Source organism: Chryseobacterium hilariae (assembly GCF_051400735.1).
Classification (GTDB): domain Bacteria; phylum Bacteroidota; class Bacteroidia; order Flavobacteriales; family Weeksellaceae; genus Chryseobacterium.
On the sequence record NZ_JBLFFJ010000002.1, the window covers coordinates 346,029 to 403,699 of the forward strand.

The 57,671-nt window shown below is 37.5% G+C and carries 47 protein-coding genes (2 of these 47 cut by a window edge); 32 read left to right on the forward strand and 15 right to left on the reverse strand.

From position 1 onward, the window contains the following. The 6 genes from ACMGDK_RS08410 to ACMGDK_RS08435 form a co-directional block, all read left to right on the forward strand. A protein-coding gene (locus ACMGDK_RS08410; RefSeq protein WP_436807521.1) for a glycosyltransferase crosses the window boundary here: on the forward strand, positions 1-811 show its 3' portion. The gene continues 341 nt to the left of window position 1, outside the view; only the last 811 of its 1,152 coding nucleotides appear in the window; the start codon falls outside the window, past its left edge; its stop codon occupies positions 809-811. Positions 812-821: 10 nt separating this feature from the next. Continuing rightward, complete coding sequence (locus ACMGDK_RS08415; RefSeq protein ID WP_436807522.1) at positions 822-1,373, forward strand: serine O-acetyltransferase; 552 nt, start codon at positions 822-824, stop codon at positions 1,371-1,373. Between the two features lie 439 nt (positions 1,374-1,812). Then, positions 1,813-2,481, forward strand: coding sequence for a carbonic anhydrase (locus ACMGDK_RS08420; protein ID WP_436807523.1), 669 nt, complete (start codon positions 1,813-1,815; stop codon positions 2,479-2,481). 21 nt (positions 2,482-2,502) lie between these two features. Then, positions 2,503-2,802, forward strand: a complete 300-nt coding sequence (locus tag ACMGDK_RS08425; RefSeq protein ID WP_436807524.1) for a hypothetical protein — start codon at positions 2,503-2,505, stop codon at positions 2,800-2,802. A 140-nt stretch (positions 2,803-2,942) separates the two neighbouring features. Next, on the forward strand, positions 2,943-4,535 hold the full coding sequence (locus ACMGDK_RS08430; protein ID WP_436807525.1) for a SulP family inorganic anion transporter: 1,593 nt from the start codon (positions 2,943-2,945) through the stop codon (positions 4,533-4,535). A gap of 39 nt (positions 4,536-4,574) precedes the next feature. Then, on the forward strand, positions 4,575-5,210 hold the full coding sequence (locus tag ACMGDK_RS08435; RefSeq protein ID WP_436807526.1) for a carbonic anhydrase: 636 nt from the start codon (positions 4,575-4,577) through the stop codon (positions 5,208-5,210). A 222-nt stretch (positions 5,211-5,432) separates the two neighbouring features. Here ACMGDK_RS08435 and pth read toward each other — a convergent pair whose 3' ends face one another. The 7 genes from pth to mfd form a co-directional block, all read right to left on the reverse strand. Beyond that, entirely contained in the window at positions 5,433-5,996 is a 564-nt protein-coding gene (gene pth, locus ACMGDK_RS08440; RefSeq protein WP_436807527.1) for an aminoacyl-tRNA hydrolase, read from the reverse strand. An 84-nt stretch (positions 5,997-6,080) separates the two neighbouring features. After that, positions 6,081-7,013 carry a hypothetical protein gene (locus tag ACMGDK_RS08445; protein WP_436807528.1) on the reverse strand — a complete coding sequence of 311 codons (933 nt, stop codon included), beginning with the start codon at positions 7,011-7,013 and terminating at the stop codon, positions 6,081-6,083. Between the two features lie 98 nt (positions 7,014-7,111). Further along, positions 7,112-7,984: a hypothetical protein gene (locus tag ACMGDK_RS08450; RefSeq protein WP_436807529.1), complete on the reverse strand. Its 873-nt coding sequence runs from the start codon at positions 7,982-7,984 to the stop codon at positions 7,112-7,114. 152 nt (positions 7,985-8,136) lie between these two features. Next, positions 8,137-8,880 carry a hypothetical protein gene (locus tag ACMGDK_RS08455; protein WP_436807530.1) on the reverse strand — a complete coding sequence of 248 codons (744 nt, stop codon included), beginning with the start codon at positions 8,878-8,880 and terminating at the stop codon, positions 8,137-8,139. Between the two features lie 6 nt (positions 8,881-8,886). Continuing rightward, positions 8,887-9,702 carry a hypothetical protein gene (locus ACMGDK_RS08460; RefSeq protein WP_436807531.1) on the reverse strand — a complete coding sequence of 272 codons (816 nt, stop codon included), beginning with the start codon at positions 9,700-9,702 and terminating at the stop codon, positions 8,887-8,889. A 4-nt stretch (positions 9,703-9,706) separates the two neighbouring features. After that, positions 9,707-10,525: a hypothetical protein gene (locus tag ACMGDK_RS08465; RefSeq protein ID WP_436807532.1), complete on the reverse strand. Its 819-nt coding sequence runs from the start codon at positions 10,523-10,525 to the stop codon at positions 9,707-9,709. A gap of 352 nt (positions 10,526-10,877) precedes the next feature. Further along, positions 10,878-14,246: a transcription-repair coupling factor gene (mfd, locus tag ACMGDK_RS08470; protein ID WP_436807533.1), complete on the reverse strand. Its 3,369-nt coding sequence runs from the start codon at positions 14,244-14,246 to the stop codon at positions 10,878-10,880. Between the two features lie 256 nt (positions 14,247-14,502). Here mfd and ACMGDK_RS08475 point away from each other — a divergent pair, with 256 nt between their 5' ends. The 13 genes from ACMGDK_RS08475 to ACMGDK_RS08535 all read left to right on the forward strand — a co-directional run bounded on the left by ACMGDK_RS08475 (position 14,503) and on the right by ACMGDK_RS08535 (position 31,752). Continuing rightward, on the forward strand, positions 14,503-14,895 hold the full coding sequence (locus ACMGDK_RS08475) for a hypothetical protein (RefSeq protein WP_436807534.1): 393 nt from the start codon (positions 14,503-14,505) through the stop codon (positions 14,893-14,895). Between the two features lie 170 nt (positions 14,896-15,065). Further along, a complete protein-coding gene (locus ACMGDK_RS08480; protein WP_436807535.1) occupies positions 15,066-15,314 on the forward strand; it encodes a hypothetical protein in 249 nt (82 codons plus the stop codon). A 131-nt stretch (positions 15,315-15,445) separates the two neighbouring features. Next, positions 15,446-16,945, forward strand: coding sequence for a GH3 auxin-responsive promoter family protein (locus ACMGDK_RS08485; RefSeq protein ID WP_436807536.1), 1,500 nt, complete (start codon positions 15,446-15,448; stop codon positions 16,943-16,945). A gap of 70 nt (positions 16,946-17,015) precedes the next feature. Then, a complete protein-coding gene (locus ACMGDK_RS08490) occupies positions 17,016-17,378 on the forward strand; it encodes a hypothetical protein (protein ID WP_111958880.1) in 363 nt (120 codons plus the stop codon). Positions 17,379-17,471: 93 nt separating this feature from the next. Further along, positions 17,472-18,707: an MFS transporter gene (locus ACMGDK_RS08495; protein ID WP_436807537.1), complete on the forward strand. Its 1,236-nt coding sequence runs from the start codon at positions 17,472-17,474 to the stop codon at positions 18,705-18,707. Between the two features lie 89 nt (positions 18,708-18,796). Beyond that, positions 18,797-19,201, forward strand: a complete 405-nt coding sequence (locus tag ACMGDK_RS08500; protein ID WP_436807538.1) for a hypothetical protein — start codon at positions 18,797-18,799, stop codon at positions 19,199-19,201. 37 nt (positions 19,202-19,238) lie between these two features. Continuing rightward, positions 19,239-21,329, forward strand: a complete 2,091-nt coding sequence (locus tag ACMGDK_RS08505) for an FIDD domain-containing protein (RefSeq protein WP_436807539.1) — start codon at positions 19,239-19,241, stop codon at positions 21,327-21,329. A 101-nt stretch (positions 21,330-21,430) separates the two neighbouring features. Further along, positions 21,431-23,554, forward strand: coding sequence for an FIDD domain-containing protein (locus ACMGDK_RS08510; protein ID WP_436807540.1), 2,124 nt, complete (start codon positions 21,431-21,433; stop codon positions 23,552-23,554). A gap of 276 nt (positions 23,555-23,830) precedes the next feature. Beyond that, positions 23,831-25,420 (forward strand): replicative DNA helicase, encoded by a 1,590-nt coding sequence (gene dnaB / locus ACMGDK_RS08515; RefSeq protein WP_436807541.1) that lies wholly within the window; start codon positions 23,831-23,833, stop codon positions 25,418-25,420. A gap of 85 nt (positions 25,421-25,505) precedes the next feature. Beyond that, positions 25,506-25,982: a ribonuclease HI gene (rnhA, locus tag ACMGDK_RS08520; protein ID WP_436807542.1), complete on the forward strand. Its 477-nt coding sequence runs from the start codon at positions 25,506-25,508 to the stop codon at positions 25,980-25,982. Between the two features lie 158 nt (positions 25,983-26,140). Beyond that, a complete protein-coding gene (locus tag ACMGDK_RS08525) occupies positions 26,141-28,393 on the forward strand; it encodes an FIDD domain-containing protein (protein WP_436807543.1) in 2,253 nt (750 codons plus the stop codon). 243 nt (positions 28,394-28,636) lie between these two features. Beyond that, positions 28,637-30,898 (forward strand): FIDD domain-containing protein, encoded by a 2,262-nt coding sequence (locus ACMGDK_RS08530; RefSeq protein ID WP_436807544.1) that lies wholly within the window; start codon positions 28,637-28,639, stop codon positions 30,896-30,898. Between the two features lie 116 nt (positions 30,899-31,014). Further along, on the forward strand, positions 31,015-31,752 hold the full coding sequence (locus ACMGDK_RS08535; RefSeq protein ID WP_436807545.1) for a nucleotidyltransferase domain-containing protein: 738 nt from the start codon (positions 31,015-31,017) through the stop codon (positions 31,750-31,752). Here ACMGDK_RS08535 and ACMGDK_RS08540 read toward each other — a convergent pair. The 4 genes from ACMGDK_RS08540 to ACMGDK_RS08555 form a co-directional block, all read right to left on the reverse strand. Beyond that, complete coding sequence (locus ACMGDK_RS08540) at positions 31,749-33,947, reverse strand: peptidase domain-containing ABC transporter (RefSeq protein ID WP_436807546.1); 2,199 nt, start codon at positions 33,945-33,947, stop codon at positions 31,749-31,751. The genes ACMGDK_RS08535 and ACMGDK_RS08540 overlap by 4 nt on opposite strands. A gap of 20 nt (positions 33,948-33,967) precedes the next feature. Then, entirely contained in the window at positions 33,968-37,060 is a 3,093-nt protein-coding gene (locus ACMGDK_RS08545) for a lantibiotic dehydratase (RefSeq protein ID WP_436807547.1), read from the reverse strand. A 20-nt stretch (positions 37,061-37,080) separates the two neighbouring features. After that, positions 37,081-38,274 carry a lanthionine synthetase C family protein gene (locus tag ACMGDK_RS08550; protein ID WP_436807548.1) on the reverse strand — a complete coding sequence of 398 codons (1,194 nt, stop codon included), beginning with the start codon at positions 38,272-38,274 and terminating at the stop codon, positions 37,081-37,083. 151 nt (positions 38,275-38,425) lie between these two features. Then, positions 38,426-38,704, reverse strand: a complete 279-nt coding sequence (locus ACMGDK_RS08555; protein WP_436807549.1) for a class I lanthipeptide — start codon at positions 38,702-38,704, stop codon at positions 38,426-38,428. 193 nt (positions 38,705-38,897) lie between these two features. Here ACMGDK_RS08555 and ACMGDK_RS08560 point away from each other — a divergent pair, with 193 nt between their 5' ends. From ACMGDK_RS08560 to ACMGDK_RS08590, 7 genes are all read left to right on the forward strand, one after another. Then, on the forward strand, positions 38,898-39,524 hold the full coding sequence (locus tag ACMGDK_RS08560; protein WP_436807550.1) for an NAD(P)H-dependent oxidoreductase: 627 nt from the start codon (positions 38,898-38,900) through the stop codon (positions 39,522-39,524). Between the two features lie 29 nt (positions 39,525-39,553). Then, the gene (gene nadB, locus ACMGDK_RS08565; RefSeq protein ID WP_436807551.1) at positions 39,554-41,125 is read left to right on the forward strand and encodes an L-aspartate oxidase; all 1,572 of its coding nucleotides are present in this window, start codon (positions 39,554-39,556) and stop codon (positions 41,123-41,125) included. A 10-nt stretch (positions 41,126-41,135) separates the two neighbouring features. Then, positions 41,136-41,996 (forward strand): carboxylating nicotinate-nucleotide diphosphorylase, encoded by an 861-nt coding sequence (gene nadC / locus ACMGDK_RS08570; RefSeq protein ID WP_436807552.1) that lies wholly within the window; start codon positions 41,136-41,138, stop codon positions 41,994-41,996. Between the two features lie 209 nt (positions 41,997-42,205). Continuing rightward, positions 42,206-44,887: a TonB-dependent receptor gene (locus tag ACMGDK_RS08575; protein ID WP_436807553.1), complete on the forward strand. Its 2,682-nt coding sequence runs from the start codon at positions 42,206-42,208 to the stop codon at positions 44,885-44,887. 84 nt (positions 44,888-44,971) lie between these two features. Next, complete coding sequence (locus ACMGDK_RS08580; protein WP_040993398.1) at positions 44,972-45,403, forward strand: hypothetical protein; 432 nt, start codon at positions 44,972-44,974, stop codon at positions 45,401-45,403. A gap of 75 nt (positions 45,404-45,478) precedes the next feature. Beyond that, a complete protein-coding gene (locus tag ACMGDK_RS08585; RefSeq protein WP_436807554.1) occupies positions 45,479-46,471 on the forward strand; it encodes an aspartate-semialdehyde dehydrogenase in 993 nt (330 codons plus the stop codon). A gap of 53 nt (positions 46,472-46,524) precedes the next feature. Then, complete coding sequence (locus tag ACMGDK_RS08590; protein ID WP_436807555.1) at positions 46,525-47,526, forward strand: cation diffusion facilitator family transporter; 1,002 nt, start codon at positions 46,525-46,527, stop codon at positions 47,524-47,526. 31 nt (positions 47,527-47,557) lie between these two features. On the opposite strand, the gene ACMGDK_RS08595 is transcribed toward ACMGDK_RS08590, so the two are convergent. Both ACMGDK_RS08595 and xrtF read right to left on the reverse strand, forming a co-directional pair. Continuing rightward, complete coding sequence (locus tag ACMGDK_RS08595) at positions 47,558-47,995, reverse strand: exosortase F system-associated membrane protein (RefSeq protein WP_436807556.1); 438 nt, start codon at positions 47,993-47,995, stop codon at positions 47,558-47,560. Further along, positions 47,982-48,512: an exosortase family protein XrtF gene (gene xrtF, locus ACMGDK_RS08600; protein WP_436807557.1), complete on the reverse strand. Its 531-nt coding sequence runs from the start codon at positions 48,510-48,512 to the stop codon at positions 47,982-47,984. The genes ACMGDK_RS08595 and xrtF overlap by 14 nt, the downstream gene beginning before the upstream one ends. A 256-nt stretch (positions 48,513-48,768) precedes the next feature. Here xrtF and ACMGDK_RS08605 point away from each other — a divergent pair, with 256 nt between their 5' ends. The 5 genes from ACMGDK_RS08605 (at position 48,769) to ACMGDK_RS08625 (ending at position 52,405) form a co-directional block, all read left to right on the forward strand. After that, positions 48,769-49,788, forward strand: coding sequence for an aminoglycoside phosphotransferase family protein (locus ACMGDK_RS08605; RefSeq protein WP_436807558.1), 1,020 nt, complete (start codon positions 48,769-48,771; stop codon positions 49,786-49,788). Positions 49,789-49,910: 122 nt separating this feature from the next. Next, a complete protein-coding gene (locus tag ACMGDK_RS08610; RefSeq protein ID WP_436807559.1) occupies positions 49,911-50,327 on the forward strand; it encodes a RapZ C-terminal domain-containing protein in 417 nt (138 codons plus the stop codon). 74 nt (positions 50,328-50,401) lie between these two features. Next, positions 50,402-51,115 (forward strand): nucleotidyltransferase family protein, encoded by a 714-nt coding sequence (locus ACMGDK_RS08615; RefSeq protein ID WP_436807560.1) that lies wholly within the window; start codon positions 50,402-50,404, stop codon positions 51,113-51,115. A gap of 8 nt (positions 51,116-51,123) precedes the next feature. Next, entirely contained in the window at positions 51,124-51,876 is a 753-nt protein-coding gene (locus ACMGDK_RS08620) for an LOG family protein (RefSeq protein ID WP_436807561.1), read from the forward strand. Between the two features lie 58 nt (positions 51,877-51,934). Then, positions 51,935-52,405: a DUF6702 family protein gene (locus ACMGDK_RS08625; protein ID WP_238639943.1), complete on the forward strand. Its 471-nt coding sequence runs from the start codon at positions 51,935-51,937 to the stop codon at positions 52,403-52,405. A 323-nt stretch (positions 52,406-52,728) separates the two neighbouring features. Here ACMGDK_RS08625 and ACMGDK_RS08630 read toward each other — a convergent pair whose 3' ends face one another. Next, positions 52,729-54,126 (reverse strand): M949_1556 family lipoprotein, encoded by a 1,398-nt coding sequence (locus tag ACMGDK_RS08630; protein WP_436807562.1) that lies wholly within the window; start codon positions 54,124-54,126, stop codon positions 52,729-52,731. Positions 54,127-54,145: 19 nt separating this feature from the next. Then, on the reverse strand, positions 54,146-57,022 hold the full coding sequence (locus tag ACMGDK_RS08635) for a carboxypeptidase regulatory-like domain-containing protein (protein WP_436807563.1): 2,877 nt from the start codon (positions 57,020-57,022) through the stop codon (positions 54,146-54,148). A gap of 245 nt (positions 57,023-57,267) precedes the next feature. Here ACMGDK_RS08635 and ACMGDK_RS08640 point away from each other — a divergent pair, with 245 nt between their 5' ends. Next, positions 57,268-57,671: the start of an endonuclease/exonuclease/phosphatase family protein gene (locus ACMGDK_RS08640; protein WP_436807564.1), read on the forward strand. 784 nt of this gene lie beyond the right edge of the window; the window shows 404 of its 1,188 coding nt (coding positions 1-404); the start codon lies at positions 57,268-57,270; the stop codon falls past the right edge of the window.

Here is a 57,671-nt window from a genome sequence, read left to right on the forward strand (position 1 = left end):
AATGTACAGAGAGCTTCTGTCCAGTCCTCAAAAGGATTCAAAAAAAATCATCTGGATACAGAACGACATTTTTAATCTCAAAGAATATACGCCAGATGTGATCAGACAGCTTTTCCGCTTTGACAGAATACTGGTTATTTCTAACAAGCTGAAAGAGGAAATGCAGAAGGCCGCACAAACTGATATGGAAAAGGAGGCGGTTGTTAAAATTTATAATCCAATAGATAAAGATGATACTCTAAATAAAGCAAATACGGCAATTGATGACTATCCTTTTTCCAATACCATTCCCACTTTTATTACTATTGGAACTGTTTACCCGCAGAAGGGCTATGACAGACTTCTCGACGTACATAAAAAACTGATTGATGAGGGATTAAAGCACCAGATCATCATTATTGGTGATGGTTTTGATTTTGAGAACATTCAGACAAAGCTGAATCAACTGGGTCTTCAGGAAACCGTAAAAATGCTCGGTTTCAGGAGTAATCCTTATCCTTACCTGAAAAAAGCTGATTTTTATGTAATGTCTTCAAGACACGAAGGTTTTCCTACCATTATCGCGGAAGCTTTGATTTTGAACAAACCTATTGTTTCTACAGATGTTTCGGGAATAAAAGATCTTCTTCAGGAAGGAAAATTAGGGATCATCATTCCAAATTCTGAGGATGGAATTTACGCAGGGATGAAAAAACTTCTTACCAGCCAGGAGCTTGCAGCTCATTATGAAAAAGAAATAGCAATGACTGACCTGCCCTTTGTCCTGCAGAAATCTGTAGCACAGCTTCAGGAAATCATTGATGAATTATAAAAAACTTAAAATGGGTTATACTGTCATACAAAAAGATTTTTACAGGGAAAGCGGAAAATGGCTCTCTTCATTTGAGATCTGGAAAAAATGTATCAATCCTAACCTACATTTCATTTATGTTTTAAGGAAAGCTCAGGAGTACAGCAAAAAGCCTGTTTTAGGGGTATTCTGGAAATTTGTTCTCAGGCATTATCAGATAAAATATGGTTATCAGATTTACCCGGAAACCGAGATAGGAGAAGGTTTTTACTTAGGTCACTGGGGAAGTTTAGTGATTAATCCCAAGGCCAAAATCGGGAAAAATTGCAATATTGCACAGGGCGTAACGATCGGGCAACAAAACCGTGGTAAACTTCAGGGATTTCCTACAATTTGTGATGAAGTATGGATAGGAGCCAATGCAGTAATTGTAGGCGGAATCACTATTGGAAACAATGTTTTAATTGCTCCCAATTCGTATGTTAATTTTGATGTTCCTGCCAATTCCGTAGTCGTTGGAAATCCCGGAACCATTTATCCAACAGAAAGAGCCACAGAAGCTTATATCAATAATAAAATATAATAACTCTTAAATATTTGCAGAACCCCAATTATTCTCCTCATAATATCCAGAACTTATTTAGTCAAAATCAATAATTCTGAAACAACAGCGAAAATTATTAGGATAACCGCCAACAATTATTTAAAATTTGAACCGTTTCAATTTTGAGGCGGTTTTTTAGTAGAATTAAGAATATTTTAATCTAAGGTTTTAATTTTTATCATTAATAGTTTGTAATTTTATATAAGTTTAATTTGAATCATCAATTTCAAAGAGTTTGGACAATAACCCCAGAGAACAGTCCTTTTAAACATGATTTTAAGCATATTTTAATATTAAATTTTGTTAAAAGTAGCTGCCTTTTCGACAAAAATTATATTTTTGCATGATTATTGATTTAATCTATTGAATTTGAAAATAATTTAAACGAAATAAATAATTATAAACTTTTAGGGAAATTATGTCAAAATCGTACGAAATTATTTTTGAAAACAACAAGAAATGGGTAGAGTCTAAAATCCAGCAGGATCCGGCTTTCTTCCAAGAATTAGCCAAAACTCAAAATCCAGAATTTCTGTATATCGGATGTTCTGACAGTAGAGTGACAGCGGAAGAACTGATGGGCACAAAACCGGGCGAAGTTTTTGTAACAAGAAATATCGCTAATGTGATAAATACTTTAGACATGAGCTCAACAGCGGTAATTCAATATGCCGTGGAGCACTTAAAAGTAAATCACATTATCGTTTGTGGACATTACAACTGCGGCGGCGTAAAAGCAGCGATGACCCCTCAGGATCTGGGATTATTAAATCCTTGGTTAAGAAACATCCGCGATGTTTACAGATTGCACCAAGCTGAATTAGACACTATTGAAAATGAAGGAAAACGTTATGACAGGCTTGTAGAACTTAATGTTCAGGAGCAGTGCATCAATGTGATCAAAATGGCCTGCGTACAGGAAAGATATATCATAGATGAGTATCCTATTGTACATGGCTGGGTATTTGACCTTAGAACAGGTAAGATTATTGATTTGGAGATCGATTTTGAGAAAATTCTGAAAGACATCCAAAAAATCTACAACCTTACAAGTTCTGATTGGATAATGAGCAGAAAAACAGACTAGTTTTTCTAAAATGAATGTAAGATGAAATTCTGGAGTATTATTGTATTGACCTTCTTCCTAAACTTCACAGCACTGCCGGGCATTGCTGCGGTTGCAGGCTGGGAAATAGCAAGGACTAATGTAACAATCAATGAAGAAGAACCACATTCTCACCCATCATCTTTTATTGTTTACGAAAAGACGCTTCCGAAAACTTTGGATGTATTCGATTACGTGAAGTTTTCCGAACCTGATCTTCAGGGCGTATCTTTTGAGCTGATAGATGATTCCTTTCATCTGTCGCCCTTACTCACCATATTTTCTCCGCCTCCGGAAGCTTAATTTTAAGTATAGTTAGAATTTTTATAGTATTCATATCAAAAGCTGATATAGGATACGTGTGCTTTAAAATTAAATTTCCAATCTTTTATAATTGATTATCTGAAGATAGATCAATCGGTTATAGTATTTTTCAAAACATCATGAAAAAAACATCATTTATAGGAGGAATCAAGGAGAATTTCCCTTCCGGGCTCGTTGTATTCTTAGTCGCGCTTCCATTATGTCTCGGAATCGCTTTAGCATCAGGGGCACCGCCTTTGTCAGGTATCATTGCCGGGATTGTAGGAGGACTTGTTGTAGGATTCTTAAGTAATTCAAATATATCGGTATCTGGTCCCGCAGCCGGTCTTACAGCTATTGTTTTAACAGCTATTACAGACCTGGGGGCTTTCGAACTTTTCCTTTGTGCAGGAATCATTGCAGGTCTTATCCAATTAATTCTGGGTTTCATAAAGGCCGGAAGCATATCCAATTATTTTCCGAATAATGTCATCGAAGGAATGCTTGCCGCTATCGGGATCATTATTATTTTGAAACAAATCCCTCACGCTATGGGATTCGATAATGATTACGAAGGGCATGAATCTATTTTTGACAATGGTCTTAATTTCGGATATTTCACAGAATTATTCGGAGCCATACATGTGGGAGCTATCTTAGTAACACTGGTTTCCGTAGGGATCCTTATTGTATGGGACAAAACTCCAGCTTTAAAAAGAATGAAAATGCTTCCCGGGGCCTTGGTAGCAGTAGTGGCAGGAATACTTCTCAATGAAGCATTCAAGCTGTCCGGCAGCTCTTTGGCGATCGGCCCGCAGCATCTGGTTTCACTGCCTGTTCCTCAGTCTTTGGATGACTTCAAAAATCTTATTACGATGCCTGATTTTAATGGATTCACCAATCCCAAGGTATGGATAGTAGGGGCAACCATTGCCATTGTAGCTTCTATTGAAACCCTCCTTTGTATTGAAGCCTCAGACAGATTAGACAGACAGAGAAGAATTACCGACACCAATCTTGAGCTTAAAGCACAGGGAATCGGTAATTTAATAAGTTCATTTATCGGAGGACTGCCAATGACATCTGTAGTGGTAAGAAGTTCTGCCAATGCTAATGCCGGTGCCACCTCAAAACTTTCAGCTATGATCCACGGTGTGCTTTTATTGGTATGCGTGCTTACTATTCCGTTCATACTGAATTTAATACCGCTTGCCACACTTGCTGCAGTATTGATTCTTGTAGGATATAAACTGGCAAAACCTGCCACATTCAAGCATTTCTGGCATTTGGGTAAATTCCAGTTCATTCCGTTTGTTGCTACCGTTGTAGCTGTTGTGGCAACCGATCTTCTTAAAGGAGTTGGAATCGGTCTGGCTATTTCCGTATTCTACATCCTTCAGGGAAATATGAAGCGTGCTTATTATCTGAGCAGAGAAAAGCTGAATGATGCTGATGAAATCAACATTAAGCTTGCTGAAGAAGTTTCTTTCCTGAATAAGGCAGCCATCAAAAAAACATTAAAAAATGTAAAACCCAACTCTACTGTGACCATTGATGCAAGGGGAACTTCATATATTGCCACAGATGTACTGGAAATGATCCAGGGTTTTGCCAATATCCGAGCCAAAGAAGAAGATATCAATGTGGAACTTTTAGGCTTCAAAACTTCATACAGAGATTATGAAACAGATGAAGACTCTCACATCCTGATCACACACAGAAGAGCTATGTAAGCTCAATAATTTTAATTTTAAAAAGAATAAATCAATCATATGAAAGCACATACATACGAAACCCAATCTACAATTAATCCTGAAAAAGCGTTAGATTTTTTAAAAGACGGAAACCAAAGATTTGTGAATAATCTAAAGGCAAACAGAGATCTTTTAGAGCAAGTTAATGCAACACGTGAAGGTCAGTGGCCTTTTGCAGTAGTTTTAAGCTGTATAGACAGCCGTACTTCTGCAGAGCTTATCTTTGATCAGGGATTAGGAGATATTTTCAGTATCAGAATTGCCGGTAATTTTATAAATCAAGATATTTTAGGTTCAATGGAATTTGGCTGCAATGTGGCAGGTTCCAAGCTTGTTGTCGTTTTAGGACACACTAAATGCGGTGCATTAAAAGGCGGTTTGGACGCTGCACAGATCCAGGGAATGGGAATGGATAATCTCAATCACTTAATTCATCATTTCGACCCAATCATCAATGAAATCATTGAAGAAGGCGAAGAACGTTCATCAAAAAACGATGCCCTCTTGGAAAGGCTGAATCAGCAAAACGTAAAAAGTGCCATCGAAGATATCCGTACCCAAAGCTCAACACTTAAGAAGCTTGAAGACGAAGGTAAGATCAAAATAGTTGGAGCCAATTATGATGTTGAAACCGGAGTTGTTACCTGGCTTTAAGAGATAAAAATCTGTACATTTTTATTCTCATAAATAAAAAATCAATTATAGTTAGATTGGGAATTGATATTTAAAGTACAACAAAAGACCATCGGAAAAATCCGATGGTCTTTATTTTTTATCAATAGACTTAGAAATAACTAGGCTTTTGAACTATTAAGATAATAGGCTGTTGAGAATAATTAAGGTAAAAATCAATTAATTTTTTAAGTTGACACTTAATTATTTTCCGTTGTATGCTGACATTGTATTATTGATACCGGCAAACACAAAAGACAGGCTGGCTTTGGAAAATTTTTCAATTCTTTCACCCAGTTTTTCAGATTCTTCTTCATTCCAGGTTCCCAGCACATAATCTACCTGGCGTCCTTCGGAAAAGTCTGCAGAAATCCCAAACCTCAGCCTTGCATAATTCTGGGTATTGAGCGTTTCATTAATGCTTTTGAGCCCGTTATGGCCAGCATCAGAACCTTTCATCTTCATTCTTAAAGTCCCGAACGGAAGGGCAAGATCATCTGTAATGATCAGCACATTTTCCAGTGGAATATTTTCTTTCTGCATCCAAAATTTTACAGCATTTCCCGAAAGGTTCATATAGGTATCCGGCTTCAGAACTAAAACTTTCCTTCCTTTGTATTTTCCTTCCGCCATCCATCCGAAATTGGTCGTATTAAATGAAGCTTCCAGTGTTTCAGCTATTTTTTCAGCTACTTTGAATCCTATATTGTGGCGTGTATTTTCGTATTCAGGGCCTTTATTTCCAAGCCCGACTATTAAATATTTCATTCAGAAATTTTTGCAAAATTAAGGGATAAAAAATAAAAAGCCCAATCTTACAAAAGATTGGGCCTGTATATTTTAAAGATTTTTTTAAAAAGGCTTATAAATGTAATTAATACCGAATCCTTTTGTCATATAAGTCTGTCGGTCATAGTTGTAATTCGTTGTTCTGCTGACCGGAGAAGGGATAGGAGGAATAAGATCTGTTACCGATACTTTTTTAGGATTGTTCGGAGATAAGATATGACTTTCCTTATCATTAATCTCAGTGGATAAAAGTCTTGAAATTTTGTATGCTGAAGGAAGCAGTGTAAATGGACTGATTTGAGTATCATAATTCACGAAATCGTATGCATATCTGGTAGTAGGTCTTCCAAATGCATCTCCAGCCATAGGACCATAATTTCTTACCACTCTGGATACGTTGTCCCCTAAATAAGTGTACCCCGTTTTAGAATAGCTGATAAACACAAACTGCGTCCCGGAAACATCAGGACCATTTTTCATGATGATGGAATCCAGCTTTGCTGTTGAGCCGTTATACTTTAACAGGTAATGAGTCTTTGTTTTTCTTAATAGGGTCTGTGGGCCAGGATTAGTTGCCGGCGGCACAGGTGCAGGTCTTCTGAAAACAGAACGGTTTTCAGAAATTGTTACCAGTTTGTCGTTGGGTCCATAAGTAAATAACTGGCTGTAAGAAACACTGTCTTTATCAAGTTTTCCGTTTCCATCCAGATCCAAAAATCCGTTAAAGTTAATTTGGCTTACTTTGTCACCGCTGTATGCAATATTTGTGATTGAAGCACTGTCTGTAATTACTTTCGTTACTAAAAGTCCACTGTAGTGATATTCTGCTAATGTATCCTTATCTGTAATTTCTCTGTATAATGCTCTCGGGCCAATCAGCCCACCTGTATCATTCAGATCCAATAAAGGATCTCCGTCTTCATCTAACATGTCTTTACAGGAATGTATTGATGAAAGTCCTGCTATTAATAAAATAAAGTAGAAAAGCTGTTTCATTTCCAGGTAATTGTTTATTTTTTGACAAATATAACTTTTTTTTGAACAAAAGTTATGTTTTTATTTATATTCCAATAAAACCGATAATCAATTGGGCTTTATAGAGTTCTGTAAGTATATTTAAGGATTTGATCTTTATCCGAAACGGGATAGTTATAACCATCGTAAAGATAGGTCATAGGTGTATTTACTGCTGGTGCAGGAGATGGCGGCATCACATATACCGATGTTGGATTATTCGGAGAAATTCTATAAAAATTCTCAGGACGAACCAGGCTCCATGCAGTAAAGAATGTTTTAGGGAGTGTGGAGAACGGATTAACCTTGGAATCATAATTCTGGTAGCTGTAAACAGTCATCTTCGCAGTAGCCATATTAGGCGCCCCGGCTGCTGTAAGTGTTCCTTTGGCACATTCGGCCTTGAAAATATTATCTCCCATGTAGGTAAAAGTGATTTCCGTGAATAAGCTGTAGGCTGTATTTCCGGCCACTTTTCTCTTTTCCAGGATTTTCACGAGCTTTTTACCGGTGGCATCATAAGTGAATATATAATCACTTACAAAAGAGTCTATCGCAGTAGCGGCTGTGCCGGTACACGTTGCGCTGTAAACATTGCCCTTACTGTCTTCACTTACACTAAAATCATACGTCATACTTCCAGTCAGGCTTCCAAGAAATTTTATTTTCCCAATTTTATTATTGAAATAGGTTACGGTACCCGTATAATAATTATTGGTATTTCCATCTCTAAGCATTCCTTTCTGAAAAGCAGTACCATTGACTGTATATTCTTCCTGAATACCACCATTTACCGTAATCTTTTCCAGAACTCTGGCTGGAGGAGCTGGGTTCCCGTTGTTTCCGCCATTATTGGCACTGGGCTCGAATTGATCTGAAGAAGAATTGTCACATGAAACCATAAGTCCGAAAAATACCCCGGCAATGATTTTAAAAAGATAGTTTTTTCCCATGAAAAAATATTTTAGTGAGTTGACAAATATAATTCATTTTTTTGACGAAAACATTCACTTATTCAACAAATTCATAACAATCTGTATCTTTTTACAAAAAAAACCTAAAAACATAATGTCTTCAGGTTTTTATTTTATGGTATATCATGAAATTAATATGGCTGCAGAACGGATGTCGTTAAAACAGACTGAGACATTTCATTGTTCAGATAATCTGTGTTTACTGCCCTTCCTATTCCCAACGTTCCAGAATTAAGATTTCTTTTTGTACAGGCCACTTTCACGGAGTAATTGTTCTTAGGGGTAAGATTCGTAAGTGTTGCATTAAGGTTGAAGACCTTATAACTTCCTTCTGAACCTATTAAAACATCAGTTCTAACCGCTCTAAGCGTATTATCCACAAAGATACCGCACGCAAAACCTGCGGAAGCATTTGAATTTCCCGTTTTCTGGGCTGTAGTCTGGAAGGTAAAAGCCACTTTATTTACGGCATTGGTAATGGAAAAAGTATCGGCTGTTCCCGGAAGTACCGTCCAGGCAGCGCTAATTGCCGTCCCTTCCGTATAAGGCGTGGTGGCTCCGTTAGGGGTAGAAAAGCTTGCTCCACTCTGGTCTGCAACAGTATTCAATGAAAATACTGACATACTTCCCTGGCCATCGGCAATTTTTATGCTCTTCCAGTCATTCACATTCAGTTCTGAATTGTTATGAAGTATAGTTCCCGCAGATCCGGCAGATCCTCTCAGCAGATTCGTTCCACCGGTCCTGATTTCACTTCTAACGTTTAAGTCACCGTTTATATCCAGCATGCTGGCAGGATTGGGCGTGTTCACTCCCACCTGTGCAGTTGTCCACACTGCAAAAAATAAAGACTTTATGATAATAATTTTTCTCATGCCGGATTATTTTATAATTGGATTAAATACCTGAGGAATCTCATACACATCAACTTTCAGGGAAGACTGAGTAATAAAACTATTAATGTTGGTGTCTGCATTTATTCCTATAGCCAATATAACATCGCTTGCTGTTCTGTAAGATCCCAGTCTTGAGCAGGCCACACTTACGTCATGCTGTCCTTTGGAAAGATTGGTGACTATCCCGATCTGGTTGTGTGTAATAAAAGTGCTTCCTGCGCTACTTGCCTTTAAATTTCTCTGTCTGAGGTTAACCAGTTTATTATCCACAAAAATACCGCATGCATAATCTATGGAAATATCGGGCGTCCCGTTTACAGGAAGATTAGCCTGTACTACAGTTTCAAACTGAAAATACGTTTTACTTTCCGTACTGAATACACTGATAGGGTGTGACAGACCTGTGATTTTCTTAAATCCGGGAAGGCCTGAGATGTCTGTTCCCTTAGCAAAAGCTGTATTTTTGGCAGTAATACTGGATTGTTCACTATTGGTAAATTTCACACCGGTTCTGTCTGAAAAGGAGTTATTGAATATCAGATAAAACTTATTCGGTTCGTATTCCGGAATACGCAGTGACTTCCAGATCGGAGGGTAACCTTCTCCCTGCGAAACAAGAATCTGGTCGTTATTACCCTGGGACAAAGTATTATCTGTAACGTTAAGAACAACGATTTTACTTCTTAGATTGATATCACCATTGACATCAAGTTGTGCTTTTGGCGAATCCGTTTTGATTCCCACTTGGGCAGAAAGAGACAGCCCTGTCATAAAAAACAGGATCGAAATAATATTTTTCATCAAATTAATTGCTTTTATAAGTTACGTATTCAATAACATCGATCTTCATAACAGATTCAAGGGTAAATGCATTGGAAACGGTATTGGTATCGGATACATTACGCCCGACTGTAAACTGTGAGCTTAGATTTGAGGAGTTGATCTTTCTACACGCCACCTCAAGTTTTTGTGCCCCTACCGGAACATTCTGCTCTGTATAGTTAAGGGTGAAAATATAATCCTGAATACCCTGCTTCTCTGTGTTATTGTTCGAAATGATCTTATCCGGACGTACCGCCACAAGCTTTCCGTTTCTAAAAACCCCGCAGGTAAAAGTAACTGACTGGGAAGTTGTAGCAGACGGAGCTTTCATTTCAATACCCGTTTGAAACTGGTATGTAAGCCTGTTCCTCCCGTTTTTGATGATAAAATTGTTCTCAAGTCCGGCAATTTTTGACCATTTCCCTTTTGATGTATCGGCAATGTCATCTCCAACATTGTTCTTATACACATTATCTGCCGCAATACCATCTGAAAGGGCTGTAATGCCCGTCTGATCCGATGACAGGTACGAATTGATCAGCTTGTACTGTCCTTCTTCCATAAAGGAAACATTCAATGATTTCCAGGCTGGAGGCAGACCTTCTCCCTGTGAGACCAAAACCTGGCCGTTCAGTCCTGCATTTCCAATCTGGGCGGATGTTCCGCCTACTCTAAGTTCTTTTCTTAAGGTGGTTTTCCCGTTGACATCGAGAGTAGATTTAGGAGCGGATGTCCCAATTCCCACCTGCGCGTTCACACAAAGCGATAAAAGCCCGGCTGCGCAATAAATAATTCTTTTCATAATAAGGGCTGCAAAGGTATGAATTTAAATCATAAAAACCATTTATAAACCCGTAAACCCGTACTAATAAAGCAATTATGCTGTAGAATTTAATGTATAAAAAAGTAGAATTATTACTACAAAACATACTTTTTTTATATGCTTTAGCAGTGCCGCATCAGCCAAACCTAATGCCAGCCGACGATACAGCATTATTTTTTCTCATCCTATCGTGACTTCAAATGCTTATGAGTCCGCATGATACCCTACTTTTCTCGTGCAAAAATCATGTTTTTTTTCAATAAAAAAAGACCTTAAAAAGTAATTTTTTAGGTCTTTCTTATTTTTTAGTTATTAAAATTAGGTGTTTTTCCTAATTGTGTCCGATAATCGTTTTCAGAAGTATGTTAACCTCATCCACATTTTTCACTTTTTCCTTTCTCATCATCAGCAGATTTCCCTCTTTACCTATCTTCTCTTTAAGCTGAGCTTCCTTCGGATTTTGAGTCAGATAGCTGATGATATGCCTGAACCTGTCTGTCTGGTAAAACTTATCCTGAGGATTTGCAGGGAAATATCCTAAAAATATACCATTTTTCATGACGATCTTTTCAAATCCTATGTCTGCGGCAAGCCATTTTAAGGCAACACTCTTCAACAGATTAACCGCTTCTTTCGGCAAAGCACCGAAACGGTCGATCAGTTCAAGCTCAAATTTATAGAGATCTTTTTCATTATCAATCTCTGCAATTTTCTGATACAGGAGTAATCTTTCTTCGGTATTGGAAATATAGAAATCCGGAAGCATCAGCTCCAAATCAGTATCAATATTGACCTCTTTTACAGATTTGAAAAGCTTCTGCCTGTCTTCCTCATTGTCGAACAGATTTTCAAAATCCGCATCATCCTTTAATTCTTCCAATGCTTCCTGCATCAGTTTCTGATAGGTCTCAAAGCCCATTTCATTAATAAAACCACTCTGCTCAGCTCCAAGAAGATCTCCCGCCCCACGGATCTCAAGATCCTTCATAGCAATCTGGAAACCGCTTCCAAGATCCGAGAACTGTTCAATAGCTTCAAGACGCTTTCTGGCATCAGAGGTTATCATATCATAAGGAGGCGTGATCAAATAGCAGAAAGCCTTTCTGTTGCTTCGCCCTACTCTTCCCCTCATCTGGTGAAGATCTGCCATTCCGAATCTTTGGGCATCATTGATGAATATGGTATTCGCATTGGGAACATCCACCCCACTTTCAACAATCGTTGTAGAAACAAGAACATCATATTTCCCTTCCATGAAATCTAGCACATTCTTTTCCAGCTGCTTACCTTCCATCTGTCCGTGCCCTGTAATAACTCTTGCATCCGGAACCAGCCTCTGGATAAGCCCTGCAATATCTTTAAGGTTTTCAATCCTGTTATTGATAAAATATACCTGTCCGTCTCTCTGAATCTCATAAGAAACAGCATCCCTTATGGTTTCTTCATTAAAACCAACAAGCTGTGTATCAACAGGCTGCCTGTTGGGAGGTGGTGTTTTGATCACTGAAAGGTCTCTTGCTGCCATCAGAGAGAACTGAAGTGTTCTCGGGATGGGAGTGGCAGTCAGCGTAAGGGTATCTACATTATTTTTAAGCGTTTTTAGCTTATCTTTTACCGAAACCCCGAATTTATGCTCTTCATCAATGATCAGCAGTCCAAGATCTTTGAACTTAACGGAACTGCTCACCAGCTGATGGGTACCAATGATAATGTCTACTTTCCCGTTTTTAAGGCCGTCTAAAGCCTCTGCTTTCTGTTTGGCAGTTCTGAATCTGTTGACATAAGAAACATTCACCGGAAAATCTTTCAGTCTTTCTTTAAAACTTCTGTAATGCTGAAACGCCAGAATCGTGGTAGGAACCAATACAGCAACCTGCTTTCCGTCTGTTGCTGCTTTAAATGCGGCACGAATCGCCACTTCAGTCTTTCCGAAACCTACGTCACCACAAACCAGCCTGTCCATCACTGTATCAGCCTCCATATCCTTCTTTACATCGATGGTTGCTTTTTCCTGGTCAGGAGTATCTTCATAAATAAAACTGGCTTCCAGCTCATTCTGCAGGTAGGAATCCGGAGTATAGGAAAATCCTTTTGCCGTTTTTCTTTCAGCGTATAATCTTATAAGGTCAAAAGCGATCTGCTTTACTTTTGCCTTTGTTTTCTGTTTCAATGATTTCCAGGCAGGGGATCCCAGTTTACTCAGCACAATTTCTTTTCCGTCCGGACCGTTATATTTTGAAATTTTATGCAGGGAGTGAATACTTACATATAATAAGTCTCCGTTTTTGTAAGTTAATTTGAAGCATTCCTGGATTTTCCCGTCGTTATTTACCTTGACAAGACCCATGAATTTCCCTATTCCGTGGTCGATATGGGCAATATAATCGCCTATTTTCAGAGACATCAGGTCCTTCAGTGTCAGCTGTTCGGATTTTGCAAAGGTATTTTTTGCTTTATATCTTTGATAGCGGTCGAAAATCTGGTGGTCTGTATATACCAACAGCTTATGCCCGTTATCTACAAAGCCTTCATGCAGTTCAGATTTGAAACTTTTAAAGGGTAGTTCATGTTCAAGCTCTTCAAATATAGATTCCAGCCTTTCTTTCTGCTTTTCTGTAGAAAAAGATATCCAGGTATCAAAACCTTTATCCTGCTTTTCCTCAATATCTTCTATCAGCAGCTCAAAATTTTTATGAAAGGAAGGCTGCGGGACCTGCTCAACTTTTATCTCGGTGATTTCTTTAAGTCCTTCAATAAGAGTCCCGGCGAAATCAATTGTTTTAAATTTTTTAAAATCAAACAGAAAATCCTGATCTGAAATAAAGAGCTCCTGTGGTGATCTGTGAGCAATATCTTTATTCAAAGTATCGTATTTTTCCAGTGCTCTCTCATAGAAAGTCCTGATTTTCTGCATTCCGACAGCGCCATTTCTGGAAACTACAAAGCTTTCTTTAGGCAGCAGCTGCAACAATGAAACTCTGGTGCCGGTTACTGAAAAATTCATGTTGGAAACCAGCTGAAAATCTTTCACCTTATCTATGGAAAGCTGTGTTTCTATATCAAAGGTTTTAATATTTTCCACTTCGTTTCCAAAGAAGGTAAGACGGTAAGGCTTTTCATAGGAATACGAAAACACATCAACAATTCCTCCTCTTACCGAAAACTCTCCCGGTTCGGAAACAAAATCTGCCTGCTGGAAATTATAATGATTCAACAGCTCATCCACAAAATCAAAATCCAGCTGATCACCTACTTTTATATGATGTGAAATCGCCTTAAAGTCTTCTTTTTTCAAAACCTTTTCGGACATCGCTCCTGCATAAGCCACAATAACTTTAGGAGCTTTCCCGGAGTTGATCTTATTCAGAACCTCTGTACGGAGCACAAGATTTGCATTCTGAGTCTTTTCAACCTGATAGGGCTCAAGATGGGTTGCCGGAAAGTACAGAACTTTATCCTTTCCAAGCAGGTCCTCCATTTCAGTATTGGCATATAATGCATCTTCTTTATCATCTACCAGATAAAGAATGGTCTTCTTTTGAGTTAGAAAAAGTTCGGCAACAAAAATAGAAACCGCAGATCCGGCACTTCCTTTCACGGAAATATGCTGGCTTTTCTCTAGCTGGGTGAAGATTTCTTTTCCAAATTCTTTCTGAAGCAGGTCGGGAAGAAACTTTTCGTGAATAGGTTTTAGCTGCATAAATAGTAATGGTATAAACGACAAAAGCGATTTCGGGAGTGTTCCGAAACCGTTTGCTTATAACAAAGATAAGGATATTTTTTTCTTTCCCCGGAAATCAAAGGTTACTAAAAATACAAACAAAACAATGAAATGACTATTTAAATCTTAATTTTTTACCAATTTATCTAATTAAAAGTTAAAAATATACTAATATACCGACATGGCATAGTGTTTGAAAATTTCATCTTATCAAACTTTTTAAAGAAATAAAATTATGAAAAAAGCAATCAGAATCTTAGGAATTTTTATGCTGGTCTTTGTTGCCGCATTATCTTTTGCATCATGTAGCGATGATGATGATCCAGTAAACAACGATTTCTTCGCAGGAACATATAGGGGAAGCATTTCTTATAATGACGGATCTACGAACAACAGCACAGATAACGGAAGTGTATTTGTAACAAAGATCGCTAGCGGTACGAAATATAATTTCGCATTTTCGAACGGTATCCCAGATCTTAATGGGGTAGAATTTCAACAGCAGGGAGACCATACGCTTGTGATGGTTGGTTCCAATGCCACATCTTATATTAGAATTGACAATAATGAATTGAAAATTCTATACAACAAGGACGGGAAAACCTGGACTGCCAACTGTACACGTTAAACCAACTATTCATATTACATGAAAGTCTGCTTCAATGGAGCAGGCTTTTTCTTTTAAAAGCTGTTATTAAGTTTTTTTTAAGCAGTAATAAACTTTAGTTAAGGTTTAAAATCCAGGATTTTCAGCCTGCTTTTTGTATATCTTTACTCAAGAAAAACAAACCTACACCTATGAAAAAATTATTAACAGCAATGTCCCTGGCTCTTGGGCTCGGATTTGCAACCGCTCAGCAGACTGCTCCGGCAGCACCTGCAGCCCCTCATCATCAAACTGCAAAAACAGTAAAAGCCCCTGAAGCTAAAACCGCAAAACCTGCAGCTAAAATGAAAAAAGACGGAACACCTGACAAAAGGTATAAGGAAAACCAAAAACTGAAAAAAGACGGCACTCCAGATAAGAGGTACAAAGAAAACAAGTAAACTTCAACATATAGTTGTTATTTTCATAATCAAATTTCGAGAACCGGTGAAACTTATTCACCGGTTTTTTTTGTGATATATATGATCGGAAAAATGATTTCATATTCTATACTTATTTATAAATTTGAGGCATGTTAAATTTCTTCAAGAAAAATGCGGCACTTGTCTGGGCAAAGAAACATGTTCAGAAAACCGGGGAATTCAAAAAAAACTCAGTGAAAAATCAGGAGGCTCTTTTGCTGTCTTTGGTGAAAACGGCACAGAAAACTCTTTTCGGGAGAGAGCATGATTTTGAAAACATTCAGTCTGTTAAAGAATTCCAGGATAAAGTTCCCGTTTCAGACTATGAAGATCTTAAGCCTTATATTGAGCGGGTAAAAAAAGGACAGGCCAATATTCTCTGGACGGAAACTCCTGAATATTTTGCAAAAACTTCAGGCACAACTTCCGGTTCGAAGTATATTCCTATTTCAAAGGAAGGAATGCCTTTTCAGATTGCAGGTGCACAGAGCGCGCTGTTTCATTATATCGCCCAGAAAAACAATGCCGATTTCGTAAACGGAAAAATGATCTTTCTGCAGGGAAGTCCTGAAATGGAAGAAGTTTTCGGAATAAAAACAGGACGACTTTCCGGAATTGTAGCACACCATATCCCAGCCTATCTTCAAAAGAACCGGCTTCCAAGCTGGAGCACAAATATTATGGAGGACTGGGAAGCGAAAGTAGATAAGATTATTGAAGAAACGGAATACGAAAATATGACACTGATTTCCGGAATTCCGCCATGGTTGATTATGTATTTTGAGAAGCTTACTGAAAAACACGGTAAAAAGATCAAACAGCTTTTCCCCAACCTTCAACTTCTTGTTACAGGAGGCGTTAATTACGAGCCGTACCGCGATAAAATGAATGACCTGCTTGGCGGAAAAGTGGATATTATCCAGACATTTCCTGCATCTGAAGGTTTTTTTGCATTTCAGGACGATTACACCAAGGAAGGATTGCTTCTTTTAACTAATCATGGAATTTTTTATGAGTTTATTCCTTTAGAGGAGTATGGCAAGCCTGATGCGCGAAGATTAACGTTAAAAGATGTGGAACTCAATAAAGATTACGCACTGATCCTTACTACAAATTCAGGATTATGGGCTTATTCAATAGGTGATGTGGTAAGATTCATCGGTAAAGATCCGTATAGAATCCTGGTAAGTGGGAGAACGAAGCATTTCACATCTGCTTTTGGAGAGCATGTGATCGCCTTTGAGATAGAGGAAGCGATGAAAGCCGCTTTGGAAAGGCATACGGCTCAGATCACAGAATTCCACCTTGCCCCGCAGGTGAATCCTACAGAAGGCCTGCCCTATCATGAATGGCTGATAGAATTTGAAAAGGAGCCGGAAAATTTAGAATTATTCAGAAACGAGCTGGATCGCCAGCTTCGGGAGAGAAATACTTATTATGATGATCTTATTACCGGAAATATCCTTCAGCCGCTGCATATTACGCCACTGAAAAGAAACGCTTTCCATGAGTATTCAAAATCGCAGGGCAAGCTGGGAGGTCAGAATAAAATTCCAAGACTTGCCAATGACAGAAAAATTGCAGATATGTTGGAAATTTACAAACTTTAGAGATATTTTTTTCAATTCCAAAAACATATATTCGAAAAAAATTATAAATTTGAAAAAATAAAAAATAATAATGAAAGCATCTGTACTTTTAAAATCATCTTTACTAACATCCTTATTTGTAATTTCATCCTGCGCTACGACAAAGTACAGCGAGGACATTTCAAAAAACAACTATTCTAATCTTCAGGCTGGAAAAATGTATGTTGTTACCATGAAAGATGGTTCTGCTAAACAGAAAATGCTATTCCGAAACATAGATGGAGACAATCTTATAGGAACTGCAGGCAAAAAGGACAGTACAGAGGTAATTATCCCAAAATCTAATGTGGCAGCTGTAAAAGACAGATCCAAAGCAAGAGTAACAGCAGGTGCTACTGTAATTGGTGCAGCCGGTGTTGCGGCTATCGTAATCAGTGCATTGAGAGCGGACTAAAATAGATTTTATCTTTCGGGATTTATTTGATTTATCTTTCGAAAAAACAATATATAAGCAGCCTTAAATAAATATTTAGGGCTATTTTTGTGCATGATTTCCTTTACACCGTTAAAAACATTGCAAAATGTTGAATTCAGGAATCTTCTTACGGGAAGATTTTTTATTGTTTTAGCCTTCAGAATGCTCGCAACTTTATTAGGATGGTGGGTTTACCAGTTAACAAAAGATCCTTTTTCAATAGGCCTGATCGGGCTTTCGGAAGTAATTCCTGCGGTAAGCTGTGCTTTATATGCTGGCCATGTTATTGATATGAATGAAAAAAAGAGGCTGCTCCTGATCTGCAATTATGCCTATATTTTTCTAATCGGCCTGTTGTTGATTCCGGCATTTTTTAATGTAGAGATGCATTTTAACGGACACGAAATCACTTATTTTATTTACAGCGTTATATTTTTCACAGGAATTGCAAGAGCCTTCATAGGGCCTATCGTTCCTTCAATGATTCCTAAAATAGTAAGGAAAGAAAATCTTCCGAACGCGGTAACCCTGAACCAGGCTACATTTTTGATCTCTTCTGTATGTGGACATGCTGCGGGCGGGCTTCTTATCGGGTTCTTCGGTGTCAAGTGGACACTGATCGTTATTATCTCTTTAATATTTATAGCTTCTCTGTTCTTCTGGCAGCTGAAACAGCAGCATTCTGAATATAAAAAGGAGAATGTAAATGTGGTGGAAAGCATGCGTGAGGGGATTTCCTATATTTTTAAGACAAAAGAAATTTTAGGGGCATTATGTCTTGATATGTTTGCAGTCCTTTTCGGAGGAGCAGTTGCCATGATCCCTGTATTTGCCACTGATATTTTAGATGCTGGCGCGGAAGGCTTCGGTCTTCTGAATGCTGCTTCAGATATAGGTTCTATGTGCATCATTACTCTTTTGGCGATTGTTCCGCTGAGAAAAAACCAGGGGAAAATTCTTCTTACCGTTGTTGCCGGATTCGGACTTTGCATTATTGGTTTTGGCCTATCCAAGCTTTACTGGCTGTCCTTTATGTTTCTTGTAATGAGCGGAATGCTTGACGGAATTTCAGTGGTCATCAGAGGAACTATTGTACAGCTGAAAACTCCTGACAACATCAGAGGACGTGTACTGAGTGTCAATTCTATATTCATCATGTCCAGTAATGAAATGGGGCAGTTCGAAAGCGGGCTGATGGCAAAATTACTCGGGGTGGTACGGTCTGTGGTCTTCGGAGGAACTATGACGGTGCTGGTAGCTCTTCTGGTAGCAGGTACAAATCCCAAGCTGAGAAAAATGAATTATTAGCCAATAATATACTGATTCTATTAAATATATCACAAAAACTTTAATTTAACTTTAATAATTTTTTATATTTGCCGTATAAATCCCCCTTTATGAAAAGAATATTACTTACTTTTTGTTTTGCATTATTTGGTGTTCTTATTTCTGCCCAGAGTAGTTACGAGAAAACACTGAATGCAAAAGCAGAAAAAATATCCTCCGCAAAAACCATAGCTGATTACGAAAAGCTTTTCAGAGAATTTTCGGAATTAAAAAAAAGCAGAGATCCTTACAGATGGAAAGCGTATTATTATGCAGGCCTTGTATTATATAAGGAAGGAGAACTTATTCTAAATAGCAGCAATAAGAATGCAGATGCAAGAAATACGAACAGTCTTGCTGAGAAATTTACTGCAGGAAGTCTAGAATTGCAGCCAGATAATAAAGAAATCAATGATTTACTGATTCTTATTCGAGAGCAGAGAACGAAATTTGAACATGGTAAAACTGTAAAATAGTTTTACAGGCAAATCTATTTCTATTAAAAAAAATTATATGAAAAAAATATTACTCTTTATAACCTTTTTGGTATCTCATATCTTTTTCGCACAAAATAATGACTGCTCGACTGCAATACCGATCTGCAGCAATGCAGATATTACCCTGACACCTACCGGAACCGGAAACAGTGATGAAGGAAATGCGGGCTGTCTAAGCGGAGAGAACAACTCTATTTGGTTTACCTTCAGTACGCTTACTGCCGGTACCTTGACATTTGCAATTGACCCTGTTAATAATGTGGATTACGACTGGGCTCTTTATGGGCCTAATAATACCTGCGCACAGATTCAAACCATAGCTCCACTCAGATGTTCTTACGATGCTCCATCACCCGGACAATACACAACAGGGCTCAACCTTACTGCACTTGATACATCTGAAGATGCAGGAACGGATAATTTAGGCAATCCTTCAGATGGTATGGTAAAGTATATCGATGTTCTTCCAGGGCAGATTTATTACCTGTTGGTTGATCAATTTTCCGGCGCCAGTTCGCAGTTTTCATTGACCTTCGGAGGATCTGCAGGCTTACTTACTCCTTTTGGAGATCCTGTTTTACAACCATATCCATTTATTATACCTGGCCCAAATCATGATGGAAAAATCGATATATGTACCAATCCGGCAATTTATGATTTCTCTACCCTAACTGCTGATATAATTAATGGAAATCCTAATTTCATTGTAAGATATTACCGAACACCTGCTGATGCTCTGGATAATGTAGATGCGATTACAACTCCTATCTCTGTGAACACAGCCAATACTTATCATTATGTCATCAGTTATTCGGATCCTACCTCCCCTGCCAGCTTCTTAAATAAATGCAAGCAGTTCGGAACAATAAATTTTGTGGACAGGTTTTTTGCACTGACACCGGCGACCCTGACTTCGTGTAGCAATAATAATTCAGGAACCGCATTATATGATCTCACATCCGCCACTACAGGTATTACACCAAACCTTACAGTACAGTATTACCCTTCACTGGCTGCTCTTAATACCGGCACCAATGAAATCACCAATCCTTATGCCTATTATGCAGCAGCAGGATCTGCTTATGTAAAAGCAACCAATGAATTCGGATGTATAGCAACAGCAGAAATCACCCTGAAATTCCATCCTCTTGTTGCAGTCACTGACGCCTCTTTAAGGACATGTTTCCTTGAAACAAATCCTTCGCTGGGAACATTCAATCTGAGCAATGCCGCAGTAACCACTGTAGTGGGAGCGACTAAAAAATACTATCCTTCTTTAACGGATGCGGAAAACGGAACAAATGAAATTTTAAATTTCTTAGCCTATACTGCCCCAGCCGGAGTAGTGTATGTAAAAGTATTTAATGCACAGGGATGTTATTCTATTGCAAAAGTGACATTAACTGTACTTTCTCCTGTTTATTCGAATGTGCTTAAGGATAAGATCATTTGTATTGAAGATAAAACAACACTGGACGCAGGCCCTGGATTCAACGGTTACGAGTGGAGTACGGGAGCAACTACACAAGCCATCAATAATGTAAGTGTAGGAACATATTGGGTTAAATTAAAAACCGGAGACTGTATCACATTACAGACTGTAAAAGTATACGCTTCTGAACAGCCGGTTGTTTCAGGCATTGATATTTCCAGCAATACTATAACTGTGAATGTTATTGCCGGAGCTCCTGAGTACAAGTATTCCATGGATAATATTAACTGGCAGGACTCTAATGTTTTCACCAATGTTTCAAGAGGAGACCATACTATATATGTAAAAGATGCTTATGACTGTGAGCCTATTGAGATAACAGTTGTTGTACCTAACCTTATTAATGTTATCACTCCAAACGGAGACGGTGTAAATGATGTAATAGATTATTCTGCATTATCTGGTAAAAACGGACTTATATTCAGCATTTTTGACAGATACGGAACCAAGATCTACCAGGCAGATAAGTCTAACGGATATAAATGGGACGGAACAGTAGCCGGCAAAAAGATCCCTACAGGAACATACTGGTACTCTGTAACGTGGAATGAAAATGATAAAAAGAATACCCCATTCAAGTTCTCAGGATGGGTAATGGTAAAAAATAGAGAATAATTTCTAATTAAAACAAAAACCGCTCTACGGGGCGGTTTTTCAACATAAATGCTGATAACTTTATTGTACTCAAATCTTGCTTCACAAAAATCATTTTAAACATGAAAAAAACGTTACTTCTTTTAATTTTATTTATAATACAGGTGTTTTATGCACAGTCCGATTGCGTCACGGCCATTCCGCTCTGCGGAAATTCGGACATCTTCTATACACCGACAGGGCATGGAAATATTGAGGAGGAGCTGTCTGACAATGGATGCCTGAGCAGCGATGAAAATTATTCAGTATGGTATACTTTTACGGTCGCAACATCGGGTACCCTTGCATTTACTATTAATCCTAATGTTGACACCGATGATTATGACTTTGCTGTATATGGCCCCACAACCAATGGCTGTACATCTTTAAATACCAGCAATACCTTTGTAACACCGCTAAGATGTAATTACTACGGTACAGGTGCTTCACAGGGAAATACAGGTCTTTCTTTAACAATACCGCCACCACCACCGCCAAATAACAACGGAAATGCAGGAAACCAAGACGAATGGAGCCCGCATATGGTAGTACAGGCAGGTGAGACTTATTATCTTATTGTAGACAACTTCAGAAGTTCACCTAATGGATTCTCACTGACATGGACAGGTACGGCAAGTTTAAGCTCTGCGTTCAATGACCCTGTTCTGGCACCTAATCCTTTTATCCCACCGGGTATCCCTGCGGCTAACCCGACAGATCCTTCAACGGTTATGGTATGCGGACTGCCGTCACAATTCAATTTTACAACGCTTACTCCCGGCATTATCAATGGTAATAACTCTAACTTCCAGGTTACCTACCATGACAATACCAATGATGTAGTGACAGGAGATGATCCTCTTACCATTGCAACAGTAAATGCAGCTACTACATATTATTACAGAATCCGGTATCTGGATCCGGACAATCCGGACAATGTGGTAAACAAATGCTTCATAAGCGGTAAGTTCAAATTTGTAGATGCCAGCATCACGGCAAAAAATGCAACTATTTTCGCATGTAATAACAATGGTGAAGGTACAGGAAAGTTTGACCTCACAACGGCAGACGTATTCACAGGCACCGTTACGAAAAAATACTACCCTACTCTTGCCGATCTGACCGCTGACACCAATGAAATCACCAGCCCTACCGATTATATTTCGCCTGAGAAAATCGTATATGTTAAGGTAATTTCCGCATTTGGGTGTACAGCAACAGCAGCAATTACATTATCATTCCATCCGGTGGTTGCCCTAAGAGATGCGTTACTAGAAGAGTGTTATATAGAGAATGATATTATGCAGGCTAAATTTGACCTGACAACAGCTGATGTAGGTGCTGTAGCAGGACAGACAAAAAAATTCTATAAAACATTAAACGATGCTAAGACCGAAACCAATCCTATTGCCGCTCCGGATACTTATCTTACAACAAGCACTGAAGTGTACGTAAGAGTTACCAATGCCAACCAGTGTTATGCTATTGCGAAGATCACGTTAAAAGTTCTTCCCCCGGTAAAATCTGCGGTTCTGAAAGACAAAACGATTTGTGCGGAAGGAAAAACAACATTGGACGCAGGACCTGGATTCGACGGATATGAATGGAGCACCGGAGACACTACACAATCTATCAATAATGCAGGAATAGGGGTTTATTGGGTGAAGCTGAAAACTGGAAAATGTTTTACACTTCAGACTGTAACGGTCTCCGCCTCTTCGCAGCCGGTAATCTCCAGTGTAGATATCAGCAACAATACCATTACGGTGAACGCTTCGGGTGGAACTCCTCCTTATATGTATTCAATAGATGGTACCAACTGGCAGTCGACTAACACGTTCAGCGGACTTCCTAGAGGGGATAATAAGATATTCTTAAAGGATTCTTACAACTGTAACCCTGTACAGATCACCGTTACTGTACCAAATCTGATCAATGCAATCACTCCGAACGGGGATAAGATCAATGATGAGATCGACTACTCTGCTTTATCTTATAAGAAAAACCTTGTTTTCATTGTATATGACAGATATGGCAATAAGCTTTACGAAGCTAATAAAATGAGAGATTATAAATGGGACGGGACAGCTTCCGGCAAGAAAATCCCTACCGGTACTTACTGGTATACGATCTCCTGGAATGAAAATGACAAGAATAATACTGAAACGAAATATTCAGGATGGATACTGCTGAAGAATAAAGAATAAGCTTATCCTTAGAAATAAAAAGAGACTGTCAGTTGTGACAGTCTTTTTTGTTTTATTTTTACTAGCCCAGCCATTCATTTGATCATTTGAAAATAAGGAATATCATTAATCATTTTCACTCCGATGAATATTACTTATTGAAATTTTTCTATTTTTGATCCCCGCTTTTTACTAACATTCATGTATGTTTTACTGCTATAGCCTGCGGCAGGATTGCTGATAACTTGTTAGTTACTATTTTTTAATTATTTTTTTTAAATAAACTATCTTTGCATCATGGCGCAGAAAGAAACATTATCATCCCTTACACACGGAAATTTTGCAAGAGAACTGTCTATTGCGGATGGAAAAATGCCACCCAATGCTGTAGATTTTGAAAGACTGGTTATAGGAACTTTTTTAATAGACAAAAAAGGGCTTGATCATTCTATTGACCTTCTTACTCCTGAAGTATTTTATGATCCAAGACATCAGGTTATTTTTGCCGCGATCCTGAAGCTTTACGAAGGCAACCATCCTGTGGATCTTATGACAATTATCCAGGAATTAAAAAAAGAAGATAAATTAAGCCATGCCGGTGGCGATCATTACATCATTGATCTAACCATGGGAGTAAGTTCATCCGCCCATATTGAATATCATGTCCGTGTTATTCTTGAAAAATATATCTTAAGAAGTCTGATTAATGTTTCTGCCAACGTGATCGATTCATCGTATAAGGAATCTACTGATGTATTCGAACTTTTGGATAAGGCTGAACAATCTTTCTTTGAAATTACCAACGGTACGATCAAGAAAGGATTCGACACTGCCAATTCATTGGTAAAGCAGGCAATTGATACTATTAAATCATTGAAAGATAAGGAAGGGCTTTCAGGAGTTCCTTCCGGATTCAGGGATATTGACAAAGAAACGGGAGGCTGGCAGAATTCTGACCTCATCATTATTGCAGCCCGTCCGGCGATGGGAAAAACAGCATTTCTTCTGTCGATGGCCCGAAATATTGCTGTTGGCCACAAGATTCCAATGGTGCTTTTCTCTCTGGAGATGGCATCTGTACAGCTTATCACGAGGATGATTGCTTCGGAAACTAAAATCTCTTCCGAAAAGCTGAGAAAGGGAACTTTGGATGACGAAGAATGGCAAAGACTGTTCTCCAACGTTTCCGAGCTTGAAAATGCACCGCTTTTTATTGACGAAACCCCTTCTCTTTCTATATTCGACTTCCGTGCAAAGTGCCGAAGACTGGTGATGCAGCATGGCGTAAGGCTGATCATGGTGGATTACCTTCAGTTGATGACTGCGGGAGGCGGAGGAAAAGGAGTTGGAAACCGTGAACAGGAAATCTCCATGATCTCACGTTCGTTAAAGGCCATTGCCAAAGAACTTAATGTACCTGTTATTGCACTTTCGCAGCTATCGAGAAGTGTGGAAGCCCGTCCCGGAAAAAGACCTCAGCTTTCTGACCTTAGGGAATCCGGAGCAATTGAGCAGGATGCAGATATCGTATCCTTCATTTTCAGACCTGAATATTATAAAATTGCCGTTTGGGACAATGATGAAGAAGGCCAGGAAACTCCAACGGAAAATCAGGCTGAGCTAATCATTGCAAAACATAGAAATGGTGCTACAGCCGACGTAAGGCTGTCATTCTTGAAACATTTTGCAAAGTTCGGGGATATTGAAGCAGCATTAGACGGTGGCATAGGAGGCTATCCTTCTAATTTCGGATCTAATGAACCAAGTGGTTTTGACAAGATTAAAACAACCATTCAGCCTGGCGCTGCGTTTGATCTTCCGGACAGCTCAAAACTTTCCGGATCTTCAATGAATGATTTGGATGATGATGACGACTTCCCATTCTAAAGCCAATACCATTTTAAATTAATAACAGCTTAGTATTCTTCAGACTTAGTTTTTACAGAATACAGTTTTATACAGACTTAAACTTTTGAGAATAGAAATATACACCGACGGTGCATGCAGCGGAAACCCCGGAAAAGGAGGCTATGGAATTCTTATGCGCGTTCCTGAAAAAAATTATCAGAAGACATTCTCCAAGGGTTTCAGAAAAACTACCAATAACAGAATGGAGCTGTTGGCTGTTATTTCCGCTATGGAAAAACTAAAGTCTTCGGAGAACGATATTCACATTTACACAGATAGTAAATATGTAGCTGATGCTGTGAATCAAAACTGGATCGCAGGGTGGATCAAAAGAGGATGGAAAAATGTAAAAAATCCTGATCTCTGGAAAAGATTTATTGAGATGTACAACAAACACACTCCAAAAATGCATTGGGTAAAAGGCCACGCAGGACACTTCGAAAATGAGCTCTGTGATAAACTTGCCGTAGCAGCCGCAAGCTCACCTGACCTGGAAATTGATACTTATTTTGAAGGACTGGAAAGCAATTCTCTTTTTTAATAACCTAAATGAACACCCTTATCATTAATTATTCCCTTATCCATCTTATCATTTATTGACAAATCATTATCATTTTTAGTAAAATTAACATTAAATACACATTAATCGATTGAGATTTAATATATTTACAGCGTCTAAATAAAACTAATCCCTCTTCAATGAAAAAAATTTTACTGTCTTATATTTTCCTCATTCTATTTTTTCTATCCGGAAGCCTATCTTCTCAAACGTACCAGTTAACAGGAAATCCTGTAAATACCACCGGATGGACCATGGTTGCTCCAACACAGGTATTAGGCGATTTTGTACAGCTCACTCCGGACACCAACAACCAGTCCGGATCCATCAGGCTGAATGACCAGATCAACTTAAAATATTGTGATAAATGGAGAGTAGAATTCGATTTCAGGATGGACTCCAACCAAACTTCCAACGGAGACGGAATTGCATTTTGGTATCTTGCGAACCCGCCTGTTGCAAGTGTATTAGGTTCCGGTCTTGGAGTTTCCCAAAATGCAGTCGGATTTATTGTAGGTTTTGACACTTATAATAACACAACCACTGCTACAATGAGCAAGATACATGTTGCTTATGGACAGGTTGCCAATACCACAGATAACAACAATGTAGAATTCTTCAATGTTCCGGGCAGCTCTTTTCACTCACCAGACCTGAATACCACCCAGCCGTTCCAGGGAACAACTTATAAGCATGTTGAAGTAACAGCTCAGGTGGATCCGGCTGTTCCTACCAACTGGATTGTAAAAATAACGCTTGACGGTACGACCATCTGTAACCAGTCTTTTGCCCCGTCAGGCACGGCAGCTGCTATGACCATTGGATATTTTGGATTTTCGGCTTCTACAGGAGGGGCAAGGTCAAGACATTCTATTAAAAATGTAAAAATCTACACCGATAAAGTTCCTATTTTACAAAGTACAGCGACACAGACTTTCTGCCCAAATCCGACTACAGGGTTTGCATCTGTAAATTTAACAACTTTCAATTCTCAATTTGTAAGCAATCCTTCCAATTATACATTCACATATCTGCAGGGCTCAACACCAATTGCCAATCCCACCAATTTCCAATTCAATGCAAATACTACGGTTACTGTGATTGTAAAGGACAATGCAGGGATATTATGTGATAATCCGGACGGGAAGATACAACTAGTTCTGGCTCCTCTTACACTTACCGATAAAACTTTAACGGCCTGCAACAACAATAAAGCCGGAACAGGATTATTCAATCTCAATACTGCAGATGTAACAGGTGTACTTGGCGCCACCAAAAAGTATTATAAAACACTGAACGATTTGAACGCCGGAACCAACGAAATTCCGAATCCCAACTCTTATACTTCCGCACCCGGAATAGTCTATGTAAAAGTGACAACTCCACAGGGATGCACCGGTACGGCAAAAATTACTCTGACCTTCTATCCTGAGACTCCGGTGAAAGAAGCTACACTTCAGTCCTGTTTTCTGCAGGATAATATTACGAATGCTGTATTTGACCTTACTTCAGCCAATGTGACAGCACTTACGAGCGGCTTTACAAAGAAATATTATGTAAGCGTGGCAGATGCTTTAAGCGGAACCAATGAGATTGTAAATCCTTCCCAATACATGTCCGTGAGCACTGCAATCTATGTAAAGGTAACAGATTCAAACACATGTTTCAATATAGCAAAAGTCAATCTTGTTGTACTTCCACCAGTGAAATCCACCGTCTTAAAAGACAAAATAATTTGTATTGATGGAAGAACAGATCTGGATGCAGGTCCGGGCTTTGACGGCTACGAATGGATTACCGGAGCAACCACTCCTTCTATACAGGGAGTAGGCGTTGGCCTTTACTGGGTAAAGCTTAAAACAGGAAACTGTATTACACTACAAACCGTGAAGGTCATTGCTTCGGCAAACCCTGTTATTTCAAGCATTGATATTAATAATACAACGGTAACTGTGAATGTTTCAGGAGGTACTCCGCCCTATAAATATTCTTTAAACGGTATCGACTGGCAGGATTCGAATACATTTACAGGACTGCACAGAGGAGAAGTAAAGGTTTTTGTCAAAGATTTTTACAACTGTTCACCTGTTGAAGTTCAGATCACAGTGCCCAATCTGATTAATGCCATTACACCAAACGGCGATAACGTTAATGATTTTATTGATTATTCCGCACTTTCCTACAAGAAAAATCTTGTTTTTATAGTATATGACAGATATGGCAATAAACTTTACGAAGCTGATAAAATAAGAAACTTCAAATGGGACGGAACTGCTTTCGGCAAAAAGATTCTCACAGGGACCTACTGGTATTCTATTTCATGGAACGAAAATGACAAAAACAATACCGCTACAAAATATTCCGGCTGGGTATTGGTAAAAAACAGAGAATAGCTTCATTAAAAAATCACTTCATTTCGGAGTGATTTTTTTAATTATATCAACTAAAAAGAAGGAAAATAAATTAATTTTTTATTCATCAAAAGAAAAAAATGGGATCAATTTCAACAATTACCACTAATTATTAAAAATAAATTTCAAATTGACAATTTAAACTAAACAATTGACAATTATTCATTATATAACACGAATCAAAATAAATATATTTATATCGATAACCACAAAACCGTTTATTTCATGAAAAAAAAACTACTTATTTATTATTTAACTCTCTTTCTTAGCTTCTCAGGACATCTGTTTTCCCAAACTTATCAGCTTACTGGAAACCCTGTCAATACCACAGGCTGGGATCTGGTTTCAAATGCGGCTGTTGACACAGATTTTATCAGGCTTACAACCGATAACGGAAATCTGTATGGCGCTATAAAGCTGGCTACACCTATCACATTAAGTTATTGCGACAAATGGAAGGTAGAATTTGACTTTAGGATTGACGGAAACGGAACACCACAGTTCGGTAGAGGAGACGGATTTACATTCTGGTATCTTGCCAACCCGCCGACAGGATTTGTATCCGGTGGCGGACTCGGAATTCCCGGAAATGCTTCAGGACTGATGGTAGGATTTGATATTTTCAACAATACCACAGAAGGACAGATGAGTAAAGTGCATGTTCTTTATGGCACCAACAACACAGCCGGAAATAATATTGAATACAATACAACACCCGGCAGTACGTTTCACTCTCCCGACCTCAACCCTACTCAGCCGTTTGTAGGCCCAACCTACAAACACGTAGAAGTGAACGGCGAAACAGATCTCACCAACCCTACGAACTGGATTATTAAAATAAAAATTGACGGAGTTCTTATTGCTGACCAATCATTCGCTCCTTCAGGTGCTGCTGTTGGAATGTCACAGGGTTACTTTGGGTTTTCGGCAGCTACAGGAGGCGCCAGCGCAAGACATTCCATCAAAAATGTAAGAGTTTTCGTAGACAAAGTTCCGATCCTGAATGCTACAGTGACTCCATTTGTATGTACCAATCCTGCAACCGGTAACGGAACTGTGGATCTGACGTCTTTCAATGCTCAGTTTGTGAATAATCCGGCAAATTATCTATTCACCTATTATGTTTTAGGAAGTTCAACGCCTATTGCCAATCCTTCAAGCTTTCTGTATTCTGGCGCCACCACAATTAAGGTGGTTATCAAGGATCCAAGCTCTACACTCTGTGATAATGGAGACGGGGTCATACAGCTGAACCCAACACCATTTGCAGCCACTGATGCTTCGCTTACAGGATGTAACAACAACAATGCCGGCACTGCAACATTTGACCTTACTACAGCTGCTTTAACAACAGTACCCGGCTGTACGATGGAATTCTACAATACAATGGCTGACCTGAATGCAGGGATCAACCAGATTCCTAATCCTACAGCTTATGCATCAGGAGCGGCAATACTGTTTGCAAAAGTAACGACTCCTCAGGGATGTGTAAGTGTGGCAAAAGTTACCCTGAATCTTAATCCGGTTGTTGTAGTTACTGATTCATCATTAAGATCATGCTTCCTTGAAACTAACCCTTCACTGGGAACATTCAATTTAAGCAATGCTCCGGTAACAGTATTGACTAGCGCAACAAAAAAATACTATCCATCTCTTGCAGACGCTGAAAACGGAACGAATGAAATTTTAAATTTCCTGACCTACACTGCTCCATCCGGAGTCATTTATATAAAAGTCTTCAATGCACAGGGATGTTATTCTATTGCAAAAGTTACCCTCACTGTTTTATCTCCGGTTTCATCCAGCGTATTAAAAGACAAAATCATCTGTATTGAGGACAAAACCACACTGGATGCAGGCCCTGGATTTAATGGCTACGAGTGGAGCACAGGAGCAACGACACAGGCTATAAACAATGTTGGAGTGGGAACCTACTGGGTAAAATTAAAGACCGGAGACTGTATTACACTGCAGACCGTAAAGGTATATGCTTCAGAGCAGCCTGTGGTTACCAATATTGACATTTCAGGAAGCACAGTAACTGTCTTTGCTAACGGAGGAACACCGCCTTACCAATATTCTATGGATAATATTCAATGGCAGGACTCTAATATATTCACTAATGTAACAAGAGGTGAAACTAAGATCTATGTAAAGGACAGCTATGATTGTGAGCCTATCCTAATCAACATCACAGTTCCTAATTTGATTAATGTGATCACTCCAAACGGAGACGGAGTAAACGATGCCATTGATTATTCTGCCCTTTCTAATAAAAAGAACCTGGAAATTGGTATCTTCGACCGATACGGATACAAGCTTTTCCAGGCTGACAAATCTAACAGATACGTCTGGGACGGCACCACCAACGGAAGTAAAAAAGTTCCGACAGGCAATTACTGGTATTCCATCACATGGAATGAAAACAACAGCAAGAATACACCAATCAAATTCTCAGGCTGGATTATGGTGAAAAACAGGGAATAATACGTATTTTTTAAATATTTAAAATTAAGCCATACAAATATGTATGGCTTAATCTTTTAATAAATTTTCGTCTGTAATAATTTAAAAATAGTTAGTTTTAATAAAAAATAATAGATTTGAAAAATTTTGAAGAAAAGATTATTTCTCATTTAAAAAAAGAAAATGTAAATGGGATTCTGCTCACCGGAAGTTATGCTACCCAAACTCAAACTGAAAACTCTGATATTGACATCAGAATTATCTTTAATAATGATATAAAATACACTATAAAGGGCATAAAATATATTGAAGGATATAAGGTATCCTATTTTGGAGAAAATATAAATATGGTAAAAAAAAGGATGTCCATTGATTTTTCCAGAAACAGTCGCTTTGAAGCAAGATTATTTACTTTAGGTAAAATTTTGTACGATAAAAACGGATGTGTAGAAGAACTCATTCAGTACGCAAAAATCTTCATGGAAAATACGTTTCAGAAAAAACTAACACATGACGACATTATTTTAAAAATGTATTCATTACACGTACGCCACCAGTCTTTAGTGCATACATCTGTTCCAGATCCCATGTATGTGTACAACTATATTTCTTTAATGAAGGCTATTTTGTCCGCTTATTCACTTATTCTTAATTATGAAACGGTAATTGATATTAAGCCTGTTAAAATACTATCTGACAGTTATTATCGTGAAAGAAATCTTTGGGAAGATTTTCCTGACCCAATTTTCGTTGAATTGTGGATAAAAAGTATTACAGAAATAACTCCTATGAACATGGAGATCATTTATAAGTACTTACAAACTAAAACGCTAGTTATAGAAGAAAAAGATTTTGAAGTGGTTTACAGAAATTAGTCCAATTCAAGCTGGTTTTTAATCAATTTAAAATAGGCTCCTTTAAGGCTAACCAGTTCCGAATGGCTGCCTTCTTCTATCACCTTACCATTGTCTAAAACAACTATTTTATCAGCATTCTTCACAGTGGAAAGACGATGTGCCACAATAATGGCTGTTCTTCCTTTGAAAAAATGATTCAGATTATCAATAATCACTTTTTCATTATTTGCATCTAACGAACTGGTCGCTTCATCAAAAAAAATAAAATCCGGGGCTTTATAAATAGCTCTGGCAATAAACAGCCGCTGTTTTTGCCCTCCACTAATGCCTATGCCCTCATTGCCTATTTTGGTATTATACCCCAATGGCATACTGTCTATAAACTCTCTGATATTAGCAACTTCTACAGCATGTCCTAGTTTTGCTCTATCTATATGATCATCACCTACGGCTATGTTATCTGCTATTGTATCATTAAATACATATCCATCCTGCAGTACTATACCAACATTTTCTCTCCACATTCCGGGAGAAATTCGTTTAAAATCGGCTCCAGCTATTTTTATACTTCCTTCCTGAGGTTCATAAAACTTCAGTAAGAGTTTTACCAAGGTCGATTTCCCACTTCCACTTACCCCAACAATTGCTGTGGTTTTCCGGTAGGGAATGGTTAAATTTAGGTTTTCAAAAATATTTTTATACCCTCCAACATATTTATAGGTGAGATTATTAATGACAATATCTCCTTGTGGAACTTCGTCTAAATAATGCTCTGTGTCACTTTCTTCATTATCTTTCTCATGTATTTCATTCAGTCTTTCCAAAGAAATATTGGCATCCTGCAATTGTTTTACAAATGATACAACCTGCCCGATGGGACCATTTAACTGACCAATAATATATTGAATAGACATCATCATACCCAACGTAATATCACCATCTACTACTAGCTTTGCCGATAGAAAGCTAATCACCATATCTTTCATCTGATTGATAAACCCACCTCCTATTGATTGCCATTGATCTAATTTTAAACTCTGAATATTAATTTTGAAAATCTGGACCTGAGTAGATTCCCATGCCCATCTCTTCTTTTGTTCTGCATTATTCATTTTAATTTCCTGCATCCCATTGATAAGTTCTATCACTTTACTTTGAGTCTCTGATAATTGTGAGAAATTTTTGTAATCCAGTTCTTTTCTTTTTTTAAGAAAAAACAGGACCCATGCAGTATACAAAATAGCTCCAATACAGAATACAAAAAACAACCTGTAATCATAGAAAAGCAATATGAAGCTGTAGATAAAAAAATTGACAATTGAAAAAAGAGTAGTCAGAGTAGAAGAAGTCAATAATTGCTGTATTCTTGAATGATCTCCTATTCTTTGCATCAAATCACCCGTCATTCTTGTATCAAAATAGTTGATTGGAAGCCGCATAAGCTTTATAAAAAAATCGGAGACCAACGAAATATTGATGCGGGAACTTAAATGTAAAAGGATCCAGCTTCTCACAATTTCAATTCCCATTCTGCCCAAGTAAAGCATAAACTGAGCAATGAGGATGAGATAGATGAAATTGATATCATTATTCTGGATACCAACATCTACTATACTTTGTGTAAGAAAGGGGAGCAGCAAAGACAATAAACTTCCGGCTAACAAACCAATGGCCAATTGAAATATCAATGCCTTATACTTGAAAGCGTAACGGCTTACAAACCTAATGTCTAATTTCTTTTTTTTATCATCCCAATCTGCCTCATAAAAAGAAGGAGTAGTTTCCAGAAGCAAAGTAATACCTTCCTGAGAATTTTCATTGGCATTATTCCCAATCCAACGTTTTATAAATTCATCTTTCTTAAATGTGAGCAATCCATAGCTTGGATCTGAAACATATACCGTTTCTTCTTTACCTTTTCTTTTTACATTGTAAACAACAACAAAATGCCGTTTGTCCCAATGAACAATACAGGGAAGCTGAATAGCCTCAGCAAGAATTCTAAAATTAACCTTAACTCCTCTTGATCTAAACCCTAACTTTTCTGCTGCAACTCCGAGGTTCAACAAACTACTTCCTATTCTGGTAGTTTGTGTAAGATCTCTTATTTGTTGCAGATTTATGGTTTTTCCATAATATTTACTAATAATTCGCAGACAGGTAGGGCCACAGTCCTTAGCATCCGGTTGTTTATAAAAAGGAAACTTCTTCAAAGTATAATTTCCAGGTTTAGTTATTTATGTAATGATACTGAATTTATTTCTCTTGCTATAATTGATTGGTATTTCTTATAGAGAAAAAAGTATATTCTAAATTCATTAAAACGCTGTTTTTCCGAAAACAACCTATTTACAGCCATATGGATGTAGCTTCCTAAAATATTAAAATAATCATCTTTTACATTACCCTTAACAGTAAACAAAATATTTTTTATTTCAGACTGGCTGAAAATACTGATAACCTTATCATCAAGCGCCTCCGTAATGGTAACATCTTTAATTTTTCTAAGTTCTTCATGTAGAGAATTCCTTAAGATCTTATCTCTTTCATAATCAAACTCTTTAGCGAAATATTTAAAATTTCTTTCAAGAAATCTGAGCTTTTCAAGATGATCAGCATTTAAAGTTTCGAGATAGTTTTCTACCATAAAGTAAGCAGCAAAAAATAATTGGTTATAATTTATTGTGCTAAAAGATTTATAGAGATTGTATACCCATCTCGAATCATGAAAAAATAACGTTTCTGATTCAATTATATTTTTATCTTTATATCTTTCCAGTTCCCTGTGATAAGTATCCTGTACAATTCCTGCTATTTTGCCTGATTTTATATAGCGACTAAAAATGGCACTTAAACCGGATACTACGGAAGATGTGATGCTAGGATTGGAAACATAAAGACGGATTCTTAAATGTTGCTTAGGATCTGAATATCTTATGAAAAACCATTTTTCTACTAACCCCTTACTTACCAGTTTCTTTTCAATATAATCTCCTATTACAATCAATAGTTTATTTGAGAATTTATGTCCAATATATACTTTGAAGTATATCCATTCAGAGCCTGGAATAAAAGTCCTGGGAACTCTATCTTTACGTGAGTTTGCTATTTTTAAAGGAAAAGTCTTTTTGTCGGTTTTTTTCACAAATGGAACTACCAATTCTTTATTGTATCTGGTTAGAGATTCATTGTTGGTTTTATCTAGCAGGTTTTCATGCAGAATAATCTGTTTCTCGTTCTTATTAACATATTTCTGGAACAATTCAATTCCTAAATCTGTTGAAAGATCGAGATGAAGAACATTATCACTCTCTTTGAAAACTACGGAGTCATTGAAATGAAGCGTCTTCTTTATTTCTGTAAGATTGTTTTTAAACTGAATAAAATTCTTAGATTTTTTTAAAGCTGCAAAATGATGGTCTTTTATAATCCAATAGGCCTGCTCTATTATAATACCTTTATAAACAACTCTGGGAAGATATTCTTCAATATCCTTCAAAATACCCCAGTCCCAGATCATTTGAGAATCAAAATTCTGAAATTGCATATCACTTAAGAAATGATAGATAGGAAGACCGTTTTTCCTGTAATTATGAGCATTAGACAAACGTGGACGAATTGGCTTGTTCAACTTTTCTGAAAATAAGAACAACTCATTGTTGATCATTTGTATATATAAATCATCTACAAAGATTTTCTGCTCTTCAGGAAGCATAGAATTAGCTAAAAAAGGAATTTCATATTTTCCAAAATATGGTCTAGCTATAACATTACCTACTCTGGCCTGTGGCAAGTGTATTATTTCTGCGTAAATATAATGATCATATCGCTCTTCAATACGCTCATTAAGGTCATTTAACTTTTCATAAAACGCCTGATGAACTCCGCAAAAACGCCCTGACAAACCCGTTATGATCGGAGAATATGAAACCACATGTAATAACGCACCTTCTTTTTTAGGATATGCATTAATCAGATAAGTAAAGCCCGGGCCTGAATTGTCAGTATTGATGTTGCCAAAGTTCTCTTTTATATCCCGATCTGTGATTTCTATATGCTTTTTACCCTGTTTTAAATAGTCATGATACTTTTTCAGAGCAAACCTTGTAAACTTAGTCTTCCCGGTTATTTTCGGATCATATACATCTTTCGTACTGATTGCTGATTTGTAGCCAATTCCGATTTCTTCATCCAATGCTTCCGTCAGTTTCACCTTCCTGTCTTCGTATCGTTCTGAAAATGCCCTCTTAAAAATTTCGAGCTGAGAATACTGAACCGGATAAGATTTTGAAAAAGCAGCAAAAACAGATAATAGTTTCCCCAGATCGGATTTGGCTTCTGAAGATAAAGTATCATCTTTTTGCTGGCTTACAACATCCAGCTGTATAAGATTTTTCTCAGGAATATTAGGAAGGATACTCTTTAATAATTCATGGATCTTTTTATACGAACTGACGTTAGAATGCTGGTTATCAACCTCAGCTAATAAAAATTTTATATCCTGCAAAATACTCTTTAATAATAAAAGCTTCTCATCAATAACCTCCTCTGAAATTTTTGAAACGAAGTTGTACAAAACATCAAGATAATCCAATCCTGTTATATTGACATCAAGATTAGTCACCAGAAATTTGCAAGATATCAGATTGTCAATATGAGCTTCAATATCTTCCTTAGGGGCATCATATTGATTAAGGATCTCAACGATTAAAGTATCATATCTTATCCCCTTTTTAGAAATCTTAATTATAAAATTCAGGAGTTCATCAGATGCTATAGAAACCAGGTGATGAGTCCTTAAACCATTTCTCATTCTATACTCGATGTATCTAAAATCATCCTTAGTTTTATACAGACTTGTATTATTATGAAGAATAAGATGATTCTTTGTACATTCCATTACTGAAATATATTCACCGATCTGAAATAGTACTTCCATATCCAATTTTGGATGATAATTGAGCTGATCAAAAGAAGTATTATCTTTTTCAAAATCAAAACTGCCTTCTCTGAAATTAGCAAACAAACCGAACGGAGTCGCTCTAGCCGAAGCTCTTATATAATATTTCGTCAAAGAATGCAGCATCCTCTTTTTATCTTTATCAGAAAAAACAGAAGACATCGATTTGTATTTAATAACTTCATGATACAAAATATCAGAAGCCAGATAGAGAGCTTCTTCCAATTGATAGTTTAGAGTAAACTGTTCTATAAGATAGTCTAAGACATACTGCTCATTATGAGATTTTACAATATTATAAAACTCAAAAAGCTGATTAATTGGCAATAATGGTTGCCTTGTAGCATAAAAAGTACTTTCGTACATATTTAAAATTTAATTTAAAATTACATCAATAAAGCCTCACCCCATTTAATTTTGGGATTGATCAGTGATAAAAAAGAAAGCCCCACACCACTTATTCCCTGCAAAAATCCAAAATCATTATAATGTTCTGTATTATTATTCCAGGCACAATGCCCTGTAACCAACTTATCATTATCCGTGTTCAATAAGTTAACAGAGATGTTTTTCCAATATTCTGCTTCGTCTTTATATGCATTTCCGTTGTCCAAAAGACTAAACTTATTAAAAATATACATTATTCCTGCAGAACCATGGCAAATAGCTGCATCTCTTACAAATCCATCCTGAAGATCCCTCCGTAAAGCCGACTTTTCAATACATTCCAAAGCTTCTGATTGAAAAGAACGATTCCCTAATGCTTCTCCAACATCCCATAATGCTACAGCAATTCCAAGATCACCATAACACCAGCCCATTCTTGAGCCTTTAGAATAATAATTGGATTTCTGCAGTGCATGCACGGTAGATGGATAAAGAGAGTTTCTTTCATCCTCGTATTTATAATCTATAATTGTTTGTGTTGTATTCTCAATCAACCCTTTCAATATGGTATTATCAGGACTTAATCTGTACGCTTTTGAGAGAATTGATACCACAGCCGGTTGCCCGTGAGCAAGACCAAAATTAATAGATTTCTCCAACTTATGAGGGTCTGTAATTCCAAAAAAAGGCCAATACATCTTACCTTCAGCAGTATATTCTACGATAGAATGAAGCTTAGAGATAATTTCTTTTGCGTAGTCATTCAGGTTCTCTGCATCAGTTAAAAAATAATGCAGAGCACCCATGGCACCGTGAAGAAAATCAAAATTTCCTTTATCAAGTTCTCTAATAGCAAAGTTGTAAATAATTTCATCCAGATCGGATAATACATCTTTAGCCTCAAAATCCACAAACCCCTCTCTATTAAAAAACTTTAAAAGCCATGCAAATCCTGTTGTTCCACTGCTATACTTAATGTCACCGCGCTTAAGACTCGTACTGATATTAAAAAGGATATCAGTAGTAAGCTCTTCTCCTTTATTCAAACTATCGGCATCATCAAACTGATGACCATAATAAAAAGAGAATAAGCTAAGTCCTCCAAGGTCATTCAATAAGCCTGTTCTATACTGTTTTGTATTTATATATAAACTGGTTTTTGCTTTGATGCGTTCCAGTTCTTCAAAAATCATTTCCATTATATTTATCTGATCATACTAAAAAAGGATAACAATACAACTCTGCTATCCTTATTTTCATAAGCAAACTGCATCCACTTAAGATGAATATTTTACCGTTAGGATAATCAGTCTTGAAATGGATACAGCTTTTAAAGTAAGTAAATTAAGTTCTGTTGCATTCAACAGAAACATCCTGAGTATGACCTGTTTGGCACCATCCTGACTCACAATTATTGTTATCACTTACACCACAAAGGTCAGTATATTCAGGATATGCACTACATGGGTCAGTTTCAACCGTACAAGGACGGGAGCACCATTCAGTACTACATTCCAATTGAGTATCCGCTCCTCCGCCTATTACTTTTTGAGCTTCATCATTAGTTAAATTAAGAATATCCTCTTTCTTAATTTCAAGTTTTGTAATTTTTTTCTTTTGCATATTTTAAAATTGTATTGATTCACTAAAAGTATGTTTTTTTCAACATACAGGGAGTATTCTTTTTTGTTAATTTTTTGTTAATGATGAACAAAATTAATTTTTAACTTATTTTTAAAAATCACCTACACTTTTAAAAGAAGAGATATTTCATGATAATTCATTTTTATTCATATTCAATTCTTAAATTTGTCTTATGAATTATTTGGAAGCTTTAAGCAGAAGATATTCTGTGAAGAAATTTAATCATCAGATCATTCCTCAGGATACCCTGCACAATATTCTTGAGTCCGGAAAGCTGTCTGCAAGTTCGCTTGGACTCCAACCTTACAAAGTACTGGTAGTTGAAAGCCAGGAAATGAAACAGAAATTAATTCCAGCTTTCTATAATCCTTCACAGATTTCTACCTGCTCGCACCTCATCGTTATCATTTCAAAGAAAACAATTGAGGAAAGCTACATTCATGGCTATTTTAATCATATTTCCGAAGTAAGGGAAACTCCTGTTGAGAAGCTCGACCTTTTCAGAAAAAGTATTAATCAGCATATTACCCAAAAAACACAGGATGAAATTTTCAACTGGGCAGAAAAGCAGTCTTATATAGTACTGGCCAATTTAATGTATGCCGCCGCTATTGAAAATATAGACTCCTGTCCTATGGAAGGCTTCCGGCAGGATGTGATAGAAGATATCCTCAACATCAATCCTGAGACAGAAAAAGTAACCGTCACTTTGGCTTTAGGCTACCGTTCTGAGGAAGATCATTTTCAACACATGAAAAAAGTAAGAAAACCAAACGAAAAATTGTTTAAATTTATTTAATATTAAACGATCGTACCTAAAGCAAGCATATGATAAAAGCGGATGTATTAGTAATTGGTTCCGGCATCTCGGGACTTTCCTATGCCATTAAAGTTTCTGAACAGCTCCCCGATGCCAAAATCATCATCGTAACAAAATCCGACGAAGACGAAAGCAATACCAAATATGCACAGGGCGGGCTGGCTGTAGTCACCGATTTTAAAAATGATAATTTCGAAAAGCATATTGAAGATACCATGCGTGCCGGAGACGGAGAAAACAAACGCGAGGTCGTAGAAATGGTCGTAAGGGAAGCTCCTACAAGATTCAACGAAATTGTAGAATGGGGCGCCAATTTCGATATGAAAAACGGGGAATTTGCTTTGGGAAGAGAAGGCGGCCACACTGAAAACAGAATTGTCCACCATAAAGATATTACCGGATTTGAGATTGAAAGAGCTCTTTTAGCAACAGCCAACAGCAGCCCGAATATCGAAATCCTTGACCATCATTATGTTATTGATATCATAACCCAGCACCATGTACCGGGAAAAGAAGTAAGTGAAGGCGATATCAACTGCTATGGCGCGTATATTCTTGATGAAAAATCAAAAAAGATCAAAAAGATCACTTCCAAAATAACACTGGTTGCTACAGGAGGAGCGGGACATGTTTATAAAAACACAACAAATCCTACCATTGCTACCGGAGACGGAATTGCTTTTGTAGCCCGCGCAAAGGGCAAAGTCTCCAATATGCAGTACTACCAGTTCCATCCAACAGCGCTGTACAGCAAGATCAACGGAATGCTTTTCCTTATTTCTGAAGCAGTCCGGGGAGATGGTGCAAAATTAAGGACTAAAAAAGGTGAAAAGTTCATGCACAAGTATGATGAGCGTGAAGAATTAGCCTCCAGAGATATTGTAGCCAGAGCCATTGATAATGAAATGAAGATTTCCGGTGATGAATATGCCGGTCTTGACTGCCTGGATATGGATCATGAAAGATTCCTGGAACATTTCCCGAATATTTATAAAAAATGTAAAGAAGAAGGAATTGATCCTTTCACCCAACTCATCCCTATAGTACCCGCATGCCATTATCTGATGGGCGGTATTGAAGTCGACAGGGACGGACAGTCTTCTATCCGAAATCTTTTTGCAGTAGGAGAATGTACCAATTCCGGTTTGCATGGTGCGAACAGGCTTGCTTCAAACTCATTATTGGAAGGCTTGGTCTTTGGACATAATGCCGCTATAAAAACCGTTGCACTCCTCAATGAAAATAATTTTAATTTCGATGATCTTAAAGCTGTTCCGGAATGGGATGAAGAAGGAATGAAGATCATGGATGAAATGGTTATCATAAGCTACCTCAGAAAACAGCTTCAGGAAATGATGAGCGATCTGGTAGGTATCGTGAGAAGCAACAGACGTCTGAATATGGCCCTGCAGAAGCACCAGGAAATTGCAGCAGCTGTGGACGAAATTTACCACTATTCTATTCTTTCACCACAGTTATCTGAATTGAGAAATTTAACAACCGTTGCCCACCTGATCATTACCCAATCTATGGAAATGACTGAAAATAAAGGTGCATTTTATAATAAAGACTTAGTTTAAAACATATATAATGAAAAGACCAGCCTACGCTACAGATAAAGTATTAAAAACATTCATCAAAAATGCCCTGGAAGAAGATATTCAGGATGGTGACCACTCTACCCTTTCCACTATACCGAAGAATCTGGAGCAGAGTGCCAAGCTTCTGGTAAAGCAGGACTGTATTTTAGCAGGTGTTGAGCTGGCAGAAATTATCTTTAAAACTTTTGATAAAGATTTAAAAGTTGAAATCTTCATTAAAGATGGGGAAGCAGCTAAAGTTGGAGACGTTGCATTAATGGTAACAGGAAGCGCAAGGTCTATTCTTTCCACAGAAAGGCTTATTCTGAATTGTATGCAGAGAATGAGCGGAATAGCAACCCTTACTCACGACTGGGATTCCCGATTGGTAGGAACGAAAACAAAGCTCTTAGACACCCGAAAAACAACTCCTAATTTCAGAGTATGTGAAAAATGGGCCGTTGCCATAGGCGGCGGAACCAATCACAGATATGGTTTATATGATATGATTATGCTGAAAGATAATCACATTGACTATAACGGGAGTATTACGAATGCCGTAAAAATGGCAAAAGATTATGTTAAAAGTGCTAAGAAAAAATTAAAGATTGAGGTTGAAACAAGAAATCTTGAAGAGGTAAAAGAAGCCATCAAAGCAAAAGTAGACAGAATCATGCTCGACAATATGAGCGTATCTATGATGAAGCAGGCAGTAGCAATGATTAACGGCTCTTGTGAATCTGAAGCCTCAGGTGGGATTACCCGTGATATGTTAAAAGAAATTGCTTCTACCGGGGTCACATATATCTCTGCCGGAGCCCTCACCCACTCGGCCGAAAATATAGATCTGAGTCTCAAAGCCGTGAAATAGCGTTATATTTTTAATAAAAACAGTCCCTATTTGTTAAAAACTCAATAATATGATTTTTTTCATATAAAAATTCAATTTTTATTTATAAAACTGAAAATCAACAAGTTAAAACTTATTAAGATTAAGTAAAAATTAACATACAGTTAATATTAGTTAATTTTTATTTCGCGAATTTTGCAGAAAATTAAATCTAACTATTACTAACGATTATGAAATTAATCAACAAATCGATGCTATCTGCAGTTATTACTTTATCTACAGCTAGTGTTTATTATGCTCAAGAAGTTCAGGATACGGTGAAAACTAAATCTAATGACATTGAACAAGTTGTAATCACTGGTGTTGCTGATATTGCTAAAGATAGAAAAACACCGGTAGCAGTTTCAACCATTAAGGAAGCACAGATTGTACAACGATTAGGAAATCAAGAATTCCCGGAGATCTTAAACTCTACCCCTTCTATCTATGCAACGAAAGGTGGTGGTGGTTTTGGTGATGGTCGTGTCAATATTCGTGGTTTTGATACAAATAACACAGCGGTAATGATCAACGGTGTTCCTGTAAACGATATGGAAGGAGGTACAGTATACTGGTCAAACTGGCTTGGTTTGTCAGATGTTACTTCTGCTATGCAGGTTCAAAGAGGTTTAGGCTCATCTAAATTAGCTATTGCATCTATTGGAGGAACCATTAACGTTATTACAAGAGCTGCTGATAAAAAGAAAGAAGGTAATGTAACTTTAGGTCTTGGTAATGACGGATACCTGAAAACATTATTTTCATACAATACTGGTAAATCTGCGAACGGATGGTCTACTTCATTCTTAATGGCAAGAACGGCTGGTGCAACATATATAGATGGTTCTGATTTTGAAGCATACAACTATTATTTTGCTCTTGGATGGCAACCAAATAAAAAACATGATTTCCAATTCACATTTACTGGGGCTCCTCAATGGCACAACCAAAACTTTAACGGAAGTATTGCTACATATTTAGATATGGGTGATGGTAAATTGGATAAGGTTTTTGGAGATGAGCCAAACAGAAAATACAATTCTAACTGGGGATATTTGAATGGAAGACAATATTCTCAATCTGTAAATTATTATAGTAAGCCTGTTGCATCCATCAACTGGGATTGGACAATGAGCGAAAAATCTAAATTATCAACTGTTGTTTATGCTTCTTGGGGACGTGGAGGAGGAACCGGAGTTATCGGATCCATTAATGGAACAAGTATAAACAGCCTTCCGAAAACTCAAGATGGTTTAATCCGTTTTGATGATATTGTTGCATGGAACCAAGGACAATCAGTATTATGGAATCCATCAAATCCTGCTGCTCCAATCAATAAAGTTAATGCAACGCCAGGAATTGCACAAAGAAGCAATGGTCTAGTAAGAAGAGCTTCAGTAAACTCTCACGATTGGTACGGATTCCTTACCAATTTCCAACATAAAATCAATGATAATTTTAATTTTTCAGTTGGTTTAGATGGAAGATACTACTATGGTTATCACCCGGGAGTTTTAACCGATCTTTGGGGAAATAATAAATTTATTGAAAAAGACAACAAGAATAATCCTAACATGGATGTAAATCTTGTTTACAATGCATCACCTTCTGCTAACCCGTTCATTAAAGCCATAAAAGATAAAGACCAGATTGTATACAGAAACTATAACGGAGAAGTTCTTTGGGGTGGGGTTTTTGGACAATTAGAGTATTCTAAGGATAATCTTTCCGCATTTGTACAGGGTTCTGCTTCCGAACAAGGGTTCTCAAGAATTGACAACTGGATTATAGATGGTGTTACCGAACAATTAGGAGAAAAGGTAAATACAAAAACAGAGATGAAATATCTGTTTGGTTATAATGTAAAAGCAGGTGTTAATTACAACATCAATGATAATCATAACGTATTTGTGAACGCTGGTTATTATTCTAAACAACCAAACTTCTTTGCAGTTTATCCTTACTCGGTTTCAGATGGTAGACAGACAGGTAACCAGCAAGTCGTGAATAAGGATCTTCAGAATGAAAAAATTGCTTCTGCAGAATTTGGTTATGGTTTTAGATCTTCTAAGCTTAGAGCTAACCTGAACTTATATTATACTTCATGGGATGATAGATTCGTTCGCCTTACTAACCTTACTATTTACGGCTTGGAAAGAGCAACTGTTAGCTTAAATGGAGTAAAGCAGGTACATATGGGTGCTGAGCTAGAATTATTCTACAAGCCTTTGAACTTTTTAGAATTTAACGGAATGTTATCTATAGGAAACTGGAAATATAAAAACAATCCTACAGGTCTTTTAGTTGATGAAAACGGAGCTCCTATTGTTGGCTCAAACGGAAAAAACGAGGTTACATTAGCTTTAGATGGTCTTAAAGTATCTGATGCTGCTCAAACCACAGCAGCTATTGGAGCTACTGTGAAGCCCGTTAAAAACCTTGATATTTACGGAACTTGGAGATATTATGACAACCTATACGGAACATTCAGTATCAACAGTAGTTTTATCATTGGAGAAAATGGACAAACTCCTGCAGCCAGAGCAGAAAAAGGTTCTTTAAAAGCACCTTCTTATAATCTCACTGATGTTGGAGCATCTTATACATTTGATCTGAAAAATGGACAGAGATTGATTTTATCTGCAAATGTTTACAACTTATTTGACACTACATACATTTCAGATTTAAGATCATCTAACAAGAAAACATTCTCAGATTTCAAGACACCTACAAATACTAATGAGCAGGCACAAGCATTGTTAGACACTTATAATTCAAATCCAAACTATTTCTACAAAGGTTTGGATGTTAGCAACAACGTTTATTTCGGATTCGGAAGAACTTGGTCAGCTTCACTTTCTTACAGATTCTAATAACATCACAATATTAGATTTTATAAATATCTATCCCGGCTTTTCGCCGGGATTTTTGCTATATTTGTGTACAAAAAATTGAATATGGATTTTTACAAGATTTTGCTTAATGCACACAAAGGATTTGGTTACCTTGAACTTCTTTTGGTCTCATTATTTATTATTGCCCTTTTAGCCACAATGTTTGGTTTCAGTGGTAAAGTGAACAAATTTTTAAAGAAGACAACCCTCTTTACGATGATTTTCTTTCATGTTCAGTTTTTAATAGGGATCATCATGCTGGTGATTAATTTCACTAAAGGATTGGATATGGGATCAGTAATGAAAAATGCTGACTTAAGATTCCAGTATGTAGAACACCCGTTTTCTATGCTTATCGCAGCAGTATTGATGACTATCATCAACAAAAAAGTGAAGTCTAATGACACGATTTCCCTAGGAATTGTAATTATGGGACTCATTGCTGCAGGCTTATTTGCATTTGCCTTCCCTTGGACAAGAGTCTTTGGGGCTTAAAACATAAAATAATAAGTTATCAATGATGTATTTATAACTTTGTAATAGTTTAACCTTAAATTTTTTATTAAATCAATGAAAGTAGCTGTAGTCGGTTCAACAGGAATGGTTGGACAAGTTATGCTGAAAGTTTTGGAGGAGAGAAACTTCCCTGTAACAGAATTAATCCCAGTAGCATCCGAAAGGTCTGTTGGCAAGAAGGTGAAGTATAAACAGGAAGAATTTACGATTGTAAGCATGAAAGACGCTATAGCTGCCAAACCTGATATTGCCATTTTTTCTGCCGGAGGAGACACTTCTCTTGAATTCGCACCTCTGTTTGCGGAAGCTGGCACCACTGTGATCGACAATTCTTCAGCATGGAGAATGGATCCTACTAAAAAACTGGTGGTTCCGGAAATCAATGCTAATGTTCTGACCAAAGAAGACAAGATCATTGCCAACCCAAACTGCTCTACCATTCAACTGGTAATGGTTTTGGGCCCATTGAACAAAAAATATGACCTGAAAAGAGTGGTTGTTTCCACTTACCAGTCTGTAACAGGAACTGGAAAAGATGCTGTAGATCAGCTCAATGCTGAAATAAGCGGAGATGACAGTGTTGCCAAAGTATATCCTTATCAGATCTTCAAAAATGCTCTTCCTCACTGCGATGTATTCAGTGATGATGATTACACGAAAGAGGAGATTAAATTGATGAAAGAACCTAAGAAAATTTTAGGTGATGATACATTCAATCTTACAGCCACTGCAGTGCGAGTTCCTGTTCAGGGAGGACATTCAGAAAGTGTAAATATTGAATTTGAAAACGAGTTTGACCTTGACGAAGTAAGAAAGATCTTATCCGAAACTCCAGGTGTAGTGGTAATGGACAATGTGAAAAACAACGAATATCCAATGCCGCTGTACTCCGAAGGGAAAGACGAAGTTTTCGTCGGAAGGATAAGACGGGATCTTTCACAGCCCAAAACGCTGAACCTCTGGATCGTAGCAGACAATCTGCGAAAAGGAGCCGCAACGAACGCTGTACAGATTGCAGAATACTTAGCAGCCAACAACTTAGTTTAAACTAACAAAATAAAAAAGAGTCTCAGAATTGAGATTCTTTTTTTTATCAAACTATGGAAAATAAAAAAACCATTACCCGCAAAGACAAAATAGGATTTCAAAAGTTGATTGCCGCTTTTGGGCTTATTCTTTTTATCGGAAAGATCGTTGCCTGGAAACTCACCAATTCAGATGCTGTATTCTCCGACGCCATGGAAAGCATCGTGAATGTTATCAGTGCGTTCATGGGACTTTACTCTCTTCATCTTGCCGCAAAGCCCAAAGACGAGGACCACCCTTACGGCCACGGAAAAGTAGAATTTGTAACATCCGGTATTGAAGGAGCTTTAATAGCCATTGCAGGCATCATGATCATCTATGAAGGTATCAACAGCCTTGTTGTAGGAAAAACCCTGAGCAAAATAGATCTGGGAATATGGATTATTGCTGCAACCGCTGTTGTTAATTACCTCTTAGGATATATTTCCATAAAAAAAGGAAAAGCAGAAAACTCTCTGGTTCTGGTATCATCAGGAAAACACCTTCAGTCCGATACCATCACGACATTAGGTGTTGTAATAAGCTTAGTCATTGTTTATTTCACTAAAATCTATTGGCTGGATTCAGTTGTAGCCCTTATTTTTGGACTTTACATCATCTATGTAGGCTATAAGATTGTCAGAAAATCTTTAAGCGGTATTATGGACGAACAGGATCCTGATCTCCTGAACCAAATTATCAGGGTACTCGAAGAAAACAGGAGGATAGAATGGATAGATGTCCACAATATGAAAATCCAGCAGTTCGGTGCCAATCTCCATATTGATGCTCATATTACTTTGCCCTGGTACTACAGCCTTCGTGAAGCTCACAATGAAATGGAAAAAATGATCATCCTTCTAGCTAAAAACACAAAAAGAAGTGTTGAATTTAATTTCCATATGGATGACTGTAAAACAGTGTCCTGTCCTGTATGCCAAATCAAAGACTGTCCTGTCCGCGAGAAAAATTTTATAAAAAGAGTAGAATGGACTCCTGAAAATGTTACCAGCGTAGACAAGCATACCGTAGATTGATCCGCTGTAAAAACAATTTCTGCTGATTTATTTAGCTGCCTTTTTCCACTAATTGTTTTCTATAATAAAACATAGGAACAATCAAAAGCAAAGCCAGCGGCTGGATTACAAAACGTCTCATATAAAAGGAAAAAAGATAGCCAATATCGAATTGGTCATAAATACAGTAAAGATAGATCGGGAAAGTAATAGCAAAGATAATAGTAATCAGCAATGCTCCCTGTGCCGTCCACTGACGGTTTTTAAAAAGACATTGAATAATAAGACATGAAAAAGCAAGATTAAGCATAAACCTGAAAAGATGCCCTGCAATTAATTTTCCCCACTCAAAGCTGGGAAACGCAATGTTTTTAATTGCTTCATGAAAATACTCAAGAAAAGGATCATAGAAAATTTTGTCTTCAAGCATCCGTACGCCTATAAGACCGCAGATTCCTGCTATCACCAAAAGCCAGTTAAGAATTTTCATTTTTTAAAGCAAAGAATTTGATCCATACCAGCCAAAGAACCACAACAGTTCCGTAAATAACTGCCGGAAAAATAAAATCATGGAACATTTTTCCATATTCCTGATGATCTGCCATAACGATATTCAGTCCTACGATTCGCAGGAGATTCATAATGTAGAGCAAAATAAGCCCGGCCAAAGCAAAAATATATGTTTTAGCACCTTTATAAAATGCAAAAACGAAGGCTATAAATAAGATCATGACGGAAACAGCATTACACCCTTCCACCATTCTCGTTACGTAATTTTTCTTTACATAAAACCAAACCTGCTCATTTTTCACATCATCATACAGCAGCGTAGGAAATCCCGCAGCATTTTGAATGGATGCAACCTGATCAGCAATCATCCGGGAAAAAGAATCCAGCCCATTGGCCTTACCGCTGTTCAGATAAAACTGGTACCCAAAAAGCAGCACCAGGTAAATGATGATGAACCTCAGCAAAATGTTTAAAACTGGTTTAAAGTCCTTTAGCATAATGCAAAGATAAAAATTAGAGTGAAACTTAGGCTAATAAATGTTTCATTTTAGATTTCAGACACCCCATATCAGAGATGAAACGTTTAGATTTTTAGGCTTTACAAAATAATTAACCGGCATCAAGTCTCAAACATCAGCCAGCAGCCATCAACTCCTAAACCACACCAGTTCTACTCCAACTCTGATACTCTCAAACAACCAAAACAACCAGAACAACAAACTCCCATTAAATTAGTATATTTGTTTCCATATTATGACTTCCGAAAACGCAAAACGATTTTTTGAAAATTATCTGGGTGAACCATCTTCTGAGTTCGTTACGCTGGCTCAAAGTGGTTCTGCGAGGAAGAATTTCCTGGCCAAATCCAACACCGGAAAATACATTATCACCAGCAATGAAAATATTCCGGAAAACGAAAGTTTTCTCTATTATTCTGAAATTTTCTCAGAGCTTAACCTCAACACCCCTGATATTTTTGCTGTTTCAGACGACAGAAAAATGTATATACAGGAATTTCTTGGAGAACACACTCTTTCAGACATTATTACAGCAGAAGGTCTTTCCGCTCATGTAAAAGCATTGGTAAAGCAAACATTAGAAAAGCTTTTCCAGCTTCAGATCCAGACCCATGGGAAAATCGACTTTTCAAAAACTTTTGAATACGAAAGTTATGACGAGCTTCCCGTTATCCATGATTTGTATTATTTTAAAAATTTTGTAGCTGATGTTCTGGAACTGGAATACCGTAAATCTGTCTTACTGAAAGAATTCAAACAGATTGCCAACCTTATAGAAAGTCTTGAGCCCAAAGGAATTATGATTCGTGATTTTCAGGCAAGGAATATTATGGTTAATGAAGATCATAAAGTTTCGTTCATCGATTATCAATCCGCTATGAAAGGTCCGTTGATGTATGATGTGATTTCTTTTCTTTTCCAAGCTAAGGCAGATTTCCCGGAAGATTTCAAGAATGAAATGCTTGACTATTATATCGGGCAGTTTGAAAACAAAGAGATTAAGACTCAACTAAAAAACTCGGTACAACCAATTCAGATGATGAGATTTTTGCAGGTACTTGGGGCTTATGGCTTCAGAGGACTGATTCAAAGGAAGCAACATTTTACGGCCAGTCTTGAAAAAGGAATTCAAAATATCACCCGGTTTGCTGCATCCTGGGAATATATGAAAGACTTCCCGGAACTGAAAAAAGTGATAGAACAGCTGTCTTCGGAAGAATCGAAAATGAAAATTAATGCTATTTTAAATAATTAGCTCCGACTTCGCTCAGGCTGACAGTTTACAGATAGTCTGTTAGTTTTAGAAATGTCAGCCTGAACGAAAAGACTTTGATATCAATAAAAAACCTTAATGGTTTAAATAAAAAATAAAGAAGAATGTTACACATAGACATACACAGTTTTTCATACAAAAAAGGAGGAATCCCTAAGGATCATTCAGGAAACGGCGGAGGTTTTACCTTCGACTGCAGAGGAATTTTGAATCCCGGAAGAATTGAGGAGTACAAAATCCAGACGGGAAATGACATTGGGGTTCAGGAATATCTTGAAACAAAAACCGAAATGCCGAAATTTCTGGAATTGGTGAAATCCATTATTTCAATCAATATTGATAATTATCTGGAAAGAGGTTTTGAAGACCTGCAGATCAATTTCGGATGTACTGGCGGGCAGCACAGATCTGTGTATTCCGCGATCAAGATCGCCGAATTCATCAAGAAAAAATATCCTGAAGGAATAGAAATAAGCCTTCACCACGACGAACAACACCACCTGAATATGAGTAATGGATAGTGAGTAATAAGTAATATTTTTACTTGCTTGTCTACTGAAATTACTCATCACTTATCACTCTTTACCTATACTCTATGAAAGCTTTAATTTTCGCTGCCGGAAAAGGCACAAGGCTCAAACCGTTTACGGATCATCATCCAAAAGCACTTGCTCCGGTAAATGGCATCCCACTTTTGGAAAGGAATATCAATTATCTTAAAGGCTTCGGAATAAAAGATTTTGTGATCAATATCCATCATTTTGGAAATCAGATTGTTGAATTTTTAAATAAAAACAGTAATTTCGGCTGCAACATTGAAATCTCAGATGAGACGGACGAGCTGCTGGAAACTGGTGGCGGCTTGATTTTTGCTAGAAGATTCCTCGATCACGGGGAAGATTTTCTGATCATGAACGCTGATATTTTAACGGATATCAATATTAATGCATTCGTTGAATACCATAAAAAGATAAAAGATTTCGCTACTTTAGCGGTTTCTGATAGAGACAGTTCCAGAAAGCTGCTTTTCAATGATGATATGGTTTTGAGAGGCTGGCTTAATGTACAGTCGGGAGAACAGAGGCTTGCGGAATTCAACAAAGGCTTTAAAGCTCTTGCCTTCAGTGGTGTTCATTGTATCAACCCCGCTATCTTTGAGAAAATAAAGAGAACCGGTAAGTTTTCTGTTATGGAGGAATATCTTGACCTGATGCAGACTGAGCATATCCACGGATTTGTGCATGACAGTATTCTGATAGATGTAGGAAGACCTGAATCTGTAATAGAAGCCGAGAAATATTTTAAATAATTTTTGCAATGGAAATGGATGGAACCCGGGATGAAAGTTTAGTAAATCCTGCACTTGATATTAACGAAACAAAACTTCACAACAGTCTCAGACAGAAAACCTGGGACGAAACCATCACCAAAGACAGCTGGATGGTTTTCAAAGTAATGGCTGAATTTGTAGACGGGTATGAAAAGCTGGCTAAGATAGGACCATGCGTTTCTATATTTGGCTCTGCAAGACTGAAGCCTGAGAGCAGATATTACGAAATGGCTGTTGAAATTGCTGAAAAGATCACCAAGCTGGGCTTCGGAATTATTACCGGAGGTGGCCCCGGAATCATGGAAGCAGGAAATAAAGGCTCTTTTAATGCACAGGGAAGATCTATCGGGCTTAATATTGATCTGCCGTTTGAACAGCATTTTAACCCGTACATTAATAAATCCTATTCTATGAACTTCGATTACTTTTTTGTAAGAAAGGTAATGTTTGTGAAATACTCTCAGGGGTTTGTAGTAATGCCGGGAGGTTTTGGTACCCTGGACGAGCTCACGGAAGCAATGACCCTGATTCAGACCAATAAAATAGGTAAGTTCCCGATTGTTCTGGTAGGAAGTGAATTCTGGAGTGGATTACTGGATTGGTTCAAAGCAACACTGTTAAAAGAAGGAATGATTGCCGAAGATGATTTAGAATTATATCGAGTGGTAGACACGGCTGACGAGGCTGTTGCACACATCAAGGCATTCTATGATAAATATTCTGTGAACGTAAATTTTTAATTGGCATATTATTTGTGACCTATAATTAGCAAGTATGATTGTAAATCTATTAATTAAGATGAAAAAACTTTTATATATATCAGGAATTTTAACATTTTTTGTGTTAATGAGTTTTATGTATGTAGACTTTTTCTCTTCAATGACTAAAGTTGATTATATAGATGGAAGCAAAACATTGAAGTTTACCACAAAAATGAATACCAACCATATTTCTGATGCTATTAAAATCAATCCCAGTACAGCAGGATTTGAGGCAGAAGTAAAAAAATATGTAAATAATAATTTTGATGTGTTCGTCAATGGATCTCCAAAAACTATAACCTTCACCGGAAGTCAGGTAAGCGGAGAAACTGTATGGGTGTATTTTGAGACCGGTGGTGTTTCCGATATCAATACCTTAAAGATTAAAAACACTATTCTTTTAAGTGCTTTTCCTAAGCAGATCAACATTGTTAGTGTTGCTTATAAAGGAAGCCAGAAAGTAATGAACTTCCAGCGAGGCAAGGAAGTAAATGAAGTTTCTTTCTAAACAGAATAATTTTTAAAATATGAACCACTGCATCTGCAGTGGTTTTTGTTTTTTTACCGTTTTATTAATCTAGGGCCTTCTTCATACCGAGTTTTCAAATTATATTCCAGATCGTTCTTATCATTTGAAAGGAATACCAATCAGGGAATCTGTGATATTATATTTTTGGGCATAATAAATTCATTTTCAATATCATTAAATCAAAGCTACAGATATGTTCGGTCTTTTTATTAATTCTTCATTTGCATTTGCTCTTACATTTATCACAACATAAAAAGGCCGTCCTATAAAGGACAGCCTGTATTTAAAATATCAGATTTAAATTATTGAACCTGAATATTGTCTAACTGAATAGTGGTCGTAACACCAGGTGATGCTCCGGTATATTCAAACAGGATAAATCCATTACCCGTTAATCCAGCAGGTAAAGTATAAGTTCCCGCAGGAGTTAAAGTACCGTAACCGCTAACAGGGGTTTGTGGAATTGTAAATTCAGATGTAATATCTGTTTTTGTTGCCGCTGTAATATCTCCAAGTGGAGTATAATTGGTGGTATAATATACTTTTAAAGCATTACCGTTCCAGAATCCGACGTTTACATCAAACTTCAATGTATTGGCAGCAGTAAAGTCAACAGGTACCGCAAAATACGTTAAATAATTTCCAGACCCTGAATTAGCTCCCAACTGAATATACTTATTGTTGCTGAAAGACTTTAGCTGCCAGTATCTGTTTCCTAATACCGCATCATTTACATATTTAGGATACACTTCAAGGTTAGTAGGATTCAGTGAGTAACTTTCAAAGTTTTCAAGGAAAGAACCTGAATAAACAATCTCAGTTCCTCCTTTAGGTGGCGTTGAATCTACTCTTGTTCCACCGAAATTAACGTCAGATAAGCTTCTGATCAGCATCTGCCATGTTGAATTATATCTGCTTACTACAAAAGTAATGGTTCCGCTTCCTTTTGGTATAAGTTCTCCCCCACTTTTGAAGAATCCTGAGTTTCTGATTACCGCAGTACCTCCCAACTTATCTTCAATATTTCTGTCTGTGTCCAAACCTTGGCCTCCTGCATCATAATCAAGATATTTTTTCTGAACCGGGAATATTTCACCGAAGCTGAATTGTACATCAGAGACAGTAACCAGTGTATTAATTAAATTAGCCTGTTTTGCATCATTTAATGAATTCAGCTTTGTTGGAATAATCGTCTGGATATCTAAACCATTTCCGTTACATACTCCGGAAATGTATCTTCCTACAAGAGCCTGAGGAATTCTGCCGATAGCAAAATTAGGATCTTCAGAACCAAGTTTAATTGATCCTCTGTCAAGTCCCAAACGTAATCCTTTCGCATTAATTCTGATATGTGCTCCTACCGGGAAATCTGCAAAGTTACTTGCTTTATCCACTTCAATCTGAAGACCTACAGTAGGGTTTACCGTTTTATCCTGGAAAGAGATTGTTTTATAGAAATTTCCCTGAGCATCAGAAGAAACGATATAACCGTCGAAGATCTGATCTGTTGTAATCAGTTTATATCCTGTAGCAGGAGCCTGAGCTGCAAAATCTGCCATTGAAATGGTAGGTGCTTCGAATTTATTTGAACAAACAATTGGAGGAGTTTCCCAATCATCATTCTTTACACAAGAAGACACTGCAGACAGTACACCTACTGCTACAAATGCCGTTTTGAAAAAGTTAGTGAAATTATTCATTGTTATTTTTTTATTTTTATTAGAATCTGAATTGTAAGTTAACGAAGTACGAACGTCCTTGAGTATACCAGTATTTCGGTCCGAAAGAAGGTGTAGAGCTGTAATAATCTGAAGCAAAATCTTTTGCTTTAGTTTCTCTCGTTTGCTCAAAGCCTCCTGTAATGAATCTCTTGTTGTTTAAGATGTTGTTCACAGAAGCTGTCAATAATATATAATACTTTCCAATCATGAATGATTTCCCTGCATTAGCATTTAAGAAAAATGCAGAAGGAAGTTGCACAGGCTTCAGCAGATCACGTACATCACCATCGGTAAGACCAAGGTAAGGAGTGCTTGAATATGGGTTCTGAATAAAGTTATTCGTTCTTAAAGCCGGAGCCGGATCCAGATAATTGTTGTCAAAATAGTTCCAGTTAGCTCCTACCCACCAGTATTTTGGGTTGTTATATCTGAAACCTAAAGAGAATGCCCTCTGAGGAGTGCCTCCCTGCTTATAATCTTTCAGATATGCTTTACCGAAAGAAGTCACACTGCTTCCTGATGCATCAGAAACCAAATAAACTTCAGGATTATTTCTGTACGTATATTGTCCTAAACTGGCAAGACCCTGTAAAGATAAGGTAGGAATAACTTTTAGGTCTACACCTAATTCCACTCCCATATTTCTTTTCTCAAGGTTGGACATCACCTGGGTAACAAATGCACTCTGTACTTGAGAAACAGATCCGTCAGGATTGGTGCTGCTCAGCTGGATCCCATCCGCAAAGAAGCGCTGTACATTGGTTTCGTTCTGCGTATCTACAATATATCCTGATGCTCTTAATTTCAGGAAGGGTGTATTGATAACATAGCTTAAATCATTAGCCGTGTATACCGTACTTCTGATATTGGGATTAACCAGAGCATTGACTCTAGGATTGATAAACAGATCCTCCAGGAATGGTGCCTGATTGTACATAGCTCCGTTGTACACTAAGAAATTACGTCCGTTGATACGGTAAACAATCTGTCCTTTCAGACCAAAGTTCCAGAAATTGTAATCCTTACTTTTCCCGTAAGAGTTTTCATATAAATAATGTTTGAAAAGACCTTCCCTGTTTGAAGTGGAGTATCCGGCAAGAGCAGAAACAAATACATCGAAATTTCCTGTAGAAAATTTCAGTCCCGGATTTACTTTTGCTTCCTGTCTTCTCAGGATATAGTTATAAGTCATACGGTCTCCCACTCTCAGCTGCACATTAGGATCCAAAGTATTATAGAATCCTGTAGAACCAGGTTTGGCCGATTCTTTAAACGGATCTACACCAATAGCATAATCTCCACCTAAAAGATCCTTCATTTCACGGTAAAGCTCAGATCTGTAGTTCTGATACGAAACGTTCATGATAAACTTCGTACGGTCGTTAAAGTTGTATGTGTAGTGCGTACCTGCGTTGAAGATCTTATCATCGCTTACATCATCTACAAGATATATCTTGGAACGTTTCCCTGATAATCCGTATAAACGGGCCATTTCAGCCTGGTCTGTAACATCATTCTTTTGGTTGTTTGCATAAATTTGCCCCCAGTTGATCTGTGTTACGTTAGGATCTCCGTTCCGCCAGCTAGACAGGCTTGTATTATAGGCATCCCAAAGTGTATTATACTGCACGGGATCAGTCTCAGTGTTATTAACGGAGTTATAAATAATACTGTTAATATAATAACTTGGTAAGTTTCTGTAATAAGTAGGTGACGGATTCGTTACCCCATTCCAGTCTAAACGCGAACCTTTATCTTTTCCAAACTGGTAAGATGCAGTCGTCCAAAGGCTGGATTTTTTATTAATCTTCCAGAAGTCCTGAATTTGGAAAAGCGGCTGGAATCCTCTTCTTACTCTTTCGCTTCTTTTTTCTCCATCCTGCCATCCCCAGTAAGAGTTATAATGTACTCCTCTATAGTCATAGACTTCCTGCGTACTCGGGCTTGCTGTAGATCTTCTGTATGGCGCACCGATAAAGTTGAAAGTCATTGTGTGGCTGTCACTGAATTTCTTTTCTACCCCTAAGTAGGCTCCATACGCATCATAAAAAGTTCCTTCCTGGATTCCTTCCTCAGCCCATCTTCTGGCTCCCATTACAGTAAATGCCCATCCTTTACTATTCATTCCTGAAGTATATCGTAAAGATGTTCTGTTTCTGTAATTTCTGTTAGTCAGGGATTGTGTAAACTGGAATCCTTTTCTATACTCACTGGCTTTTGTATTCTTGTAAACAACAGAGCTGTTTCCACCAAAAGCGTATTCAGACGGGGAATGGTTAGATGCAATTTCCGGATATCTCGTGATCTCGTTCAGTCCACCCCAATTGCTGAAGTCAACATTACCATTATCAGATTTTACCATTGAGACACCATTCAGCATAGATTCTCCTGTTCTTCCGTCAATTCCTCTCGGGCGGAACCAGTAAAATCCTAAATCAAAGGCAGCAATCCTGCTGAAGATATCCTGAGAAGATTGCAGTAATCCTACTGTAGAAGCCTGTCCACTACTGTTACTGTCGTCATCATCATTGTCTATAATCGCTAATCCCTGATCTGCGCTTGTAAGTGCAGAATATAGAGTTATTACCCCTAGATCCTTTCTTTTCTCATTGGTTACGTCAAACTCCATCATTTTGGTTTCGAAGTTTGGTTTCGTAATCATAATTTGATAATGGCCCGGCTGCAGGTCTACAAACTGGAAGTACCCAATTTTGTCAGCCGTTACATCATTTTCGCTCCCTTTAAGATCTACTTCTGCCCTTTCAACAGGCTTTCCATCGGCATCCTTAAGATACGCAAACACAGTAGTCTGCGCAAAATAGAATGAAGCAGGAAGTAAAGTAAATAAAGAGACTAATGATAATTTTTTAATCATGAGTATATTATTTTTTTTAATACTTTTCTTCTTAATTCTCAACAGTTTAAAAGTTGGGGGCACAAATTTAATCAAAATTTGGAATCTCCAACTTTTTTAACAATATTTTTTCTTAACACTGCAACCTTTTAAGATTCATTATATAAGAGAATTGTTTTATCTTGTTTTAAATTTACAAATATTTAAATGGAGTGAATTAAAAAAAGGTAAATTTGTGGTTTAAATAATTTTAATACTCTACGAGGATGAAGAGATTGATGAGCTTTATGGCTGTTATTTTTTCAATAATGGCTTTTGCACAACAGGGAAAACTTAGGAAAGTGGCTACTGTTGGCTTTTTGAATGTTGAAAACCTTTGGGACACCATCCGTTCTGCAGATTATATTGATGGCACAAAAGATATCCGTAATCCTGCTTTCCACAGAAGCATCCCAATGGATTCCATTAAGTTTTTAGAAGCTGAGAAACATGACGGACCCTGGAGTGATGGCGCCTTAGTAGGTAAAAAAGCAGTGAGATACCAAGGTGGCTCTGACGAATTCACGCCAAGCAGCGGTAAAAATTATAATACGAAAATCTATAAAGCTAAGCTTGCCAACGAGGCAAAGGTAATTTCCGAAATGGGCGCACAGTATACTAAAACGGCGCC

Coding starts and splice junctions, on each gene's coding strand:
- ACMGDK_RS08415 (WP_436807522.1), top strand. CDS start 822: ATGGGTTATACTGTCATACAAAAAGATTTTTACAGGGAAAGCGGAAAA.
- ACMGDK_RS08420 (WP_436807523.1), top strand. CDS start 1,813: ATGTCAAAATCGTACGAAATTATTTTTGAAAACAACAAGAAATGGGTA.
- ACMGDK_RS08425 (WP_436807524.1), top strand. CDS start 2,503: ATGAAATTCTGGAGTATTATTGTATTGACCTTCTTCCTAAACTTCACA.
- ACMGDK_RS08430 (WP_436807525.1), top strand. CDS start 2,943: ATGAAAAAAACATCATTTATAGGAGGAATCAAGGAGAATTTCCCTTCC.
- ACMGDK_RS08435 (WP_436807526.1), top strand. CDS start 4,575: ATGAAAGCACATACATACGAAACCCAATCTACAATTAATCCTGAAAAA.
- pth (WP_436807527.1), bottom strand. CDS start 5,996: ATGAAATATTTAATAGTCGGGCTTGGAAATAAAGGCCCTGAATACGAA.
- ACMGDK_RS08445 (WP_436807528.1), bottom strand. CDS start 7,013: ATGAAACAGCTTTTCTACTTTATTTTATTAATAGCAGGACTTTCATCA.
- ACMGDK_RS08450 (WP_436807529.1), bottom strand. CDS start 7,984: ATGGGAAAAAACTATCTTTTTAAAATCATTGCCGGGGTATTTTTCGGA.
- ACMGDK_RS08455 (WP_436807530.1), bottom strand. CDS start 8,880: ATGAGAAAAATTATTATCATAAAGTCTTTATTTTTTGCAGTGTGGACA.
- ACMGDK_RS08460 (WP_436807531.1), bottom strand. CDS start 9,702: ATGAAAAATATTATTTCGATCCTGTTTTTTATGACAGGGCTGTCTCTT.
- ACMGDK_RS08465 (WP_436807532.1), bottom strand. CDS start 10,525: ATGAAAAGAATTATTTATTGCGCAGCCGGGCTTTTATCGCTTTGTGTG.
- mfd (WP_436807533.1), bottom strand. CDS start 14,246: ATGCAGCTAAAACCTATTCACGAAAAGTTTCTTCCCGACCTGCTTCAG.
- ACMGDK_RS08475 (WP_436807534.1), top strand. CDS start 14,503: ATGAAAAAAGCAATCAGAATCTTAGGAATTTTTATGCTGGTCTTTGTT.
- ACMGDK_RS08480 (WP_436807535.1), top strand. CDS start 15,066: ATGAAAAAATTATTAACAGCAATGTCCCTGGCTCTTGGGCTCGGATTT.
- ACMGDK_RS08485 (WP_436807536.1), top strand. CDS start 15,446: ATGTTAAATTTCTTCAAGAAAAATGCGGCACTTGTCTGGGCAAAGAAA.
- ACMGDK_RS08490 (WP_111958880.1), top strand. CDS start 17,016: ATGAAAGCATCTGTACTTTTAAAATCATCTTTACTAACATCCTTATTT.
- ACMGDK_RS08495 (WP_436807537.1), top strand. CDS start 17,472: ATGATTTCCTTTACACCGTTAAAAACATTGCAAAATGTTGAATTCAGG.
- ACMGDK_RS08500 (WP_436807538.1), top strand. CDS start 18,797: ATGAAAAGAATATTACTTACTTTTTGTTTTGCATTATTTGGTGTTCTT.
- ACMGDK_RS08505 (WP_436807539.1), top strand. CDS start 19,239: ATGAAAAAAATATTACTCTTTATAACCTTTTTGGTATCTCATATCTTT.
- ACMGDK_RS08510 (WP_436807540.1), top strand. CDS start 21,431: ATGAAAAAAACGTTACTTCTTTTAATTTTATTTATAATACAGGTGTTT.
- dnaB (WP_436807541.1), top strand. CDS start 23,831: ATGGCGCAGAAAGAAACATTATCATCCCTTACACACGGAAATTTTGCA.
- ACMGDK_RS08525 (WP_436807543.1), top strand. CDS start 26,141: ATGAAAAAAATTTTACTGTCTTATATTTTCCTCATTCTATTTTTTCTA.
- ACMGDK_RS08530 (WP_436807544.1), top strand. CDS start 28,637: ATGAAAAAAAAACTACTTATTTATTATTTAACTCTCTTTCTTAGCTTC.
- ACMGDK_RS08545 (WP_436807547.1), bottom strand. CDS start 37,060: ATGTACGAAAGTACTTTTTATGCTACAAGGCAACCATTATTGCCAATT.
- ACMGDK_RS08550 (WP_436807548.1), bottom strand. CDS start 38,274: ATGATTTTTGAAGAACTGGAACGCATCAAAGCAAAAACCAGTTTATAT.
- ACMGDK_RS08555 (WP_436807549.1), bottom strand. CDS start 38,704: ATGCAAAAGAAAAAAATTACAAAACTTGAAATTAAGAAAGAGGATATT.
- ACMGDK_RS08560 (WP_436807550.1), top strand. CDS start 38,898: ATGAATTATTTGGAAGCTTTAAGCAGAAGATATTCTGTGAAGAAATTT.
- nadB (WP_436807551.1), top strand. CDS start 39,554: ATGATAAAAGCGGATGTATTAGTAATTGGTTCCGGCATCTCGGGACTT.
- nadC (WP_436807552.1), top strand. CDS start 41,136: ATGAAAAGACCAGCCTACGCTACAGATAAAGTATTAAAAACATTCATC.
- ACMGDK_RS08575 (WP_436807553.1), top strand. CDS start 42,206: ATGAAATTAATCAACAAATCGATGCTATCTGCAGTTATTACTTTATCT.
- ACMGDK_RS08580 (WP_040993398.1), top strand. CDS start 44,972: ATGGATTTTTACAAGATTTTGCTTAATGCACACAAAGGATTTGGTTAC.
- ACMGDK_RS08585 (WP_436807554.1), top strand. CDS start 45,479: ATGAAAGTAGCTGTAGTCGGTTCAACAGGAATGGTTGGACAAGTTATG.
- ACMGDK_RS08590 (WP_436807555.1), top strand. CDS start 46,525: ATGGAAAATAAAAAAACCATTACCCGCAAAGACAAAATAGGATTTCAA.
- ACMGDK_RS08595 (WP_436807556.1), bottom strand. CDS start 47,995: ATGAAAATTCTTAACTGGCTTTTGGTGATAGCAGGAATCTGCGGTCTT.
- xrtF (WP_436807557.1), bottom strand. CDS start 48,512: ATGCTAAAGGACTTTAAACCAGTTTTAAACATTTTGCTGAGGTTCATC.
- ACMGDK_RS08605 (WP_436807558.1), top strand. CDS start 48,769: ATGACTTCCGAAAACGCAAAACGATTTTTTGAAAATTATCTGGGTGAA.
- ACMGDK_RS08610 (WP_436807559.1), top strand. CDS start 49,911: ATGTTACACATAGACATACACAGTTTTTCATACAAAAAAGGAGGAATC.
- ACMGDK_RS08615 (WP_436807560.1), top strand. CDS start 50,402: ATGAAAGCTTTAATTTTCGCTGCCGGAAAAGGCACAAGGCTCAAACCG.
- ACMGDK_RS08620 (WP_436807561.1), top strand. CDS start 51,124: ATGGAAATGGATGGAACCCGGGATGAAAGTTTAGTAAATCCTGCACTT.
- ACMGDK_RS08625 (WP_238639943.1), top strand. CDS start 51,935: ATGAAAAAACTTTTATATATATCAGGAATTTTAACATTTTTTGTGTTA.
- ACMGDK_RS08630 (WP_436807562.1), bottom strand. CDS start 54,126: ATGAATAATTTCACTAACTTTTTCAAAACGGCATTTGTAGCAGTAGGT.
- ACMGDK_RS08635 (WP_436807563.1), bottom strand. CDS start 57,022: ATGATTAAAAAATTATCATTAGTCTCTTTATTTACTTTACTTCCTGCT.